Origin of the sequence: Ruminococcus sp. AM42-11 (genome assembly GCF_003480145.1) — a bacterium.
In the GTDB taxonomy this organism is placed as follows: Bacteria; Bacillota; Clostridia; order Lachnospirales; family Lachnospiraceae; genus Blautia_A; species Blautia_A faecis.
Genome location: NZ_QUIO01000010.1, coordinates 57,672 through 115,342, shown reverse-complemented (window position 1 = coordinate 115,342; position 57,671 = coordinate 57,672). Strand labels below are relative to the sequence as shown.

The following is a 57,671-nucleotide window of genomic DNA, read 5'->3' as shown; positions in this document are numbered from 1 at the left end:
AGTAGCTGGATTCTGCCTGCTTTTGCTTTTTAGCCTGAAAAGGCCTTTCGGAAGTTTTTTGCTGGATAATTTTGATATTAAAGTAGTTCAGACATGGACCGGATGTGTGATCGCAGCTTCTGTGATCGCGTTTCCACTGATGTATCGAAATGCCAGGGCGGCCTTTGAGCAGGTGGATGTGAATCTGATCTATGCAGGAAGAACTCTGGGAATGAGTGAAAGCCGGATATTCTGGAAGGTAATTATACCTGCAGCAGGACCTGGAATTGCTTCCGGTACTGTACTGGCTTTTGCCCGTGCCATTGGAGAATATGGAGCAACCTCCATGCTTGCCGGCAATATCCTTGGAAAGACAAGGACGGTTTCTGTTGCAATTGCATCAGAGACTGCAGCTGGAAATTATGATATGGCAGGTTTCTGGGTCGTAGTGATCATATTGATCTCATTTCTGGTGGTTGCAGCAATTAATATTGCTTCCGGCAGAGGAATGCAGACCAGAAGGTGGATATAATGGCGATTGAACTTGATATTCAGAAAAATTTTAAAGGCTTTTCCCTGGATGTAAGACTGAAGGGGCAGGATGGACCTATAGGGATCCTGGGCGCTTCCGGAAGCGGAAAGAGTATGACTCTTCGCAGTATTGCCGGAATTGAAACTCCGGATTCCGGAAGAATCATTATTAACGGGAAGACTGTTTTTGATTCTGAGGCAAAAATTAATTTAAAGCCTCAGGAGAGAAGAGTTGGATACCTGTTTCAGAATTATGCCCTTTTCCCAACTATGACTGTGGAAAAGAATATTGCCTGCGGGTATCGAGGGGAAAAAAGCGAGCTTTCACAGAAGGTTGCAGATTACATAAAAAGATATCATTTGGAGGGACTGGAAAAGCATTTGCCGTTGCAGCTTTCTGGCGGTCAGCAGCAGCGGGTGGCTCTCGCGCGTATGATGATCGGAGAGCCGGAGGTGATTCTTCTGGATGAACCTTTTTCTGCGCTGGATGGGTATCTGAAGGATATTTTGCAGCGTGATATGCAGAATTTTTTGAAAGATTACAAAGGCGATATGATCATGGTAACTCACAGTAGGGATGAGGCATATAAATTCTGCAGTCAGCTGACCCTGTTGAATAATGGAAAAGATATTCTTACTGGTGAGACCAGGGATATTTTCGAGAATCCTCAGTATCTGGAGGCTGCAAGGCTGACTGGATGTAAGAATTTTTCTGCAGTGCAGAAGATGGGCAGCCATGAGGTTTATGCATTGGATTGGGAGCTTATGCTTCGTTCAGAACAGGAAGTGACAGAGGATATTACCCATGTTGGAATCCGGGGACATTGGATGAGGCCGGCAACTAAGGCTGGTGAGAATACCATGGAAGTGCAGGTTGAGGAGTATATTGAAAATACTTTTGAGCATCAGTATCTGTTTCGTAATAAAGGGGCTGCAGAAAGCGGCACTTTGTGGTGGATGTGCCAGAAAAAGAATTTCCAGGAAACTGCAAAGGACAATATCCCAAAGTATCTGTATTTTCCACCAGAGCATGTGATGTTGTTGAAGAAATAAAACAAGGTGGTTCTGAATGAATAATAAAGGAATATGAGACAGCATGGAATGGTTTGCTGTTTCATATTCCTTATTTTGTATTGCGAAGTCTGCAGAAGACGGATAGTAGAAGAATGTCTTTATTTCAGATATGTTTTAGAACTTTTTTTAAACAAGCTCTGATGCTGCGATAAAAAAACGCCGGAAACCTTGAATTACAAGATTTCTGACGCTTAAGAGCAGGGGATGAGAGAATCGAACTCCCACCAAAGGTTTTGGAGACCCCTATCATACCATTTGACCAATCCCCTATGTTTTGTTTCTGTTGCAATTATACATACAAAAGGAACAGTTGTCAAGGCAAAATTAATAAAATTTGCACGAAAACAATTATGAAACGGAGATGGAGGGATTTGAACCCTCGCACCGGTTACCCGGCCTACCGCATTTCGAGTGCGGACCCTTCAGCCACTTGGGTACATCTCCATGACATTCTCCATTATATCGGGGGATTGGATAAAGGTCAATCTTTTTTTTATTGACGTAAAAAGAATAGTGTAATAATATGAAAGGAAAGCAAAATACGAGGAGACCAGTTATGAGTGACAAAAAGACATCCATAGAGAATGCAGTAGAGCGTCTGACTGCCAATTACCGTAAGGAAGAGCTGTTCCTGACAAAGAGCGGAAGACATCTGCCAGTCCGTGCAGCAATTATTGATATTGTGAAAGAAATGAGATCAGTTATTTTTCCGGGATATTTCGATATTGATTCGGGAGCAGCTGTTTTTCCGGAACATTATACCGGATATCTGCTCAATGACCTGTTTGACCGTATGCAGGCGCAGATTGAGACGGCTTTTCTGTATGTTGGCGATGATATGACCAGTGCATGCGGCAAGGCAGCACAGATAACCTCCAGATTTTTTGAGCAGCTTCCGGAAGTGCAGGAGATGCTGCTGAAAGATGTGCAGGCTGGTTTTGACGGTGACCCGGCTGCGAAGAGTAAAGAGGAGATTATTTTCTCCTATCCGGGATTTCTGGCAATTTATGTGTATCGTCTGGCACACATCCTTTATCTGGAGGAGGTTCCGTTTATTCCAAGGATTATGACAGAGTATGCTCATGACCACACAGGAATCGATATTAACCCAGGTGCTACGATTGGGGAATATTTCTTTATTGACCATGGCACTGGCGTAGTAATCGGTGAAACGACCACTATTGGAAATAATGTGAAGCTGTATCAGGGAGTTACCCTTGGCGCTCTTTCTACAAGAAAAGGACAGCAGCTTTCTGGTGTGAAGCGTCATCCTACTATTGAAGATAATGTGACCATTTATTCCAATTCTTCTGTACTTGGTGGAGAAACTGTGATTGGGGAGAATACGATCATCGGCGGAAACACATTTATCACAGAATCGATACCTGCAAACTCCAAGGTAAGTGCGAAGAGTCCGGAGCTGGTGATCAAGAAGCCGCGTACACATGTGGAAGCCTCCAATGTCTGGGACTGGGAAAATTAACGGAATAAAAAGAAAATGGCAGTCAACAGAACAGGCACGGTGGTATTTTAGAAAATATCATTTCTGGAAAAACAGAAAGTCGTAGTGTGAATCTGGTAACATGCATCGCTTTGAATATGGTGAACCGTGTAACTGTTGACTGCTCCAGAGCATGTTTGAAAAATCATTCTCCAATCTGCACGCCCCACTTTGCGGTATATTTCGCGCGAATTCGATTGCCGTAGCTTGCTACGGCGCCCTCATCCGGACAAAATCTCCCACAAATTGTGACGCACATCTTGCAGAAAGCCTTTTTCAAACATGCTTTAACAGACAAGCAATATTGCATCAATCTTAGAAACAAAAGAAAAAATTAAAAAATTTCAAAAAAGTTGTTGACAAATATTCCAACATCAGATATACTAATCTTCGTTGTGACGGACAAGCACAAATGTGCGGGTGTAGTTCAATGGTAGAACACCAGCCTTCCAAGCTGGATACGTGGGTTCGATTCCCATCACCCGCTTATGCGATAGTGGCGTAGTTGGTAACGCGCGACCTTGCCAAGGTCGAGACCGCGGGTTCGAGCCCCGTCTATCGCTCTTCTGACAAATGTCAGGTAAACACATCTGAATATGATGTGCGGGTGTAGTTCAATGGTAGAACACCAGCCTTCCAAGCTGGATACGTGGGTTCGATTCCCATCACCCGCTTGTGCGATAGTGGCGTAGTTGGTAACGCGCGACCTTGCCAAGGTCGAGACCGCGGGTTCGAGCCCCGTCTATCGCTCTTTAAAAGCCAGGAATTAAGTTTCCTGGCTTTTTTAACTTATGACGCATTATTTTCATTGGAGCAGATTGTTCCATAGAAACTGAGCAGATACAGACCCGAAAGTCCGACCAGCGCGTAGATGATTCTGGAAATCCAGCTCATACTGCCAAAGATGAGAGCTACCAGATTAAAGTTGAAGAACCCGATCAGTCCCCAGTTGACAGCGCCGATTATTGTAAGAGTCAGACAGAAACAATTTAAAAATTTATTTTCCATAAGTCACCATCCTTTCGTAACTATAGTGTCTCTTTTTATCATGGGAATTATACGAAAAAGCCTGTATAAAATGTGGTAAAAGATGGAATTTTAGCAGCAAAAAACAGGGGGACTGTCTGAAACTGCAAAGAGAGACATAAAAATACGCGAAAGCCTTAAACGGAACTTTCGCGTATAAAAGATTTCATTGTGCTTCCCATATGGTGATGTGCTGGTTGCTTCTTTTACTGGAGATTTAATGTCTGTGCTGCTGTAATTCCAGTATCCAGACCAAATGCGTCTGAAGCATGCAAGGTAACCGGGCTCATATCATTAAGGGAAAAAGCCTGACATACATTTACCGTTTCTCCAGGCTGGATTTCTTTCATAAATGCATCAACAGCCTCATCACTGTTTGACGGAATAGCTGCTTCAAGAGCCGCATCATTCTGATAAGCGGTAAGATTTACATCTACCATAGCACTGGAAGAACTTTCTCCGTTATTTGTGTAGTCGTAGTAGACGAGAAGACAGGGCTCACCGCCAAAGTCTGTGGAAACTACATTTCTGGTATAGTGGATAGAGAAACGCTGGTTGGAAAGATCAATGGTTCCAGCGGATGTGGCCGGCGTCTGGTCTGCAGAATCAGCTGGACCATCGGTTCCCTCCGCTGTGGAATCGGAAGCCGCCAGTGTCTGGCTGATCTCATCCTCTACACTTTTGAAATTGGCGGACATGATCTTTACTGTTTCATCATCAAGAGCTGTAACCTTCCATTGGCCGTTTACTTTGATCATAGGATAAACAATGTCTGTTTCACTGAATTTGTCTTCCAGGCTGGAGGCTTTTTCTATTAAAATAGCAGCAAGCTTGTCCTGGGTTTCCTGTTCTGTAAGACTTTCTCCGGAAAAGGCGCTGGAAACGATCTGACGAAGGAATTCGGTTACAGTTTCACGGTAGATGTCAGATCCGTCTACATAGCGGATCCGCGCAGTGACTTCTGCAGTGCCGTCTTGAAAACTGAAACGTGTCTTTGTGATCTTCCAGGTCATTTTGGCGTTGATGGATTTGAAGAAGCTTTCGTAGGTGGCGTTTCGCACATCTGCATTGTCAAGAGCGGAAAGATCGGCGCTCTGGAGCATACTTTCCATTGTGTCGAAATCAAGGCTCTGGATGCCGGTAAGATATTTATCCAATTCTTTGGCTGGCTGGCTGCGTTCGTAGAATAGTAGCCAATGGCTGCGCCGGCGATAAGGATAAGAATAAGCAGAAGCAGAATGCGTCCGGCCTTTCCTTTTCTTTTTTTCTTCGGAACAGGGTGTTCATCTGGCATATTTAGTTGTTTTTCTTCCATGTTTCCTCCTTGTTAAGTTTAGAGCCTGTTTGAAAAATCATTCCCGCAATCTACACGCCCCACTTGCGGTATATTTCGCCCGAATTCGGCCTACGTAGCCCACTACAGCGTCCTCATCCGGACAAAATCTTCCACAAATCGTGACGTACATCTTGCAGAAAGCCTTTTTCAAACATGCTCTGGTGATGTCTATGCTATTATAATTTCATAAATTGACCGTCTGTAAAAATTTCACATATAAATCTGTGTGACATCTTTTTTATTATAGTATACTCTTGGGAGAGTGTCAAAGTATTTACAGAGTGTTACTGCTCACTCCGTTCACAGTAACGCGCTTCGCAATGCACAGAAAAACGAACCTTCTTGTGACAAGCACAAGAAGTAGCGTTTGCTGCGCAAACTTAATTCTCGGGTTTTCTGTGAACTTTGTTCACAAAAAACACCTCGCGGAACGTTACTAGTCAGGTCGCGAACAGTAACCAGTAACTTTACGGATACCGGGTATTTATGTTAAGATAATAAAAAAAGAAGAAAGGCGGAAAAACTATGGGTGCAAAGTATGAAGCTTATATAGAATCAGAGGCGGATGGACTTGATATTTCCGTTCTGGCAGTGGTTCCGGATGAGACACCGTACAAAGGAATCCTGCAGCTTGTTCATGGGATGAGCGAATACAAGGAGCGCTATCTTCCCTTTATGGAATACATGGCTAAAAAAGGCTATGTATGCGTGATCCACGATCACCGTGGCCATGGGAAAAGTGTGCGGGCGCTGGATGACCTGGGATATATGTATGGCGGCGGCGCGGATGCGATCCTCAAGGATATTGAGGTGGTGAACCGGGAAATGCACCAGCAGCTTCCGGATCTGCCATTGATCTTATTCGGGCATAGTATGGGTTCGCTGGCCGTGCGCGCTTTTGCAAGAGATCATGATGACTGCATGGACATGCTGATCGTATGTGGTTCTCCAAGCAAGAATGGGGCAAGATCTCTTGGAGAAGCAATTGCCCATATGGAAAGTGCTGTGTTTGGACCAGCTCACAAGAGTAAAGTTATCGAAACCCTTTCCTTTGCCGGAAATGTGATGCGCTTCCGCAAGGACAAAAACTGTACTTCCTGGATCTGTGCCAATAAGGCAGCAGCTCAGGAATACTCCGATTCTGAACTTTGTGGCTTTACGTTTACAGATGATGGCTATCTGGCACTTTTTGAGCTGATGAAGCGTGCTTACGACGTAAAGCACTGGCACTGCACCAGACCGAAAATGCCCGTGCTTTTTGTCAGTGGTTCTGATGATCCCTGTATGATCAACGTGCGTCATTTTGCAAAAGCAGTGCAGGATATGCGGCGCGCCGGTTATGTAGACGTGAAAGGCAAGCTGTATCCGGGAATGCGCCACGAAATTCTGAATGAGACAGACCGGAAGCGGGTTTATCATGACATTGCCTTCTATATAAAGAAAAAGGGTTTTTGAGAAAACACGTCCATTATGCATAATATGCTCTATTTTGCACATACTCACAGAAATACAGTGTGAAATGGAGAACTATATGAGAAAAAAAGGCTGGATTCTGCTGCTGGTTCTTCTGGGTGTGGCTTTTCTTATGAGCTGCGGCAAAGATACGGAGCCGGATGAAGCAAAAGGGGAACTGGTAAGAATTGAGAGAGAAGGATGCCAAGCTGGTATCCTTCTTTTTTGAATTGGAAAATAGATTGGTCCTGTACAGATTACAGGAATGATTTTTAAAACAGGCTCAAAAGTTTTTTTTAAACATGCTGTAGAGTTATGATAAACAATCTGCGCTTGTGAAACAAACAAATGTCTTTGTATAAAATACACAAAAAATATACCATAATAGCACTGAAAAATAGTACAAGATTAAAAAATTGCACCGTCACCGTTCTAAAGTTTAAAATGTTACTTGAATAAAGCGAATTGAAATGCTATAATTTTTTCATATATTATAAAAATGAACTCTGGTCAGAAATCAGTCTGATATGGGTGTGGCGTTTTTGACGGCATCGCTCATAAAGGAAACCGAAATAAATGTTTTCGACCGGAAAAAATAAGGAGGAAAAATGGGAAAGTATTTTGCAAAAAGACTTGGAATGGCGATTCTGACTATCTTTCTGGTAGCCTGTCTTACCTTCCTGCTGATGAATGCTGTACCTGGAAGCCCATGGCTCAGTGAAAAAACACCTTCTGAGACCACACTGGCTGCGCTGAATGCCAAATATGGACTGGATAAGCCGGTCTATGTACAGTTGTTTATGTATCTGAAAAATATTCTTCACGGTGACTTCGGTGTATCACTTAAGATGCAGAAGAACCGTGCAGTTCTTGACATTATCGTGGATATGTTCCCGGTATCTGCCAAGGTAGGTGCACTTGCACTTGCATGGGCGATTCTGGTGGGTGTACCTCTTGGCTGTCTTGCCGCATTTAAGAGAGGCAAGCTGACAGACAGCATTCTTCGTGTGATCTGTACACTTGGAATCTCCATGCCAAGCTTCGTTGTGGCATCTGTTCTTCTGGTAACCCTGACTGGAAACAATGCACTGAATCTGTTTCCGTCTATTTTTGATCCGTCGCAGGGATGGCGCGCCTATGTACTGCCATGCTTTGCCCTGGGCTTTTACCCAATGTGCTATACAGCACGTCAGACACGTTCTGCCATGCTGGATTCCTTAAGCCAGGAGTACATTAAGACAGCCCGCGCCAAAGGTCTGAAGAACAAAAAGATTATTTTCAAGCATGCTCTTAGAAATGCACTGATTCCGGTTATTACATACTTAGGACCGCAGGTGGCCTTTACTCTTTGTGGTGGTTTTGTTGTAGAGAGCGTATTCTCAATTCCAGGACTTGGACGTTACTTCGTACAGTCCATCCAGAACCGTGATTATCCGGTTATTATGGGAACTACCATTTTCCTGGCAGCATTTATTATTCTGATGAACCTGGTTGTAGACCTCCTTTATAAGGTTGCTGACCCGAGAATCAGCCTTGCGAAAGGAGGAGAATGATCGTGGCAGAAGATAAGAAGATTAAGAAATGTCCGGTGAGTCTTCAGCCGGATATTGAGAACCTCCTTCAGGATTTAAGTCCGGATGATTTTGCATCTGCGTCCAGACAGGAGAAGGATGATTTTATTCAGGACCGCCAGAGTGTTTCCTACTGGAAAGATGCCTGGAGAAGATTAAAGAAAAATGTGGTGGCTATGGTTGCACTTGGTGTGATCGTATTCCTGTTTTTATTTGCCTTTGTGGGCCCGCTTCTGATCCCATATGGTTATGACGAGTTTAACAAAGGTGCTGAGAACCTTTATCCCTATCACTACACACTGGAGGACACCCAGCGTGTGAACGACGAGATCGCTTCCAGAACCCAGTCCGATGTAGTAGATGTAGATGAAATGATCGCCCAGGCGAAAGCAGAAGCTGAGAAAAAGGGCGAGAAATTTACAAAGAAAGATGAAGCAGTTATCCGTGCAAAAGCAAAAGTCGCTGCAAAACCTTCAGAAGATTCTTCTGAGGAGCAGAGCGTAGATGAGGATTCCATCCGCAAGGAGCTTGGAATCAAGAAGCATATTTTCGGTTATTCCCAGGCAGAGCTTGAGCGCAAGGCAAATGGGGAAAAAGTATTCCCTCATGTATTTGGTACTGACATGTATGGCCGTGATATTCTGGTCCGTGTTATGTATGGTGCCCGTGTTTCCATGTCTGTCGGCGTATTCGCAGCTATCCTGGTACTGGTGATCGGCGCCCTTTATGGTGCTATTTCCGGTTACTGTGGCGGCAAGGTGGACGCAGTGATGCAGCGTATTGTTGAACTTATTTATGCAGTTCCGGAGATGCTGGTTGTCCTTTTGATCGCAACTGCACTGAAACCAATCCTTACTGACTATGTGAATTCATCAGGAACCAGTCCTATGAAATCCTTTGTCAATGTACTTGGACCGAACCTGATCTCCATGTTTATTGCATTTGGTCTGTTATACTGGGTTACCATGAGTCGTATTATCCGTGGCCAGGTACTTCAGCTGAAACAGCAGGAATATGTAACCGCAGCAAGAGCACTTGGTGCATCTGGCGGCAGAATCATCCGCCGTCATCTGCTTCCAAACTGTATCGGACAGATCGTTGTTACTACCTGCCTGCAGATACCGTCTGCAATTTTCCTGGAATCCTTCTTATCCTACCTTGGAGTTGGTGTTTCTGCACCTCTTCCAAGCCTTGGATCCATGGCAACAGACGCACTTAGCGGTATGTACACTTATACTTACAGACTGATCGTACCTTCCGTGATCCTGAGCATTATGATCCTTGCATTCAACCTGTTTGGCGATGGACTTCGCGATGCTCTTGATCCGAAGCTGAAGAAATAAGAGAGGAGGAGAACAATGTCTGAACAGAAAAATAAATTGCTGGAAGTAAAAGACCTGAAAGTCTCCTTCTTTACCCCGGCCGGCGAGGTAAAAGCCGTTGGCGGTATCTCCTATGACCTTGATTATGGCGAAGTTATGGGAGTTGTTGGAGAATCTGGTTCTGGAAAGAGCCAGGAGGCATATTCTATTATGGGGCTTCTTCAGTCCCCGGGTAAAGTTATCGGAGGCTCCATTACCTTCGAGGGAAAAGATGTCCTTTCTTTTTCCAAGGAAGAGATGACTGCGTTCCGCGGAAACAAAGTAGCTATGATTTTCCAGAATCCCATGACCTGTCTGAATCCGGTTTACACCATCGGAAATCAGCTTGTGGAAGCTCTTCGTGCCCATGATAAGAAAATCAGCAAAGAAGAAGCCCAGAAACGTGCCATGGAAATGATGGAACTGGTTGGAATCAATAATGTGGAGAAGCGTATGAAGCAGTATCCACACGAGTTTTCCGGCGGTATGCGACAGCGTGTCATGATCGCTATGGGACTGATCTGCCATCCGCAGCTTCTGATCGCAGATGAGCCGACCACAGCCCTTGATGTTACCATTCAGGCACAGATCCTTGACTTGATGAAGGATCTTCAGAAAAAGACCGGAATGGGAATCATTTTCATCACACACAACCTTGGTGTTGTGGCAGATATCTGTGACAAGGTATCCGTTATGTATGCAGGTAAAATTGTGGAGCAGGGACCTGTAGATGACATTTTCTACGAGCCTGCACATCCATATACAAAGGGTCTTCTTCGTTCCATGCCCCGTGTTGATGCCGAGAGCTATGAAAGACTGATCCCAATCGAGGGAACCCCGGTTGATATGCTGAATCCGCCGGAAGGATGTCCGTTTGCTCCACGTTGTGAGCATTGCATGAAGATCTGTCTGAAGAAAATGCCTCCTTACGTGGAAGTGGGCGAGAAACATCGTTCCGCCTGCTGGCTTCGGGTTCAGGAGCTTATGAACAAGGAGGAGAAATAAATGGCAGAAGAAAAGAAGCTTCTTGAAATTGAGAATTTACGAAAATATTTTCCGGTAAATGGCATAAAAGGTCCGGGGGTACAGGCTGTACAGGATGTTTCCCTTTATATCAAAAAAGGTGAAACACTCGGTCTTGTAGGAGAGTCCGGATGTGGAAAGACCACACTGGGAAGAACGATTCTTCGCCTTTATGAGCCAACCGGAGGAAAGATTATTTATGATGGCGAAACCATTTACGACAATCCTCTGGATAAAGACGGCAAACCTCTTGGAAAAGCCAAAGCTGCCAAAATGCTTCCCTACAGAAGAAAAATGCAGATCATTTTCCAGGATCCGTCCGCTTCCCTGGATCCTCGAATGACAGTTGGTGAGATCATTGGAGAGGCCATTGATATCCACAAGCTTGCAGCGAGTAAGAAAGACCGCGCTGACATGATCAAAGAGCTGCTGGCGCAGGTTGGATTAAATACAGAGCATGCAAACCGTTATCCACATGAGTTTTCCGGCGGTCAGCAGCAGCGTGTTGGTATTGCCCGCGCCCTTGCAGTAAAACCGGAGTTCATCGTCTGTGACGAGCCGATTTCCGCATTGGATGTTTCTATCCAGTCACAGGTGGTAAACATGCTGGAGGACATGCAGGAGCAGATGGGTCTGACTTATCTGTTCATTGCCCATGATCTTTCCGTTGTCCGTCATATTTCCAACAGAATCGGTGTTATGTATCTTGGCTCTCTTGTTGAGTTGGGCGAGAGCTATGAGCTGAACAGACATCCGATCCATCCATATACACAGACCCTGCTTTCCGCAGTTCCGGTTCCGGATCCAAAGCTGAGCCGGACAAGAAAGCGTATTATTCTGGAAGGAGACGTGCCAAGTCCTATGAATCCGCCAAGCGGATGCCGTTTCCACACCAGATGTCCATATGCCACTGAAAAGTGCAGCCAGGTAACTCCTGTGTTCAGAGAGCATGAGCCGGGCCACTGGGCAGCCTGCCATTTGCTGGATAAATAAAGGAAGTTTAGGTATTTCGTTCTTCTTCACGGAAGAGCTGATGAATACAAGCGTCGATTCTCATCTCTCATGCGGCGCAAAAAAGCATAAAGGAGGAAATGTAATGAGAAGAAAATTTATGTCTATGGCACTGACTGCAGCTATGGTATTAAGCATGGCAGCAACTCCTGTATTCGCCGAGGATACAGCATCTGACGAAGGATTCAATCTGAACCTTTGTATCGCATCTGAACCACAGACAATTGACCCTGCACTGAACTCTGCAGTTGATGGAGCTATCATGTGCAACCATATGTTCGAAGGTCTGGCTAAATGGGTAAATGATGGTGAAGGAAATGCTGTCACAGCTCCTGGACAGGCTGAGTCCTGGGAAAAGGCCGAGAACGAAGATGGTACAGTTACTTACACTGTTAAACTTCGTGACGGAATCAAATGGTCTGATGGACAGGCTGTAACAGCTGGTGACTTCGTTTATGCATGGCAGCGTCTAGCAAATCCTGAGACAGCAGCAGATTACTGCTACATGATCGACATGGTAAAAGGATATGACGCAGTTGCTGACGGAAGTGCGGATCCAAGCACTCTTGGAATTACAGCAGTTGATGATCAGACTCTTCAGATCGATCTTACCTATGACTGCCCGTATTTCGAAGAAATCATGGCATTCCCGGCAACCTTCCCGGTTCGTCAGGATATGGTAGAGAGCAGTGACAACTGGACATTTGATCCAAGCACATACATTGGCAATGGACCATACAAAATGACAGAGTGGTCTCACAATGCTTACATCTCCATGGAGAAAAACGAGAACTACTATGACTATGAGAATCTTGGACCGGATACTATCAAGTTTACACTTCTTGATGACAACAACGCAATGCTCAAAGGTTACAACAACGGAGAGCTTGATTTCATCGAGAACCTTCCTGTAGACGAGATCCCGACCTACCTTGCTTCTGGCGAGCTTGAGATCGGTGACTATCTTGGAACTTACTATGTATGCTTCAACACAGAGGACGAAGTTTTCTCTGACCCTAACATCCGTAAAGCGTTCTCACTTGTAATCGACCGTAACTACATCGTAGAGAACGTTTCCCAGGCTGGTGAGGTTCCGGCTGACGGATATGTACCGAACGGTGTAAATGATGCAGCTGGTGCTGGTAGTGATGACTTCCGTACAGTAGGCGGTTCTTACTACAGCATTTCCGATGAGGATTATGAGGCTAACTGCGAAGAGGCCCGTCAGCTTCTTGCAGACGCTGGTTATCCGAACGGCGAAGGCTTCCCGACTGTAGAGTATCTGTACAACACAGCTGATAACCACAAGAAGATCGGTGAGGCTCTTCAGAACATGTGGCAGACAGAGCTTGGTGTAACTGTTAACTTGAACAACCAGGATTGGAACGTATTCCTTCAGAACAGAAAAGATGGTAACTTCCAGATCGCCCGTAACGGTTGGATCGCAGACTACAACGATCCTTGCTCATTCCTGGATATGTGGTACACAGACGGCGGTAACAACGACGCTCAGTACTCTAACCCAGACTATGATGCGGCTATCGATGCAGCAAAAGCTACTTCTGATCCGGAAGAGCGTATGAAAGCATTCCACGAAGCTGAGGATATCCTCATTGGACAGGACAGCGTACTTGCTCCAATCTACTTCTATACACAGCCATATATGCTCAATCCAGACATTGACGGCATGTATTACACACCACTTGGATACTTCTTCTTCGGTTATACAAGCAAGAAATAATTCAGGCAAAAGAATATAAGTCTTTTGGCATTACTTAAATGTGATGCTGAAGGAAATGACAGGCATTCGGAATTTTTCCGGGTGCCTGTTTTTATGAGCAGCAACCGAAAGCAGGATAAAATTTGCGAAGCTATTTTATCCTGTTGACCGATTATGCATGATAGCGGTATAATAAACAGATAATGGTTATTGAACCAGACAGGAGGAACATATGATGAGAGCCAGCGGTATTTTATTGCCTATATCCAGTATCCCTTCCAACTATGGAATCGGATGTTTTTCTAAAGAGCTTACGCTTTTGTAGATCAGCTTGCAGAAGCGGGTCAGAAATACTGGCAGATTCTGCCACTTGGACCTACCGGATACGGGGATTCCCCTTACCAGTCTTTTTCCACATTTGCAGGAAATCCTTATTTCATTGATCTGGAGGAATTGATCCAGAGAGACCTTCTCACAGCAGCAGAATGTGCAGAATGTGACTGGGGCGGCAGCAAAAGCTATGTGGACTATGAGAAGGTTTATCTTTCCAGATTTTCCCTTCTTCGGAAGGCTTACAGACGTTTTTACCAGATGGATGGGAAAGAAAAGGAGCTTCAGCTGATCCGTGAGGAGATGGAAGCCTTTGAGAAAGAGCAGGGCTTCTGGCTTGCAGATTATTGTCTTTATATGGCAATAAAGGACAGCCTGGAGGGAATTTCCTGGAATCAGTGGCCGGAGGACTTAAAGACACGTAAGCCGGAGGCGCTTGCTAAGGCAAGAGAGGAGCTGAAGGAGGATATCAGCTTCTATGCCTTTCAGCAGTTCTGGTTCTACCGCCAGTGGAGCCGGCTGAAGAAATATGCAAATGACAGAGGTATTAAGATCATCGGCGATCTTCCTATCTATGTGGCTTTTGACGGCGCAGATGCATGGGCGAACCCGGATCTGTTCCAGTTTGATGAGGAGGCTACACCGGCAGCAGTGGCAGGATGTCCTCCAGACGCTTTTTCCGCAACTGGTCAGCTGTGGGGAAATCCACTTTATAATTGGGAATATCATAAGAAAACAGGTTATAACTGGTGGATCCTTCGTATGACTCACTGTATGAAGCTGTACGACAAGGTCCGGATCGATCATTTCCGCGGTTTTGACGAGTACTGGTCAGTTCCCTATGGAGATGAGACCGCTGAGAATGGAAAGTGGGAAAAAGGTCCTGGAATAGAACTGTTCAAGGTCCTGGAGGAGAAAATTAAGGATCTGGATGTGATCGCAGAGGATCTGGGATTCCTTACAGACAGTGTCAGGGAGCTTCTGGTAGAATCCGGATATCCGGGTATGAAGGTGCTTCAGTTTGCCTTTGATAAAAGCGGCGAGAGCGTATATCTTCCTTTCCGATATGACAAAAACTGCATTGTATACACTGGAACCCACGACAATGAGACTACGAAGGGCTGGCTTGGGAACCTTACCCAGTCAAACAGAGCCTACGTGAACCAGTACACAGCCTGTGAGGAGAAAGACACAGATGAATGTGTATGGGGGCTTATCCGGGCGGCACAGTCCTCAGTAGCAGAAGTGTGCGTAGTACCTTTGCAGGATTATCTCTGTCTTGGAAATGAAGCGAGAATGAATACGCCTTCTACTTTGGGAGACAACTGGAAATGGCGTCTTACAAGAGGTCAGCTTACGGATGAGATCATTCACAGAATTAACGCCATGACCAGATTATATGGACGAATCCAGGAGAATAAGAAGTAAGATGAAGAGATTGCTTATATTTTTGAAGGGCTATGAGAAAGAAAGTTTTCTGGCTCCTTTGTTCAAAATGCTGGAGGCCACCTTTGAGCTGATCGTGCCTCTGGTTGTTGCCAGAATCATGGATATCGGCATTAAGAATCAGGACAATGTCTATATCTGGCACCAGTGTGTGATCATGGTACTGCTTGGAGTGATCGGTCTTGTATGTTCCCTGACAGCACAGTATTTCTCTGCAAAGGCAGCCATGGGATTCAGCACTGCCCTTCGCAAGGAGCTTTTTTCCCATATCAGCAGGCTTTCTTACAGAGAACTGGATATGCTTGGAACTCCTACCCTTGTGACAAGGATCACCAATGACGTGAATCAGGCACAGACTGGTGTGAACATGGTACTTCGTCTGTTCCTTCGTTCTCCTTTTATTGTTGTGGGTGCAGTGATCATGTCCTTTACCATTGATGTGAAGATTGGCCTGATCTTCCTGATTGCGGTTCCGGTGATCTCCATTGTAATTTACGGAATTATGCGCACAACAGTGCCAATTTACAAAAAGGCTCAGTCATTCCTGGACAGGATTTCCCTGATCACCAGAGAGAATCATGTGGGTGCCAGAGTAGTAAGGGCTTTTGGAAGACAGCAGGAAGAATATAAAGAATTCTCAGAAGTAAACGACGATTACACCAAGGTGCAGGTAAGAGCGGGAAAAATTTCCGCACTTCTGAATCCTGCCACTACGGTTATCATGAACTTTGCCATTATCGGAATCCTCTGGTATGGAAGCAAGGAAGTGTCTGTGGGTATTCTTACACAGGGGGAAGTGGTTGCCCTTGTAAACTATATGAACCAGATCCTGATCGCACTGATCGCTCTTGCAAACCTGATCGTGGCAGTGACAAAGGCTATGGCTTCCGGTGTGCGTCTGAATGAGGTGCTGGATACACAGCCGTCTCTCACGGATCAGGGCAATAGTGTTCAGAAAGAAAATGCAGGCGCTGCAAGAGTTGTCTTTGAAGATGTGAGCTTTACCTATGCAGGCAGCAAGGAGCCGGCGCTTTCCCATATTTCCTTTACGGCAAAACCAGGTGAGACCATCGGTATCATTGGTGGTACCGGATGTGGTAAATCCACTCTGGTCAATCTGATCCCACGCTTCTATGACGTAACTTCAGGTAATGTGGTAATTGATGGAAATAATGTAAAAGAATATCCATTTTCACAGCTTCGTAAAAAGGTGGGGATGGTACCACAACAGGCAGTTCTGTTTAAGGGAACCATCCGTGACAATATGAAATGGGGCAAAGAGGACGCTTCCGAAGAAGAAATCCAACGGGCTCTTTCCATTGCGCAGGCAAGTGGTTTTGTAAAAAGTAAGCCGGAGGGCTTAAATACCATGGTAAGTCAGGGTGGCGCCAATCTTTCCGGCGGACAGCGCCAGCGTCTTACCATAGCAAGAGCACTGGTGGGAGATCCGGAGATCCTGATCATGGATGACAGTGCTTCTGCCCTTGACTTTGCCACAGATGCGGCTCTTCGTCATGCCATTCATGAGCAGACAAAGGGAATGACTGTGTTTATCGTTTCCCAGAGAGCAACCTCCATCAAGCAGGCAGATAAGATCCTGGTTCTGGATGATGGTGAGCTGGCTGGTGTGGGAACACACAAAGAGCTTATGGAATCCTGTGAGGTCTACAGAGAAATCTGCCTGTCACAGCTTTCCGAACAGGAGGTGAACCGCTGATGGGAAGGAATAAAGAGACTATGAAGAGGGTACTGAAATTTATCAGCCCTTACAAAGCAAAAATTATCATTATGCTTCTGACAGCGCTTGTCACCGTTGGATTTACCCTGTATACACCCATTCTGATTGGTAATGGTGTAGATAATATCGTAGGTCCGGGAAATGTAAATACAGCCGGACTTTTGAAGGTGCTTGGAGCTCTGGCTGTGATCGTTGTGGGAAATGCAGTTTCCCAGTGGGTGATGAACCTTCTTACCAATCAGGTTACCTACAGCGTGGTGCAGGATGTGCGAAGCCAGGCGTTTGCCCATCTTCAGGAGGTGCCGGTATCTTATATAGATGCCAATCAGCCAGGAGATATTTTAAGCCGTATTGTTTCTGATGTCAGTCAGTTTTCAGATGGTCTCCTTATGGGCTTTACCCAGCTGTTTACCGGTGTGCTGACCATCTTTGGAACCATTGGATTTATGCTTTCCATCAGTGTGAAGATCACAGTGATCGTTATTTTGCTCACTCCGATTTCCCTGTTCGTGGCAAGCTTTATCGCAGGCAGAACCTTCCGCATGTTTCAGGAGCAGTCCGAGAAGAGAGCGGAGATGACTTCTATTGTGGAAGAGCTTGTTGGAAATCAGAAGATCGTGCAGGCTTTTTCCTATGAGGAGAGAGCTAATGAAAGGTTTGGAAAAGTAAATGAAGAGCTTCGCGTCTGCGGAATCAAAGCGATTTTCTTTTCCTCTATTACAAACCCGTCCACACGCTTTGTAAATGGTCTTGTTTACACAGCAGTTGGAATTTTTGGTGCATTTACAGTAATTAAGGGCGGTATGACTGTGGGACAGCTGACCAGCTTCCTGAACTATGCAAATCAGTATACCAAGCCGTTTAATGAGATTTCCGGCGTTATCACAGAGCTGGAGAATGCGCTGGCATGTGCAAAACGTCTCTTTGACTTTATTGATACACCGGCACAGGAGCCAGATGCGCCAGATGCTTGGGAGCTGGAGAAAGCAGACGGCCGTGTAAGCGTGGAGAGTGTTTCCTTTTCTTACAGAAAAGAAGTTCCGCTTCTTACTGATATTTCCATTGACGTAAAACCTGGACAGAGGATCGCCATCGTCGGACCTACCGGATGCGGTAAGACCACTATGATCAACCTTCTTATGAGATTCTATGATGTAGATAAGGGACAGATTAAGGTAAGCGGTTATCCGGTAAGAGAGCTGACAAGAGACAGCCTGAGACAAAACTTTGGTATGGTGCTTCAGGAGACCTGGCTGAAGGCAGGAACCATCCGCGAGAACATTGCCTATGGAAAGCCGGATGCGACTTTGGAAGAGGTTATGGAGGCAGCTAAGCATGCACATGCCCACAGTTTTATCAAGCGTATGCCAAACGGCTATGATACCGTGATTTCAGAGGGAGGCGGAAATATTTCCCAGGGACAGAAGCAGCTTCTTTGCATTGCAAGGGTTATGCTGATGCACCCGGCTATGTTGATCCTGGATGAGGCCACTTCTTCCATTGATACCCGTACTGAGGTGAAGGTGCAGAAGGCTTTTGCAGAGTTGATGGAAGGAAGAACCAGCTTTATTGTAGCACATCGTCTTTCCACTATCCAGGAGGCAGATCTGATCCTGGTCATGAAGGACGGAAATATTATCGAGCAGGGCAGACATGAGGAATTGCTGGCGAAGAAGGGCTTCTATGCGAATCTGTATGAGAGTCAGTTTGCTATTTCATAAGGGGGATGAATATGGAAAATAAGAATCTGGAAGAGACTGATGTAAATGAGAAGCAGAAAGCCAGAAATGGGAAGTCTGCTATGCCTATGAGAACCTGCCTGGTTATGATTCTGGCAGGGGTTTATGTGGCTTATCTGGGTGTTTCACTTTGCCAGAATGTAATAAATGGTGTTGAGGGCAGCAGTCCTGGCTTTATGGTTGCGGGAGTGATTTTTATTGTGCTTGGCGTGGCTTTCGTGATCAATGGAATCCGCGGCAGCATAAAGGCTGGCAAGATTCAGAAGGAGTCGAATGCAGAAAGTGAAGCACAGGCTTCTGAGACAGAAACTTCAAGGACAGTTGAATCTAAAATGGAAAGTACTTCATCCTTGAATAAGAAAATGTCTATTGCTGACCGCGCTAATCTGGTTAGCCAGTTAGGGGATGCGACAGAGGATGAAGAATAGAGAGTATTGTTTTTTGAAAAGAAATTGATATATTAGATAGTGTTAATATATGTATGAAAAATGAGTGGTGTAGTTATTTCGAGAACGATGTACTAGTTTGCAGACCGGGCGGTTACTTTTGCGTTTTATGATTATAACAGCACGAAATTACGAATACAATACTAAATATAAAAAAATAAACAGGCTTCCGAATGAGTGATAATCAATCAGAAGTCTGTTTTTTGTTGAAATACACGCTCTAGCGCCGTTTCCTGCGCCTGCGTTTCCCGCTTGGGTTATGTAGAGTGGACCAGCAGAATGCCTGCACCAACAGGATTCCCGCTGTGACTCCGATGCTGTCGATTCCCACATCACGTACAGAAGGTCCGCGGTCTGCCACAAAGGACTGGTGGTATTCATCAAAGCCTGCGAAGCCTACGCAGATGGCGCCTGCCAGCAGGATCAGCCAGATACCTCTTACTCCGTAAACATAAAGTGGGAAAGAAATGGCAATGGCAAGCAGACAGTACTCTGTCATGTGAGCTGCTTTTCGCACATAAAATTCGATGGAGCTGGCAGAATAGGCGAGCTCGTCATAAGTTTTGTTTTCGTTGAGAACTTCATTCTTGGTTTCCACAATCTGGTAGCTGACTTCATAGCTTAGGGCTCCGGACACCTCCCCTGTCTGGGCTGAAAATGAATAAATCAGATACATCATCAGAATTGCAGGAAGAAAAGAAAGAGGTTTCAGTAAATGGATTAAAATTTTCTTCATGGGGTTTACTATAACACGGGAAAATAAGATTGTAAAGAAAAAGGTGATTTGACAAGGTTTTGAAAAAACAATAAAACCAGAGCAAGCAGGAGTGAGACAGGAGGGCAAAGAACTTGTTATTTACAGGAATCTATGCTAAAATTGTTGAAGTATGAAAAGCAGCGAGATACTTGGTGTGGAGAGACTCTGGCGGCCAGGTATCGTGTTGCTATAAAGAACGCACAATGGAGACCAGGAGGAAAAAGACAGGTATGAGTTTAGCTGATCATATTTTTATAGATATGTGTAAAGACGTAATTGAGAACGGAACCAGTACAGAAGGGGAGAAGGTCCGGCCAGTGTGGGAGGATGGCACTTCTGCTTATACGATCAAACGTTTTGGTGTTGTGAACCGTTATGATCTGAGAAAGGAATTTCCAGCGCTGACCCTTCGCAAGACCGCATTAAAGAGCGCTATGGATGAGATCCTCTGGATCTGGCAGAAGAAATCAAACAACATTCATGACCTTCACAGCCATATCTGGGATAGCTGGGCTGACGAGAATGGCTCCATTGGAAAAGCGTATGGTTATCAGCTGGGTGTGAAGCATCAGTACAAAGAAGGCATGATGGATCAGGTAGACCGTGTTCTTTATGATCTGAAGAATAATCCATACAGCCGTCGTATTATGACCAATATTTATGTGCATGAAGATCTTCATGAGATGAATCTTTACCCATGTGCTTACTCTATGACCTTCAATGTAACAAAGGAGCCTGGAAAGGACAAGCTGACTTTAAATGCCATTTTGAACCAGCGCTCCCAGGATATCCTGGCTGCAAATAACTGGAATGTATGCCAGTACTCCCTTCTTCTTATGATGATCGCACAATGCTGTGACATGGAAGCCGGTGAGCTGGTACATGTGATCGCGGATTGTCATATTTATGACAGACATGTTCCGGTTATCAAGGAGCTGATTTCTAGGACACCTTATCCGGCACCGACTGTGAAACTGAATCCGAATGTGAAGAATTTCTATGATTTTACCACGGATGATCTGATCGTGGAGAATTATCAGACCTGGCCTCAGATTAAAAATATTCCGATTGCCATTTAAACATGGAGTAAATGAGAAAGGGTTCCAATGCCGCATGCGTTTCAGATATGGTGAGGCTGCTGTAGCGGGCTACGGCAACCGAATTTGGGCAAAATCTCCCGCAAAGTGGGGCGTGCAGATTGCGGGAATGATTTTTAGACACGCTCTAGGAGTTCGTATAAAGGAGATTATAAGAAATGAAAATAATAGTAGCTGCTGACAAAAACTGGGGAATTGGAAAAGACAATAAGCTTCTTGTGAGCATTCCGGCGGATATGAAAATGTTTCGTCAGGAGACCACCGGAAAGGTTTGTGTTATGGGAAGAAAGACCCTGGAGAGTTTCCCAGGAGGGCTTCCTCTTAAAAACCGCACAAACATCGTTCTTACCAGAAATGAGAATTACAAAGTGAAAGATGCCATAATCGTTCATTCTATTGAAGAGCTTATGGAAGAACTGAAAAAGTATCCGGCAGAAGATGTATACTGCATCGGCGGCGATACTATCTATAAGCAGCTTCTTCCTTATTGCGATGCTGCTCAGGTGACCAAGATCGATTTTGCCTATATTGCAGACAGTTATTTTCCGAATCTGGATGAAGATCCACAGTGGCATGTGGCAGCAGAGAGTGAAGAGCAGACATATTTTGATCTGGAATATAAGTTTGTGAGATATGAAAGAAATAAATAAGCGGGAAAATATAATGTGTTTTTCAAAAAAATCAGTTCTGCCATCATGACAGAACTGATTTTTGTTATGTGCTGTGTAGAGCGTGTTTGAAAAAATACGAAAAATGGGAAGCTTAAGGAATTATTCAATAACCTTCAGCCATCCCTCTGGAGCCTGGATGCGTCCCATCTGGATTCCGGTAAGGGTCTCATACAGCTTCTTGGTGATCGGTCCCATCTCGTTCATGCCGCTTGGGAAGCAGATCTCTTTGCCGTGGTCCACGATCTTTCCAACAGGAGAGATAACAGCAGCAGTACCGCAAAGACCGCACTCTGCAAAATCTTTCACTTCGTCGAAGTATACTTCTCTTTCCTCAGCCTCAAGTCCAAGGTACTCTTTCGCAACGTAGATCAGAGAACGACGTGTGATGGATGGAAGGATACTGTCAGACTTCGGAGTAACAACCTTGCCGTCTTTTGTTACGAATAAGAAGTTTGCTCCGCCTGTCTCTTCAACCTTGGTACGAGTCTTGGAATCAAGATACATGTTCTCATCGAATCCGTTCTTATGAGCGTCAACAATCGCATGAAGGCTCATTGCGTAGTTAAGACCAGCTTTGATATGACCGGTACCATTTGGTGCAGCACGGTCAAAGTCGCTGACACGGATTGTAATCGCTTAGCGCCGCCTTTGAAGTATGGTCCGACAGGTGTGGTGAATACACGGAACTGATACTCGCTGGCAGGTTTTACACCGATAACAGCATCGCTTCCAAACATGTACGGACGTACATATAAAGTAGCACCAGAACCATATGGCGGAACATATGCTGCATTTGCTTTAATTGTCTGAACAACTGCGTCAACAAAACGGTCTTTCGGGAATACAGGCATTTCCAGTCTTGCGGCGGAATGCTCCATACGCTCACCGTTCAGGTCAGGACGGAAAGTAACGATATGTCCGTCTTCTGTAGTATATGCTTTCATACCCTCAAAAACAGTCTGTGCATACTGAAGGACACCTGCACACTCACTGATGGTAACCATATCATCTGTGGTAAGGCCTCCCTCATCCCACTTGCCGTCTTTATAATTGGATACATAACGGTAGTCTGTTTTTACATAACCAAAGCCCAGGTTGCCCCAGTCAATGTTCTTTTTTTCCATAACAATTTCCTCCTAGCGTGGTTTTTGGGGGGAGATTCTTATTGTGAATCCCCAATGTTTTTACTATTGTAAAACTTTTACGTGTGAAATTCAATGGGAAAAGCAGATTTTTTAAGTGATTTTCCTGTGAAAAAGGTTACAAAAAGTATAATGTGTTTATATTTTATGGTGTCTTGTTTTTTGAGGGGGATTTTTGTATAATGATAAAACAAGCGTTGTGAAATAAAATATCCGGAGGAAAAGATGGGATATAACGAATTTGATGAACTTGGAGATAAGATCCAGAGCATCATTGACAGTGCAGTAAATGAAAAAAATTACCAGAAACTGAGCCAGAGTATTAATCAGGCGCTGAATAAGGCTATTGATAATGGGAGTGATGCCCTTCGGGATGCGCTTAATAATACTGTGGGCAGTGGGAAATATACCAATTACCGCAGCGGCAGTTCTTATGATTACAGAGAGAATCGGTCCTGGGATTTTCAGAAGGATGGAAAGAAAAACCGGAGTACCGGGGAGGATCATGGAACTGGTTATCAAGGATATGCCGGTGCGAAAGGGAATGATTTGCGTAATGGAAATTTCCAGAGAAATGGTACAGGCAGGAAGGATACCAATCACCAGAATTCGGATCTGGCATTGTATTTACCGACGAATGGAATCAAGGTCGGGGGAATTCTGAAGACAGTGTTTGGTGGGATTACTACTGGAGTATTTGGAATTTTAACATTAATTGTAGGAGGCGTTGCAATACTTAAGGGCGGTGGCTTTTGGGTTGGAGCGGGAGTTTTGGCTGCAATTACTGCCAGTGGTGGAACCCTTCTCGGCCAGGGCTGCAGCAGTCTTACCAGTTTAAGCCGCCGAAACAAGTATATCAAGGCTCTTGGCACTCACACCTACTGCAATTTCCAGCAGCTGGCACAGGCAGTCGGCAAGCCGGTGAAATTTGTAAAAAAGATATCAAACGTATGATAAGCAAAGGCTGGTTCCTTCAGGGACATGTTGATAAACAGGAAACTTGTCTGATCACAAGTAATGAGACTTACGACCAATATGTAAGCACTCAGAAGCGGCTGGAAGAAAGAGATCATCAGCAGGATGAAGAGCGTGCACGCCAGGAGGCAGCGCTTCGTCAGCAGGCAGAGGAAAAAGAAAAGCAGAAATTTAACCAGCGTAAACAGGCAGATGCCCGGACGTGTGTGGAAGCAGAACGGGAGGATGTGGAAAGAGCCGGACTTTCCCCGGAAGTCCGGCAGGTTCTGGATAAGGGAAATGACTTTCTTGATAAAATCCACCGCAGCAATGATGCCATTCCAGGAGAAGAGATTTCCAGAAAAATCTCCCGTATGGAGCTGATCATAGCGAAGATTTTTGAACGCGCCAAGGCTCATCCGGAGATTATTCCGGATCTGAACCGCCTTATGGATTATTATCTTCCTATGACTGTGAAGCTTTTGAATGCATATGAAGAAATGGACAGCCAGCCGGTTCAGGGAGAGAATATTACTTCTTCCAAGAAAGAAATCGAAGAGACTATTGATACGCTGAATGTGGCTTTTGAGAAGCTTCTGGATTCCATATTTGAAGACACGGCTATGGATGTATCCAGTGATATTTCTGTTCTGAATACAGTTTTGGCACAGGAAGGGCTGACTGAGGACGAGCTTATCCGTATGAGAAAAGAGGCTGAAAAAAACAGGCTCTAGCAGTGTGCGGAATGTTAAGTATATGAAAAGATAAGATTTGCAGCGGGGTTAGAGCGTGTTATAAAAATAACGAAAATGCCAAACTGAAGGCTGCTGATAAATATGGGCAGACCTATACACAAGGAGGATGCTATGGGAAACGAATTTACAGGTTTTGAAGATAACGCACCTACACTTACATTAGAACCGGATTTGGGAGAGCCAAAGGCAGAGATTGCAGCAGAGCCGGAAGCCGAAGCTGTGAAAAAGGAAATGGAACAGACCGTTCTCTCCCCGGAAGAACAGCAGATGGTAGACAGCTTTGCTAAGAAAATTGACATTGAGAATACTAACCAGATCCTCCAGTACGGTGCCGGAACCCAGAAGAAAATGGCTGATTTTTCCGATGCAGCTCTTGAAAATGTACGGACACAGGATCTGGGTGAGGTTGGAGAGCTGATCACCCAGGTGGTAGGCGAGCTTCGCGATTTTGATGCTGCTGAGGAGGAGAAAGGCTTTCTTGGCTTTTTCAAGAAACAGGGCAGCAAGATTGAAAATATGAAGAACCGCTACGCCAAGGCTGAGGTAAATGTGCAGAAGATCACTACCTCCCTTCAGGATCACCAGATGCGTCTCATGAAGGATTCCGCAGTTCTGGAAAAAATGTATGCTCAGAACCTGAACTATTATAAAGAACTGACCATGTACATCCTTGCAGGAAAACAGAAGCTGCAGGAAGTACGGGAGGGAAAATTAAAAGATCTGGAGGCAAAAGCAGCAGTCAGCGGACTTCCGGAGGATGCGCAGGAAGCCAAGGATCTGGACAGCAAGTGCAATCGTTTCGAGAAGAAGCTGCATGATCTGGAACTGACCAGAACCATTTCCCTGCAGACAGCACCGCAGATTCGTCTGGTGCAGAACAATGACACCCTTATGGTAGAAAAAATCCAGACAACCATTGTAAATACCATTCCACTTTGGAAGAGCCAGATGGTGCTGGCACTTGGAATCGCCCATTCCACAGAAGCAGCCCAGGCCCAGCGCCAGGTAACAGACCTGACAAATGAACTTTTGAAGAAAAATGCGGAGGCACTTTACCTTGCATCCACAGAGACTGCCAGGGAATCTGAGCGCGGAATCGTGGATATTGAGACTCTGAAGCAGACCAATCAGGAGCTGATCGCTACTTTGGATGATGTCATGAATATTCAGAAAGAGGGCCGCGCCAAGAGAGCCCAGGCAGAACTGGAAATGCGCAAGATGGAAGAAGACTTGAAGAATAAATTGTTGGAAATCCAGCATTAAATTGCAAAGAAAACAGGCTCTGGAGCCTGTTTGAAAATACTTGCAGAATGCTGTGAAAATAACTGTACAGCAGGGGTGTCAGAGACATCCCTTTTGTGCCTTTTTGCATAGAAAAGTTTGATAAGCGCCTGCGGTGTAAAAGTGAACTGCAAAGAATGCTATCAGTGAACAGTAATCAAAGAATATCATGTTCATAATATATGGAGGAATTTCGTATGTACAGAGACCATACCAAAGTAATTCAGATAGGAAATAAGAAGATTGGAGGCGGAAATCCCATCCTGATCCAGTCTATGACCAATACAAAAACAGAGGATGTGCAGGCAACCGTAGAGCAGATCCTTGCCCTGGAGGCTGCTGGCTGCGACATTATCCGCTGTGCAGTGCCGACCATGGAAGCGGCAAAGGCTCTGAAAGAGATCAAAAAACAAATTCACATTCCGCTGGTAGCAGATATTCATTTTGATTATCGTCTTGCGATTGCGGCCATGGAGAACGGTGCCGACAAGATCCGTATCAATCCCGGAAATATTGGAAGCACAGAGCGTATCAAGGCAGTTGTAGATGTGGCGAAGGAGCGGAATATTCCCATCCGTGTTGGGGTAAACAGCGGTTCTCTTGAGAAAGAACTGGTGGAGAAATATCACGGTGTTACCGCAGAAGGTCTGGTAGAAAGCGCCCTTGACAAGGTGCACATTATTGAAGAGCTTGGCTACGACAATCTGGTGATCAGCATCAAATCTTCTGATGTTATGATGTGCGCCAGGGCTCACGAACTGATTGCGGAACAGACCAGTTATCCTCTCCATGTGGGAATTACAGAGGCAGGAACCCTTTATTCTGGAAATATCAAATCTGCCATAGGGCTTGGTATTATTTTATACCAGGGAATCGGTGACACGATCCGCGTCTCCCTGACTGGTGCCCCTCTGGAAGAGATAAAATCTGCCAGACGTATCCTAAAAACCCTTGGACTTCGCAAAGGCGGCGTGGAAGTAGTATCCTGTCCAACCTGCGGGCGCACCCAGATCGATCTGATCGGTCTTGCAAATAAAGTAGAAACTATGGTGCAGGATATCCCTCTTGACATTAAAGTAGCTGTTATGGGCTGTGTGGTAAACGGCCCGGGAGAGGCGAAAGAAGCCGATATCGGAATTGCAGGCGGCGTAGGTGTAGGTCTTCTGATCAAAGGCGGTGAGATTGTGAAGAAAGTGCCGGAAGACCAGCTGCTGGATACCTTGAGAGAAGAATTGATGAACTGGGATAGCAATAAGACACAGAAATGACAGAAGGTGTATATTCTATAAATGGAAAAAGAATTTTTTGACGTATTTCCAAACTTAAAATTAAAACAGGAATTAAGTGAACTTCTGGAAGAGGTGATCGTCACCAAGGTTGCCTGCAACTCTGCTAAAACCTGTGTCCGGATTTACCTGAAAAGCGACCGCTGGATCCACAAAAGCATATTTTCAGCCTGGAAGAGCAGATTCAGAGACAGTGCTTTCCAGGTCTTGAAGTGAGTGTGAAAGTAATTGAGAAGTTCCATCTGTCCAGACAATACACGCCAAAGAATTTCCTGGATACCTACCGCTCCAGCATGGAACTGGAGCTTCGCAATTACAACATGCTGGAATACAATCTGTTCAAGCAGGCACAGATCACATTTCCAGAAGATGACTGCCTGAATATGGTACTTCCGGATTCTGTGATTTCCAGACAGAAAAGTGAGATACTTATTGAATATCTTCACAAAGTATTCTGCGAGCGTTGTGGAATGGACCTGAAAGTTTCTCTGGATTATGTGCAGACGGAGGAGAGCAGGTACCGCAAAAATGCAGCTATCCAGATCCGTCAGGAGGTAGCTAATGTGCTGAAGCATGCCAGACTTTCCGCAGAAGAAGAGAGCGCAGCACCAGCTCCTGCAGCTGAGGAAAAAACAGGAAAAGAGGCCGCAGCCGGCAAGACAGCCGCTGCCAGGCCGGAGAAAAAAGCAGAGGCAGCCAGTGAAAAGAAGCCTTTCGAGAAAAAGCCATTCGAAAAGAAAGGCAAATGGGGCGATTTCCGTGGTGGCTTCCGCAAGGATCCAAATCCGGATGTTATTTATGGAAGGGATTTTGAGGACGAGCCTATTCCATTGGAAAATATTGTGCAGGAAATGGGAGAGGTTATCATCCGCTGCCAGGTTATGGATGTGGAAGCGAGAGAAATCCGAAATGAGAAGACCATACTGATTTTCCCAGTTACGGACTTCACAGATTCCATCACAGTAAAAATGTTCCTGCGCAATGAGCAGGTGCCGGAGATCAAAGAGCATGTGAAAAAAGGTGCCTTCCTGAAAATCAAAGGCGTTACTTCTATTGACCGTTTCGATGGTGAGCTTACCATAGGCTCCATCTCCGGAATTAAGAAAATCTCCGATTTCCGCAGCTCCAGAGTGGACACCAGCCCTCAGAAGCGTGTGGAACTTCACTGTCATACGAAAATGAGCGATATGGATGGTGTAACCGAGGCAAAAGCGCTGGTAAAACGTGCCTACGAGTGGGGGCATCCTGCCATTGCCATCACAGATCATGGTGTGGTGCAGGCTTTCCCGGAGGCAAACCATTGCTTTGATGCGTGGGGAGGCTGCGTGCCAAAGGATTCTGATTTTAAGGTGCTTTACGGTATGGAGGCCTATCTGGTAGACGACTTAAAGGGTATGGTCACCAACCCGAAAAAACAGTCCCTGGACGGAAGATTCGTGGTTTTCGACATTGAGACCACAGGATTTTCCCCCCTTACCTGTAAGATCATTGAAATTGGTGCTGTATTGGTGGAAAATGGAAAGATCACAGATCGTTTTTCCACATTTGTTAATCCTCAGGTTCCAATTCCATTTCGAATTGAGCAGCTGACCAGTATTAATGACAGCATGGTTATGAATGCCCGTCCAATTGAAGAAATTTTACCGGAATTCCTGAAATTTTGTGAAGGAGCTACAATGGTAGCCCACAACGCAGATTTCGATATGAGTTTTATTATAGAGAATTGTAACCGCATGGGCATCCCAAATGATTTCACCTATGTGGATACGGTAGGTATGGCACGATTCCTGCTGCCTGCGCTGAACCGTTTTAAGCTGGATACCGTTGCCAAGGCAGTTGGCGTTTCCCTAGATCATCACCATCGTGCAGTTGATGACGCAGAGTGTACGGCACGTATTTTCGAGAAATTCGTGGGAATGTGCAGGGAAAGAGATATTACGGATGTAGACAAGCTGAATGAGCAGGGAAAGGTTTCCCCGGACACCATTAAGAAACTGCCTACTTACCATGCCGTTATTTTCATGCGGAATGAGACCGGCCGTATCAATCTGTACAAGCTGGTAAGCCAGTCCCATATCAAGTACTTTAACCACAGACCCCGTGTGCCAAAGAGCGTGTTTGAGGCACATCGGGAGGGACTTCTTATTGGAAGTGCCTGCGAGGCTGGTGAGCTTTACCAGGCTCTTTTGCGCAATGCACCGGAGCAGGAAATCGCAAGGCTGGTAAGCTTTTATGATTATCTGGAAATCCAGCCCCTTGGGAACAATATGTTCATGGTGGAGGATGAAAAGAATGATACGATTCATTCGAAAGAGGATCTGATTGAGATCAACAAAAAAATTGTAAAGCTTGGTGAACAGTTTAACAAGCCGGTTGTTGCTACCTGTGACGTTCACTTTATGGATCCCCAGGATGAAATCTACCGTCGTATTATCATGGCTGGAAGCGGCTTCAAGGATGCCGACAATCAGGCACCTCTTTATCTTCGCACTACTGAGGAAATGCTGGAGGAGTTTTCCTATCTGGGAAGCGAGAAGGCAGAGGAAGTGGTAATTACAAATACAGTGAAGATTGCGGATATGATAGAGAAAATGTCACCGATCCATCCGGATAAATATCCGCCGGTTATTGAGAATTCTGACCAGGACTTAAAGGATATGTGCTTCCAGAAAGCCCATGAAATGTACGGTGAAGTGCTTCCCAAGATCGTAGAAGACCGTCTGGACAAAGAGCTGAATTCCATTATTTCTAATGGATATGCGGTGATGTATATTATTGCCCAGAAGCTGGTGTGGAAGTCCAATGCAGATGGTTATCTGGTGGGCTCCCGAGGGTCTGTAGGTTCTTCCCTGGCGGCTACCATGTCTGGTATTACAGAGGTAAATCCTCTGCCTCCCCATTATCTGTGCCCCAATCCGGAGTGTAAGTACAGTGACTTTGATTCTCCGGAGATCAAGGCCTTTTCCGGTATGGCGGGATGCGATATGCCAGACAGGATCTGTCCAAAGTGCGGCACCAGGATGACCAAACAGGGCTTTGACATTCCCTTTGAGACCTTCCTTGGATTCAAAGGAGATAAGGAGCCTGATATTGACCTGAACTTCTCAGGAGAGTATCAGTCCAATGCCCATCATTATACAGAGGTTATATTCGGAAAAGGTCAGACCTTCAAGGCGGGAACCATCGGTACCCTTGCGGATAAAACCGCATTCGGATATGTAAAGAACTATTTTGAAGAGCGGGGACAGCACAAGCGTTCTTGCGAGATCAACCGTATTGTACAGGGGTGTACCGGTATCCGGCGAAGCACCGGACAGCATCCTGGCGGAATTATTGTACTCCCAATGGGAGAGGAAATAGAGAAATTTACCCCGGTCCAGTACCCGGCGAACGATTCCAGCAGTGGATTTATCACCACCCATTTTGACTACCATTCCATTGATGGAAACCTGCTGAAGCTGGATATTCTGGGACACGATGATCCCACCATGATCCGTACCCTTGAGGATATGACAGACTTGAATGCAAGAGAGGTTCCTCTTGATGACAAGGCGGTTATGTCACTTTTTGCCAGTACAGAAGCTCTTGGAATTGATCCGAAGGATATCGGCGGCTGCAAGCTTGGCTGTCTGGGAATTCCAGAATTTGGTACTGATTTCGCCATGCAGATGCTTGTGGATACCAAGCCGAAATATTTTTCTGATCTGGTCCGTATTGCCGGACTTTCCCACGGTACGGATGTATGGCTGGGAAATGCGCAGACACTGATCGAAGAGGGAAAAGCTACTATTTCCACGGCAATCTGTACCCGAGATGATATTATGATCTACCTGATCGGTCAGGGTGTGGAAAGTGGTCTTGCCTTTACTATTATGGAGAGCGTCCGTAAAGGAAAAGGTCTCCGAGATGAGTGGATCACCACTATGAAAGAACACGGCGTTCCGGACTGGTACATCTGGTCCTGCAAAAAAATCAAATACATGTTCCCGAAAGCCCATGCGGCAGCTTACGTTATGATGGCATACAGAATCGCCTGGTTCAAGGTATTCCAGCCGCTGGCTTATTACGGTGCATATTTCAGTATCCGTGCCACAGCTTTTTCCTATGAACTGATGTGTATGGGAAAAGAAAAGCTGGAGTTTTATATGGCAGAGATACGCAAGAAAGGGGACGCTGCATCCAAAAAAGAGCAGGATACCCTGAAAGATATGCGTATTGTCCAGGAAATGTATGCAAGAGGTTATGATTTTATGCCCATTGATATTTACCGGGCGAAGGCACATCGTTTCCAGATCATAGAAGGAAAACTGATGCCGTCCATTGATTCTATAGAAGGTCTTGGAGATAAGGCGGCAGATGCTGTAGTGGATGCTGCTGTACAGGGAAGATTTCTTTCCAAGGATGATTTCCGTGACAGGACCAAGGTCAGCAAGACCGTAATTGATCTGATGGATAAACTTGGATTATTTGGAGATATTCCACAGTCCAATCAGATTTCATTGTTTGATTTCTAACGCTGGTTAAATAAGAGTAATATGAATTTAGGAGGTTCCATGAAAACAGAAGAACTGCGCTACCTACAACGTCTGGCGGAGCTCTACCCCACTATCGGGAAGGCTTCTACAGAGATCATCAACCTTCAGTCCATTCTCAATCTTCCAAAAGGCACCGAGCATTTTCTTTCCGATATCCACGGAGAGTACGAAGCTTTTTCCCATGTGCTTCGAAACGGTTCGGGAGCTGTGCGAAAGAAGATAGATGATGTATTTGGACATACCTTAAGCAACAGTGACAAGCGTTCCCTGGCAACTCTCGTGTATTACCCGAAGGAAAAAATTGCCTATGTGAAGAAAAAAGAGTCTGATATGCAGAACTGGTACAAGATCACCCTGTACCGTCTTATTGAAGTGTGCAAGACAACTGCCTCCAAATATACCAGATCCAAGGTTCGTAAGGCATTGCCTCGGATTATGCATATGTGATCGAAGAGCTGATCACGGAGAAAGCAGAAGTTCTGGATAAAGAGGCTTATTACGATTCCATTGTGGATACCATTATAGATATCGGCAGGGCAGAGAACTTCATTATCGCTCTTGCTGAACTGATCCAGAGACTGGTTGTAGACCACCTTCATGTGCTTGGAGATATATATGACAGAGGTCCCGGTCCTCATTTTATTATGGACAGACTGATGGATTATCATTCTCTGGATATTCAGTGGGGAAACCATGATGTGGTATGGATGGGCGCCGCTGTAGGACAGGCTGCCTGTATGGCCACAGTGATCCGTAACAGTATCCGTTACGGCAATCTGGATATTCTGGAGGATGGTTATGGAATCAATATGATGCCTCTTGCTGCTTTTGCCATGGAGGTTTACGGGGATGATCCCTGCCAGGTATTTGAAGTACATGGCAATCCTTCCAATTACAATGCTCTTGAGAAAGAGCTGAGCAGGAAAATGCACAAAGCCATTTCCATTATCCAGTTTAAGCTGGAAGGGGTACTGGCGAAAGAACATCCGGATTTTCATATGGAGAATCGATGCGTTCTGGAGGGGATTGATCCGGAGAAGGGCACTGTGCAGCTGCCGGATGGAAGTATGCATAATCTTCTGGACACCCATTTTCCAACCATTGACTGGGAACATCCTTATGAGCTGACAGATGGGGAAAAAGAAGTAGTGGAGCGCCTGAGCTCAGCATTTCGGAACTGCGAGAAGCTTCAGAACCACATGCAGCTGCTTCTGGATAAAGGCGGCCTTTATAAGACCTATAACGGGAACCTTCTTTTCCATGGAAGTATTCCGCTGAACGAGGATGGAACTCTGAAAGAAGTTGAGATTTACGGTGAGACTTGTAAAGGCAAGGCACTTTATGATAAACTGGAAGCCTACGTAAGAAAAGCTTTTTTTACCGTAGATGAGAAGGAGAAGAAAGCAAGCCAGGATATTCTGTGGTATATCTGGGCAGGGCCTAATTCTCCCCTTTATGGAAAAGATAAAATGACTACCTTCGAGCGTTATTTTATCGCAGATAAAGAGACACACAAAGAGAAAAAGAATGCCTACTATCACCTCTGGGAAAAAGAAGAGGTAGTAAATCGTATGCTGGAAGAATTCGGGCTGGATCCGGATGAGGGGCATATTATCAATGGTCACGTGCCTGTTCATCAGCTGGAGGGAGAGAATCCGGTGAAATGTGATGGCAAGGTGATCGTAATTGACGGTGGTTTTTGTGAGGCATACCGGAATGTGACCGGTATTGCCGGATATACTCTTGTTTACAGTTCCTATGGTCTGAGCCTGACTGCCCATGAGCCTTTTACTTCGGCGGAAGATGCAGTGGAAACAGAGAGGGACATTGTGTCCAACCGTGTGGCTGTCCGCTATAATCCAAGGCGTGCCCTTGTGGGAGATACGGATAACGGTAAGGCACTGAAAGAACGAATTCAGGAGCTGAAACAGCTTTTGGATGCCTACAGAAAAGGCGTTATAAAGGAGAAAAAATAAGGAGACTAAGGAAAAATGGGTGGAATTTTTGGTGTTGCGTCAAAGTCTGATTGTGTAATGGATCTTTTTTTTGGAATTGATTATCACTCCCATCTGGGTACAAGAAGGGGCGGAATGACCGTTTATAGCAGGAGCAGTGGATTTAACCGCGTGATCCATAATATTGAGAACTCACCGTTCCGTACCAAATTTGACAAAGATGTGGCAGAGATGGAAGGCAATCTTGGAATAGGCTGTATTTCTGACAATGAACCGCAGCCTCTTCTGGTGCGTTCCCATCTGGGAAATTTTGCAATTACAACAGTAGGCAAGATCAATAATGTAGAAGCTTTGGTAGAGAAATGCTTCAAAGACGGGCATACCCATTTTCTGGAGATGAGCGGTGGCAGTGTGAATCCTACAGAGGTGACTGCAGCGCTGATCAATCAGAAGGACAGTATTGTTGAGGGAATCCGTTATGCCCAGGAGATGATCGAGGGCTCTATGACCCTTCTTCTTATGACAGGGGAGGGCATTTACGCAGCACGCGACCGTTATGGAAGAACTCCTCTTGTAATCGGCAAGAAGGAAGATGCATGCTGTGCTTCTTTTGAAAGTCATGCCTACATTAATCTTGGCTATGAAGACCTGAAAGAGCTGGGACCTGGAGAGATTGATTTTATTACCCCGGAGGGAGTCCAGGTTCTGCAGAAGCCAGGAGACAAGATGCGGATCTGTTCTTTCCTCTGGGTATATTATGGATATCCAACCTCTACTTATGAGGGGGTAAATGTAGAGGAAATGCGTTACAAATGCGGTGATATTCTGGCAGGAAGAGATGCCGGAGAAGTGAATCCGGATCTGGTTGCAGGAGTACCGGATTCCGGTATTGCACATGCCATCGGCTATGCTAACCGCTCTGGTGTGCCGTTTGCCCGTCCGTTTATTAAATATACGCCCACATGGCCAAGATCTTTTATGCCGACCCAGCAGAGCCAGCGAAATCTTATCGCCAGAATGAAGCTGATCCCAGTACATAAACTGATCAAAGATAAAAGCCTCCTTATGATTGACGACTCTATTGTAAGAGGTACCCAGCTTCGTGAGACAACAGAATTCCTCTATAACAATGGTGCTAAGGAGGTTCATATCAGACCTGCCTGCCCGCCGCTTTTATATGGATGTAAGTACCTGAATTTCTCACGCTCTAAGTCAGAGATGGATCTGATCACAAGAAGGATCATTGCGAAACGTGAAGGGGACAATGTATCAGACAGGATTTTGCAGGATTATGCAAATCCGGATTCTACAAACTACAAAGAAATGCTGGAAGAAATCCGCAAGGAACTGAATTTTACATCCCTGAAATATCATCGTCTGGATGATCTGAAGAAGTCAATTGATATTGAACCGTGCAAGCTTTGCACCTATTGCTGGAACGGACAGGAATAAACAGGAGGTGACTGCCTGTGAAAAAGCACAACAAAGATGTACTAAAAGCAACGCTGTTTGCCCTGATCGCCATATTTATCATGATTGGAGCAGCGGGGCTTCTGTTTGCCGAACATAAGAAAAAGATTCAGAAGGAGCAGCAGAAGAAGGCTGCCATTGAGGCTCTGGAAAGGGTGCCCACAGTGACACCGACTCCAGCGGCTACAGCCACGCCCACACCGGAGCCTACAGCCACAGTGACACCGACTCCAGTGATTACCAGGGCACCGGCGTTCATGGCTAGTGATTATATGGGTACCTGGTACAGCAAGGATGGACTGGTGACACTGTCTATAGACGACCTTACCCTGAAGTCTGTTACTTTTACTTTTTCTCAGGCTGGTGACAATGCCGGCACTAAGGTTTCGGAAGCTTCGGATACTGCAAAAGTGGCTGGAAATGCAGCAAAGCTTTCCTTTACAGATTCCTGGGGAAACCAGGTGCGTGGAAATATGACCTTTGATCAGGGCAAACTTTATCTGCGCCTTAATACAGCTTCCCCTGCAGAGGGTGCCGGGGTGACACCAAAGGTAGATGGGGTCCTTACAAGGGAGAAAGCCGCTTCTGTGACACAGGTACCTTCAGTGACTCCGGCTGATAATACAGATAAAACGGATCTCTCTTCCAGGGATTATATATTCCCGGACAGCAACAGCCGATACCTTACAGATGAGGATTTGTCAGGCTATTCATCTGACCAGCTGGAACTGGCGAAAAATGAGATTTATGCCCGACATGGCAGGAAATTTGTGACACAGAGAATTGCGGATTATTTTAACAGTAAATCCTGGTATAAGGGAACTGTGGAGCCGGAGACCTTTGATGCAGATACTTCTGTATTTAATGAATATGAAGTCGCAAATATTCAGAAAATTGCAGATACGGAAGGAAAGCTTCGAAGTGAAGGAAAGTAACGGATATATGAAAAATACTTTACGGAATGTTACGAGTGAATGGTAATAACTTTATTTATGGTATACAAAATGAGGGGGAAATCGCATCCCCTCATTTTGTACCTGTTCAGTACCTTTGCAATTACGGCATTTTTTTATTATCAGTACGCCCAACCAGATAGTCAATGCTGGTTTCATAATAATTTGCAAGGCGGATCAGCATTTCGATTGGAATGTTCCTGGAGCCAGTTTCGTAGTGGGAGTAGGAACGCTGGCTGATGTGAAGGATATCACTGATCTGCTTCTGGGACAGATCAGCGTCTGTCCGAAGGTCTTGAATTCTCTGAAATTTCATAGGTTCACCTCTTTTTCTTCTGTAGAGTCTGCAGGGACCAAATGTAACGAACAACGAAAAACGTCTGGCCCCGAATCCTTTCAGAAAGTATAAATCAGAACGAAATGCACTATTGCAATTCAGAGCAAAATGGGCTATAATGAATTTTGTATATCTTTTAATCATATCTTTTTTACTTTTATTCTTTTTTATTCCAGAGACACATTGAAATGGCAGAGCAGGTTCGCATATGGGGAAGAACTGTATCTGCAGAAAGGGATAAGATTGTTTGCAAGTGTTTTATCAGCGGCGATTTCAGGAATGGAAGTCTGCCCGGTTCAGGTGGAAGCTGATGTAAGCAGCGGTCTGCCTTGTTTTACTATGGTTGGATTTCCCAGCACCCAGGTGAAAGAAGCACAGGACAGAGTGCGCACAGCGTTAAAAAATAATGGGATCAGTCTGCCGCCTAAGAAGGTGACTGTGAATCTGGCACCTGCTGATTTGCGAAAAGAGGGGGCCGGTTTTGACCTGCCTGTGGCAGCAGCGGTGCTGGCAGCATCGGGATTTATAGAACCACAGCTTCTTCGGAATGTAATGGTGGTTGGCGAACTCAGTCTGAATGGGGAGGTAAGAAGTGTATCCGGAGTGCTGCCAAGAGTGATCCGGGCAAGGGAACTGGGATGCCGGTACTGTATCATTCCGTATGAAAACCTGGCAGAAGGAGCTCTGGTGAAGGATATGAAAGTGGTCGGAGTTCAAAATATAAAAGAAGTTTTGAAGCTTGTCTCAGATCCGGATGCATTTGGAAAAGAAAATCAGTTTTCAGAGGTAAATTCAGAAGAGAACCAGATAGAAGAGAGTCTGGTGGATTTCGGGGAAATCTGTGGTCAGGAGAGTGCCAGAAGAGCTGCTGAGATTGCAGTCAGCGGATTTCACAACATCCTGTTTATCGGCCCTCCGGGCACTGGGAAGACCATGCTTGCCAAAAGAATACCTACGATCATGCCCTCTCTTACTTTTGAAGAAAGCCTGGAGCTTACAAAAATCTACAGCATTGCCGGACTTTTAAGTCCAAAGAGACCATTAATTAAGGCAAGACCCTTTCGAAGTCCGCATCATACCAGTTCGTCTGCAGCTCTGGCTGGAGGCGGAAGAATCCCGGGTCCTGGTGAAGTGACCCTGGCTCACAGGGGCGTTCTGTTTCTGGATGAAATGCCGGAATTTGCAAGAGGCAGCCTGGAAGTGCTGCGGCAGCCCCTGGAGGACAAGCAGATCCAGCTGTCAAGGGCAAGTGGAACGTATGTGTTTCCGGCGGGATTTATTCTGGTAGCAGCCATGAACCCCTGTCCCTGCGGCTATTATCCGGATATGAATAAATGCAGGTGCACACCTGGCGAGGTGAGTCATTATCTTCATAAGCTGAGCCAGCCCCTTCTGGAGCGGATCGATCTATGTGCAGATGTGCCGCCTGTTAATTTTTCCCAGATCTCAGAAGAAAAACCAGGAGAAAGTTCTGCCCTTATCCGGAAAAGAGTGGAAAAAGCCAGAAAAATACAGCAGAAACGCTACCAGAATGAGAAAATCTGTTTTAACGGTGAACTGTCCGGGAAGCAGATCCGGAAATACTGTGTGCTGACAGAAAATGCCCTTCAGGTGGCAAAAAATGCTTTTGAGCTTATGGAACTTAGTGCAAGATCCTATCACCGGATTTTGAAGGTTTCACGCACGATTGCGGATATGGAAGGGGAGGAACTGATACACACAAGACATGTTGCAGAAGCCCTTACTTACAAAGCATTTGATAAGAAGTACAGAAGCTGAATGAATTTATTCATAAAACCGCACACAGGGAGGTATTTTAGTATGGAAGCAATGCAGAAAATCAAATGTTTAACTATAGAGGATTCCAATTTTCCAGATCGTTTGAGAAAACTTTCCGGAATGCCCAAAAAACTGTACTACATCGGAAACCTGCCAGATCCGAAGAAGCCTGCTGCTGCAGTGGTAGGTGCTCGCATGTGCAGTCCTTATGGCAGATGTCAGGCATTTAAATATGCAAGAACCATGGCAAGCTACGGTGTGCAGATCATCAGTGGAATGGCGAGAGGGATTGATGCAGAGGGGCATAAAGGTGCACTGGATACGGACACTCCTACCTTTGCAGTACTGGGAAGCGGAGTGGACGTGTGTTATCCCAATTCCAACAGATGGCTTTATCAGCGGATTCTGGAAAAAGGCGGTGGGATCATCAGCGAGCTTCCCCCGGGCTCTCCGCCTGTGAACTGGGCGTTTCCGGCAAGAAACCGGATCATCAGCGGACTTTCCGATGCTGTTCTTGTGGTAGAAGCCAAGGAACAGAGTGGTTCTTTGATCACTGCAAACTTTGCCCTGGAACATGGACACAGTGTTTATGCCCTTCCGGGAGCTGTGACAGAGGAACTGAGCAGAGGCTGCAACAAGCTGATTTTCGATGGTGCAGGAATCGCTTACAGCCCGGAAATCATGCTTATGGAATGGGGAATCGAGGCAAAAAACAGACCTCAAAATGTGGAAAAAAAGAAGTTGGGGCTTGCACCGGATTTGGATTTGGTGTATAGTGGTCTCGATTTACGACCTGAAAATCTGGATAATTTAATACGGAAAACCGGTTTTTCAGCATCAAAAGTCTGTGCTCTTCTGACAGAACTTCAGCTAATGGGGCTTGTGGGAGAGACAGGCAGACAATACTACAGAATATCAGGGGGATAATTTGTAGTGTATGTAGACTGAATACAAAGTAGGAGAGGTAGTATGGCTAAATATCTGGTGATAGTTGAGTCACCTGCAAAAGTAAAGACAATAAAGAAATTTCTTGGGGCAAATTATGAGGTAGAGGCATCTAACGGACATGTCGTGATTTCCCAAGAGTCAGTTTGGAATAGATGTGGAGAATGATTTCGAGCCGAAATATATAACCATCCGTGGTAAGGGGGAATTGCTTGCCAAACTTCGCAAGGCAGCCAAAAAAGCTGATAAGATTTATCTTGCCACTGACCCTGACCGTGAAGGAGAAGCAATTTCCTGGCACTTGATGCAGGCTCTGAAAGAAGATCCGGATAAAATGCACCGAATCACTTTCAATGAGATCACAAAGACTGCTGTAAAGGATTCCCTGAAGCATGCACGCGGTCTGAATATGAATCTTGTAGATGCACAGCAGGCGAGAAGAATGCTGGACCGTATGGTGGGTTATACCATCAGTCCGCTTCTCTGGGCGAAAGTAAAGAGAGGCTTAAGTGCCGGCCGTGTGCAGTCTGTTGCACTTCGCATCATCTGTGACAGGGAGGAGGAGATTAATTCTTTTATCCCGGAAGAATACTGGAGCCTGAATGGTGAATTCCTTGTGGATGGCGAGAAAAAGCCTCTGGAGGCTAAATTCTACGGAACAGACAAGAAGATGGATATCCACAATAAAGCTGAGATGGATGAGATTCTTAAGGTTCTTGAGAACGAAGAATTTGAGATCTCTGAGGTGAAAAAAGGCGAGAGAATCAAGAATGCTCCGCTTCCTTTTACTACCAGTACCCTGCAGCAGGAGGCATCCAAAACACTGAATTTTTCTACCCAGAAGACTATGCGTCTGGCACAGCAGCTTTATGAGGGTGTTGATATCAAGGGCAACGGTACTGTAGGTGTGATCACATACCTTCGTACTGATTCTGTACGTATTTCTGACGAGGCGGATGCGGCAGCAAGAAGCTACATCAGCAGCCAGTATGGAGAAGAATATGTGTCAGAAACAGCCAAGACAGTGAAGAAGGGACAGAAGATCCAGGATGCTCATGAGGCTATCCGCCCAACTGATATCAGCCGTACACCTGTACAGATAAAAGAATCCCTTACACGAGATCAGTTCCGTTTGTATCAGCTGATCTGGAAGCGTTTTGCGGCCAGCCGTATGGCTCCTGCGAAGTATGAGACTACCTCTGTAAAAGTGGCTGGTGGAGACTATACGTTCACTGTGTCCGCTTCCAAGGTAGCATTTGAAGGCTTCCTTTCGGTATATATGCAGGAAGAGGATATGAAGAAGGGAAATGTGTTAAGCCAAAGCCTGAGTAAAGGCATGAAGCTGAAACTGAAAGAGTTAAAGCCGGAACAGCATTTTACCCAGCCGCCGGCACATTATACAGAGGCTTCCCTGGTAAAGACCATGGAGGAGCTTGGAATCGGCCGTCCGAGTACTTATGCGCCGACCATCACCACCATTATCAGCCGCCGCTATGTTTCCAAGGAGCAGCGTAACCTTTATGTGACAGAGCTGGGCGAGGTGGTAAACAGTATTATGAAGCAGGCGTTCCCAAGCATTGTGGACGTGAATTTCACGGCTACCATGGAGGGACTTCTGGACTGTGTGGAGAATGGTACTGTACAGTGGAAGACAGTAGTCCGGAACTTCTATCCGGATCTGAAACATGATGTGGATGCTGCCCAGGAAGAGCTGGAGAAAGTAGACATCCATGATGAAGAGACCGATGTGATCTGTGATAACTGCGGTCGTCATATGGTGATTAAATATGGTCCTCACGGACGTTTCCTTGCATGCCCGGGATTTCCGGAATGCCGCAATACCAAGCCTTATTATGAAAAGATTGGTGTAGCCTGCCCGAAGTGTGGTAAGGAAGTGGTGCTTAAGAAGACGAAGAAAGGCCGTAAGTATTACGGTTGTGAAGATAATCCGGAATGTGACTTTATGTCATGGCAGAAGCCATCGGATAAGAAATGTCCGGTGTGCGGAAGCTACATGGTGGAAAAAGGAAATAAACTGGTGTGCAGCCAGGAAACCTGCGGCTATGTAGAAACCAGGCCGAAGGATGAAAAAGAAAATTAAGGTTGCTGTGAAGCTCGTGAACAGTAACAAATTAAGAAGTTTTCGGGAAAGATCCCCTGCAAGGCAGATGTATTATGTTTTGCAGGGGATTTTTTAAATAAAAGCTCTATTACTTCCATTGTTTGATGAATAGTTTCAAAAACGTGATATTTTCAGAAAAGCTAAACAAAATTGAAAAATAGTAAAAAATAGCTTGTAAATAGTTTGAAAAACGTGTAGTATTAGAATAACAGGTAAAGTCAGAGCATGCCTGAAAAATGCTTTCTGCAAAATTTCCTGCAAAGTGGAGCGTACAGATTGCGGGAGTGGGTTTTCAAACAGGCTCTCATGTAACAAAAGCGAAGGGAGGACAAAATGAGCGTTCAGTTACTTGATAAAACAAGAAAAATCAATAAACTTCTCCATAACAGCAGTTCCAGTAAGGTGGTTTTTAATGATATCTGCCAGGTCCTGATGGATACTTTAAGTTCTAATATCCTGGTTCTCAGCAAGAAAGGCAAGGTGCTTGGTGTAAGCTTTTGCCCGGGAGTTGAGGAAATCCAGGAGCTGATAGCTGATGAGGTGGGCGGTCATGTTGACCCTCTGCTGAATGAGCGTTTTTTAGGAGTATTATCTACCAAAGAGAACGTGAATCTTCAGACACTTGGCTTTGAGCATGTTTCCAGCAGCTATCAGGGAATCATCAATCCTATTGATATTGCAGGAGAACGTCTTGGAACGGTGTTTATGTACCGCAAGGATCGTCCATATGATATTGAGGATATTATTGTCAGTGAATACGGCACCACAGTTGTAGGTCTTGAGATGATGCGAGCTGTACATGAAGAGAATGCTGAGGAAGACCGAAAGAAACAGGTTGTGAAATCTGCTTTTAACACACTTTCTTTCTCTGAACTGGAAGCTATCATCCATATTTTTGATGAGCTTGACGGAGATGAGGGAATTCTTGTTGCCAGCAAGATTGCAGACAGAGTAGGTATTACCAGATCAGTAATCGTAAATGCACTCCGCAAGTTCGAGAGCGCAGGCGTTATTGAGTCCCGGTCATCCGGTATGAAGGGAACCTATATCAAGGTTCTCAATGAAGTGATCTTTGATGAATTAGAAGAGATTAAGGCCCAGAGAAATAAAAAGGCCTGAGTGAATTCAATAAATAATAAACAAGTGTACAGAAGAACTGTTTTCCTTCGAACGTGTTTGAAAAAGGCTTTCTGCAAATTGTGAAGTTGCAGATTGCAGGAACGCTTTTTCAAACACGCTCTGGAGGGCAGTTCTTTTTTGTGTATAACAGGAAACTTCGTTGGAATTCATGATTTCACAAAAAAACTTTACCAGGCAGTCTTCAGAAGCTTCGAAATAGAAAAAAATTCAGAAAATTTTTAAAGTGAGAAAACAAGAGAAAAAAAGAGCATAAAAGAGAATAAAAAAGAATATACTTAAAAATGCAACTATGAAAAGAGTTGCACAAATAACGATAATTCAATAATATAATGGACAGTGATTAGCACTCGGCAATAATGAGTGCTAGCAAGGAAAAGAAAAGCAATTCTAAAGGAGGACATAGATCATGAAATTAGTTCCATTAGGCGACAGAGTTGTATTAAAACAGTTAGAAGCAGAAGAGACAACAAAATCCGGTATCGTTCTTCCAGGACAGGCACAGGAGAAACCACAGCAGGCAGAAGTAATCGCAGTAGGACCTGGCGGAGTTGTTGACGGCAAAGAAGTGAAAATGGAAGTTACTGTAGGCGACAAAGTTATCTATTCCAAATATTCAGGAACAGAGGTTAAGCTTGACGGTGAAGAGTATATCATTGTAAAACAGAGCGATATTCTTGCAATTGTGAAATAAGACATAACCTTATAAATAACTTGAAATCAGGAGGATGATTCATTATGGCAAAAGAGATTAAATATGGCGCAGAAGCCAGAACAGCATTAGAGGCTGGTGTAAATAAACTTGCTGATACCGTAAGAGTAACACTTGGACCGAAAGGAAGAAACGTAGTACTTGATAAACAGTTCGGTGCTCCGCTTATCACAAACGATGGTGTTACAATCGCAAAAGAGATCGAGCTTGAGGATGCTTTCGAGAACATGGGAGCTCAGCTGATCAAGGAAGTTGCATCCAAGACAAACGATGTAGCTGGTGACGGTACTACAACTGCTACTGTACTTGCCCAGGCAATGGTTCATGAAGGAATGAAGAATCTGGCAGCAGGTGCTAACCCGATCGTTATGAGACGCGGTATGAAGAAAGCTACAGATGCTGCTGTAGAAGCAATTAAGAACATGAGCCAGAAAGTAAGCGGAAAGAAACAGATCGCAAACGTTGCATCTATTTCCGCCGGAGATAAAGAAGTCGGAGAGCTTGTTGCAAATGCAATGGAGAAAGTTTCCAACGACGGTGTTATTACTGTAGAAGAGTCCAAGACCATGCACACAGAGCTTGACCTTGTAGAAGGTATGCAGTTTGACCGTGGATATATTTCCGCATACATGTCCACTGATATGGAGAAGATGGAAGCAAACCTTGAGGATCCATATATTCTGATCACAGACAAGAAAATCTCCAACATTCAGGAAGTTCTTCCGCTGCTGGAGCAGATCGTACAGGCTGGAGCAAAACTTCTTATCATCGCTGAGGATGTTGAGGGTGAGGCTCTTACCACTCTGATCGTAAACAAATTAAGAGGAACCTTCCAGGTAGTAGCTGTAAAAGCTCCTGGCTATGGTGACAGAAGAAAAGAAATGCTTCAGGATATCGCAATCCTGACAGGTGGTACTGTAATTTCTGACGAGGTAGGTCTTGAACTGAAAGATGCTACAATGGCTCAGTTAGGACGTGCAAAATCTGTTAAAGTTGCAAAAGAGAATACTGTTATTGTTGATGGTATGGGAGATAAAGAAGCAATTGCCAATCGTGTTGCCCAGATCCGTGCTCAGATTGAGGAGACAAAATCTGATTTCGACAGAGAGAAGCTTCAGGAAAGACTTGCAAAACTTGCTGGTGGTGTAGCAGTGGTTCGTGTTGGTGCAGCTACTGAGACTGAGATGAAAGAAGCAAAACTTCGTATGGAAGATGCTCTTGCAGCTACCAGAGCAGCTGTTGAAGAAGGAATCATTGCAGGAGGCGGTTCTGCATATATCCACGCTTCCAAAGAGGTTGCAAAACTTGCGGCAGATCTTGAGGGAGATGAGAAGACTGGTGCAAACATCATCCTGAAAGCACTGGAAGCTCCGCTGTTCCGTATTGCTGCTAATGCAGGTCTTGAAGGTGCAGTTATCATCAACAAAGTAAGAGAGTCTGAGCCAGGTGTTGGTTTTGATGCTCTGAACGAGAAATATGTAAACATGGTAGACGAGGGAATCCTTGATCCTGCAAAGGTTACAAGAAGTGCTCTTCAGAACGCAACAAGTGTTGCTTCTACTCTGCTTACAACTGAGTCTGTTGTTGCAAATATCAAAGAAGATACTCCGGCAATGCCAGCTGGCGGTCAGGGTATGGGAATGATGTAATTTCCGGCAGCGGAAAACAGAACGGAAAATCCATGAAAGGATTTTTGAAGGTATAATTCAGAACTCATAAGGGTCGGTGTCAAAGACGCTGGCCCTTTTGCATTCAATAAAAGTCATTTTTTACTGTTACTGTGTACTGGCAATATTCCGCGTTTTATCAGGAACTATGTTCACAGGAAAACTTTTGTGTGTTATACTTAAAACAACATGCCGGCTGGCAAAAAAACAAAGGAGAATTGTAATATGAGCGATTTGTATTCCGAGCTGCTTGTAAAAAAAGAGAGGACCGCAAAGGACAGGCTGGTAAAAGGCAGTATCATTGCACTGATCGTGCTTCTGGTACTCGCAGGTCTGTTTATCATGCCTCTGCTTCTGATCGCGGCAATTGTGCTGGGAGTCTGTGCCTATCTTTTTATCTTTCCAGGCACTGATCTGGAATTTGAGTACCTGTTTGTAAACGGAGAACTTGACATTGACAAGATCATGGCAAAGTCCAAGAGAAAAAGAGTAAAAAGCCTGAACATCACAGAATGTGATATTATGGCACCTCTTAACTCACATAGAATGGACTATTACAACAGCAACCAGAAGCTGAAAGTACAGGATTTTTCCTCCGGAAATCCGGAACATAAGCGTTTTGCAATTGTCTGCCGCGATGGCGCAGATACCTGCAAAGTAATTATCGAGCCAGATGAAATATTGGCAAAAACCATGAGAAATACTGCTCCGAGCAAAGTATTTTTAGATTAATTTACTAGATTGACACACTTTTAGTTTTTTGCTACACTAATCTACAAACCAAAGACACAATAAGACAAGGGAGGAAAAGCAATGGGTACTATCATTGGTGAAGGCATTACTTTCGACGACGTCCTTTTAGTTCCGGCGTACTCCAAAGTAATCCCGAATCAAGTTGACGTTTCAACTTACCTTACAAAGAAGATTAAACTGAACATTCCCATGATGAGTGCAGGAATGGACACCGTTACTGAGTACAATATGGCGATTGCCATGGCACGTCAGGGAGGTATCGGTATCATTCACAAGAACATGTCTATCGAGGCGCAGGCAGAAGAGGTGGACAAGGTTAAGCGTTCTGAGAATGGTGTTATCACAGATCCATTTTTCTTATCTCCGGAACATACATTGAAGGATGCCAATGACTTAATGGCGAAATTCCGTATTTCCGGTGTCCCGATCACAGAAGGCAAGAAGCTGGTAGGTATTATTACCAACCGTGATCTGAAGTTTGAGACAGATTTCAGCAAGAAGATCAAAGAGTCCATGACATCTGAGGGACTGATCACAGCCAAAGAAGGTATTACACTGGAAGAGGCGAAAGAGATCCTTGCGAAATCCCGTAAAGAGAAATTACCCATTGTAGATGATGATTTTAACTTAAAAGGACTTATCACCATCAAGGATATTGAGAAACAGATCAAATATCCTCTGGCTGCCAAAGATGAACAGGGACGTCTTCTCTGTGGGGCTGCTGTTGGTATTACCGCCAACGTGCTTGCCCGTGTAGACGCACTTGTGAAGGCAAATGTTGATGTCATCGTTGTTGATTCTGCTCATGGTCATTCTGAGAATATCCTCCGTGCTGTACGAGAGATCAAGGCTGCATATCCGGAGCTGCAGGTTATCGCAGGAAACGTTGCCACAGGAGCCGCTACCAAGGCTCTGATCGATGCTGGTGTAGATGCAGTTAAGGTCGGAATCGGACCTGGTTCTATCTGTACCACCCGTGTAGTTGCTGGTATTGGTGTACCGCAGATCACAGCAGTCATGGATTGCTATGAGGTTGCCAAGAGATATGGTATTCCGATTATTGCAGACGGTGGTATCAAGTATTCAGGCGATGTTACCAAGGCAATCGCAGCTGGTGCAAACGTTTGTATGATGGGAAGCATGTTCGCCGGATGCGATGAGAGCCCGGGAACTTTCGAGTTATATCAGGGAAGAAAATATAAAGTATACCGTGGAATGGGATCCATTGCAGCTATGGAGAATGGCAGCAAGGACCGTTACTTCCAGGAGAATGCCAAGAAGCTTGTTCCGGAAGGTGTGGAAGGACGTGTTGCATACAAGGGACACCTTGAGGACACTGTATTCCAGCTGATCGGAGGACTTCGCTCCGGTATGGGATACTGTGGAGCTGAGAATATTGAAGCACTGAAACAGAATGGTAAATTCGTGAAGATTTCTGCTGCTTCCCTGAAAGAGTCTCACCCACATGACATTCACATTACAAAAGAAGCACCGAACTACAGTGTGGATGACAAATAATGAAAAGAAAATCTGCAAGGCCGTCTTTTTCAAGGCGGCCTTCTTTTAACAAAAGAGAAAAAACAGATAAGGGCGGCAGAATCCGTCAGAGAAATCAGCGTCTGGCATTACTGGTGCTTCTTTTGCTTCTGGTTGTGACAGGAGTGGTTATTCTGATGGTAAGGAAAGGACAGAAGCAGGAGGAAAGTGCAGAGACATCCCAGAAAACGAATGATCATACGAATTATGGACCGGAAGAATGGATGTCCCAGGGTGCTCCCTACATAGATGTACAATTATTGACTCCAAATGAGTATTCCAGGCCTCAGCTGCCCCTGAATGGAGCTGATTACATAGCGATCCATTATACAGCCAATCCCGGTGCCACAGCCCAGAATAACAGGGATTATTTTGAGAATCTTTCCATTTCTCATGAGGCGAAAGTAAGCAGCCATTTTGTAGTAGGACTGGAGGGTGAAGTGATCCAGTGTATTCCTACCTCGGAGATGTCTTATGCGACTAACTCAAGGAATGTGGACAGTATTTCCATTGAGTGCTGTCATAAAGATGATACCGGCGTTTTTGAACAGGAAACTTATGATTCTGTGGTAAAGCTGGCTGCATGGCTGTGCGCCCGATTTGGGCTGACCTCAGAGCAGGTGATCCGGCATTATGATGTGACAGGCAAGGAATGCCCCAAGTATTATGTGGATCATCCGGATGCCTGGGAGCAGATGAAGGCGGATATCAATGCACAGATCACAATAGATCAGGGCTTGATGGGGATTTCCTGAGAAAAAGTACGGACTATATCCATAAATTTGCTTATGCAGGCATTGCGACCAGTAACCACAAAAAGTTACTGGTCATTGGTAACGTTCCGCGAGGTGTTTTTTGTGAACAAAGTTCACAGAAAACCCGAGAATCTCAGCGCGAAATCATGCGAATGCATGATTTCTGTGCATCGCGAAGCGTGTTACTGGTCATTCCGTGACCAGTAACCACAAAAAAATTGTACATAAAAGAAAAAGATTTCCCATCTTGAAATAACGAAAAAAATATTGTAGTATAAAAAAGAACTGCATGACTGGCGGATCGTGGGAATACCCACAGGGAGTGCAGTAATATCATTGTGTCGACCGCCTGGGCAGCCTGGAAGAGAGGCTTCCCAGGCGTTTTTTTATACACGCAGTCAACATTTACACTATTGATGAAAATCTGGTGGCTGCGGTAATATACTCATGTAAATTTCGAAAGGAGAACATCTGCATGGAAATGATAGCATTGGACAAAGAACTGAAGGAAAATTCTTACCCGGGACGAGGAATCATCATTGGCCGCAGCGCTGATGGAACGAAGGCAGTTACTGCTTACTTTATTATGGGAAGAAGTGAAAACAGCCGCAACCGTGTATTTGTGGAGGATGGCGAGGGAATCCGCACACAGGCATTTGACCCTTCCAAACTGGTAGATCCAAGCCTGATCATTTATGCACCTGTCCGCGTACTTGGAAATAAAACAATTGTGACAAACGGTGACCAGACAGACACTATTTACGAAGGAATGGATCATCAGCTCACTTTCGAGCAGTCTTTACGTTCCAGAGAGTTTGAGCCAGATGCACCAAACTATACACCACGTATTTCTGGAATTATGCATGTGGAGAACGGCTCTTACAGTTATGCAATGTCCATTTTGAAAAGCAATAATGGAGATCCTTCCTCCTGCAACCGTTACACTTTTGCATATCAGAATGCAAAGGCCGGTGAGGGACATTTTATCCATACTTATAAATGTGATGGAAACCCGCTGCCAAGCTTTGAGGGTGAGCCGAAGCTTGTTCAGATTCCGGATCACATGGATGAGTTTGCAGATATGTTGTGGGAGAGCCTGAATGAAGACAATAAGGTTTCACTTTTTGTGAGATACATTGATATCGAGACTGGTAAATATGAATCAAAAATTATCAACAAGAATCACTGAAAATAAAGCTTTCCGTTTTGGGTAAATTATATTCACAAAACGGAATGCCTCACGGAATAGTACCTACTGAATCGTTACCTTAAAAGATAAAATGGAGGAGATAACCATGAAAGAGTTAGAATTAAAATACGGCTGTAACCCAAATCAGAAACCATCTAAAATATACATGGAAGATGGAAGTGAACTGCCAATTAAAGTACTTTCCGGAAAACCTGGATATATTAACTTTCTGGATGCCTTTAACGGCTGGCAGCTGGTGCGTGATCTGAAAAAGGCAACCGGGCTTCCCGCAGCTACTTCATTTAAACATGTTTCCCCGGCAGGTGCTTCCATTGGTCTTCCGCTCACAGAGACGCTTGCAAAAATCTACTGGGTAGAGGATATGGACTGGCAGAATTTTTCGCCACTTGCCTGTGCATATGCCCGTGCAAGAGGCGCAGACAGAATGTCTTCCTTCGGTGATTTTATTTCCCTTTCTGATGTATGTGACAAAGACACAGCACTTCTGATCAAGAGAGAAGTTTCCGACGGTGTGATCGCTCCTGGTTATACAGAGGAGGCACTTGAGGTTCTGAAACAGAAGAAAAAAGGCAACTACAATGTAATTCAGATCGATCCGGAATATGTACCGGCTCCATTAGAGCATAAGCAGGTGTTCGGCGTTACTTTTGAGCAGGGAAGACAGGAGCTTGCAATTGATGATGAGCTGATTTCCAACATCGTAACTGAGAATAAAGAATTATCTGAGGAAGCAAAGCGTGATATGAAAGTTTCCCTGATCATTCTGAAATACACCCAGTCCAATTCCGTATGCTATGTAAAAGACGGACAGGCAATCGGAGTTGGTGCAGGACAGCAGTCAAGAGTTCACTGTACACGTCTTGCAGGACAGAAAGCAGATAACTGGTTCCTTCGTCAAAGCCAGAAAGTATTGAATCTTCCATTTAAGGAAAGTATTTCAAGAGCTGAGCGCGACAATGCTATCGATGTTTACATTGGTGATGAGTATATGGATGTTCTGGCGGATGGAAACTGGGAAAAGACATTCACAGAGAAACCTGCAGTTTTCACAAAGGAAGAGAAGAGAGCATGGCTGGATCAGATGACAGATGTAACATTAGGATCTGATGCGTTCTTTCCATTCAGCGACAATATTGAGCGAGCTTACAAAAGTGGCGTGAAATATATTGCACAGCCAGGCGGTTCTGTGAGAGATGCAGACGTAATCGATACCTGCAATAAATACAATATAGCAATGGCATTTACCGGAATTAGATTATTCCATCACTAAATCGTGGCTGAAAAATCATTCCTGCAATTGAGACGCACATCTTGCGGAAAGTTTTTTTTACATGTTTTAAGAAAAAATATTGGATTCTGGACAGAATAATAAAATGAAGTAATAAAAGGTCTTGTACAAAGTGCAAAGAACTGAAAACTCTTATTGAAAGATGAGTCAATAGAGAATCTTCAGATAGAAAAGCAAATTGTACAAGGCTTTTTTGTTTAAAATAAGATGTCCTTTATAAATTATTTCCGAAAGAATAAGCGGGATTTTCTTATGAAGTATACAAAAGACAGTGATCGCTTTGTAAGGCGGATTCAGACACAAAAAAGCTCCGACTAAATCGGAGCTTCAGAGCGATAGACGGGGCTCGAACCCGCGGTCTCGACCTTGGCAAGGTCGCGCGTTACCAACTACGCCACTATCGCATTTATTGCTGTCAACTGTTTTCCTCAGCGACAAAACATATAATACAGTATAAAATCTATTTTGTCAAATGTTTTTTTAAAAAAATGAAATAATGTTTTTTTTAATGAAAAAACAAAAAAGCTACAATAATAAATGTGAAAAATTTCTAAAAAGCCTGATGGGATTTGAAATAAGAAAATAGCTGTGCTATGATAAACAAAGAGTAGAGGGGAAAATTGAACAGATCAGGAGATATAAATTTATGAAAAAAAGATTTCTGATTATGGCAGTATGTGTTTCCGCATGTATGCCTGTTTCTGCGCTTGGAGCGGAAATAGCCGGTCCGGCCATTTCAGGTACAGCACAGGAAAATACTGATAATAAAGAAGAAACAGTTTCAGAAGAAGCTATCGAAAAAAAGGATTCCGGGAAAATCGAGGACGAGATCACGGAAGTCCAGGATACTGTCACAGTAGCGGCAGATACAGATGTATTAGATTATCCTGGCAGAAAAGAGGGGTCTGTGATCGGCGAAGTGCTGGAAGAAGATGAAATCAGCCGGACAGGTACTATTGATGATATCTGGAGCAGGATTCTGTTTGAGGATGATAATGGAGAAGAACAGGTGGGATATATCCCAACCTCTGTTTTGGAGGGGTATGAAGATAAGAATCAGGTAGCTTCAGATGCAACCTCAGATGGAACTGTAGAAGCAGGAATTATACATAAAAGTACAGGAGAGGGCGTATTTGCAGAAGCAGTAGAAGGTGTTACCCAGACAGGGGGAAATGCAGGTGTTCTTGAAGGACAGCCGATTATGGTTTCCGCAGACAGCAGCCTTCGTCCACTTGGTGTTTTCCATATTACCCATTACTGCCAGTGCAGCATTTGCTGCGGTCCGTGGGCAAACGGAATCACATCCACAGGTGTGACAGCTACCACGAACCGTACTATTGCAGTAGATCCAACTGTAATTCCTTACGGTTCTAAAGTAGTTATCAATGGACAGGTCTATGTGGCAGAAGACTGCGGCGGCGCCATTAAGAACAACCGCATTGATATTTATATGGGAAGCCATGCGGAAGCATTGAACAGCGGCGTATTTGATGTAGAAGTTTATCTTTTGGAAGAGGGATCATCCGTTCAGGGTATAGAAGGGATTCAGGAAGGGAATCAAGAATAATATGAAAATTTTGTGAAAAATTGTGCATATTTAGTTCGAAAATGTACTAGCCAATGCGGTACTTCTAGTGTATAATATTTAGGCAGACACTGCCATGACGTGAATTATGGGAAATCAGAAGGAAAATATGGCAGATTTACAGGATAACAAATAGATAAGGTGAAAACAAAATTATGGTAAAAGTAAAAATTAGCGACTGGAAAGCTGATTCATCCATGGATGAGGCTTATAAGGCACTTCGTACAAACATTCAATTTTGCGGTGCCGACAAAAAGGTGATTGCATTTACAAGCTGTACCCCGAATGAAGGAAAGAGTAATGTAACTTTCCATCTTGCAGCTTCCCTTGCAGAGAGTGGTAAATCTGTACTTTTGATTGATGCAGACCTTCGTAAATCCGTACTTATGGGACGTGTACAGGTTGAGGAAGAAGTGAAGGGACTGACCCACTACCTGTCCAAGCAGGCGAAGCTGCAGGACGTTATCTGCGCAACCAATCTTCCCAAGTTTCACATTATTTTTTCCGGTGTTGTACCGCCGAACCCGGCAGAGCTTTTAGGAAGCAGACAGTTTAAAGACATGATCCGTGTTGTAAGAGATGTATATGATTACATTATCATAGATACACCGCCTCTTGGACGAGTAATCGACTGTGCAGTTGTGGCGGATTCCTGCGATGGAACTGTCATTGTAATCGAATCCGGCAGTATCAGCTACCATTTTGTACAGGAGATCAAGGGGCAGCTGGAGAAGACCAACTGTCCGATCATCGGTGCAATTTTGAACAAGGTAGATACTAAGGAATATGGTAAATACGGTAAGTATGGTAAATATGGCAAATATGGCAAGTACGGAGAATACGGAAAATATTGATCCGTCATTATTCGAGATTGTTATATGAAAAGATTGGAAATGGGCGAAGCGAATGAAAGGTATTTATGATATTCACTGTCATATTGTTCCGGGAGTTGATGATGGAGCGAAGGATCTCAAGACATCTGTACGCATGCTCCAGAAGGAATATGATGATGGTGTCCGCAACATTATTGCCACTCCGCATTTTCGATATGATATGTTTGAGCCGTCTCTGGAACAGGTTAAGAAGCAGTTCCTTCGTGTGAGGAAGGCTGCCGCTGAGATTGGAGAAGACGGTATTCAGATGTATCTGGGCTGCGAGCTTCATTCCAGTATGGATATGACAGACTGTCTGAAAAAAGGGGAAAGACTTACCATGTCAGGTTCCCGTTATGTGTTAATGGAGTTTCGGACTTCAGACGAAAAGTCCTATATCAGGGAACGGGTGCAGGCATTGATCCGGAAAGGGTATTATCCTATTATCGCACATGTAGAACGCTATCATTCGGTAGTAAAAAACGGTCTGGATTTTATTGATGAACTCAGGGATATGGGTGCCTATATTCAGATGAATGCGGACAGTATTATTGGTGAGGATGGCTTTATGATCAAGCGTTTCTGCAAGAAAGTAATTAAAGAAGAAATGTTGGATTTTGTGGGGTCTGACGGTCATGATCTGGCCAGACGAACGCCTCACATTGGCAAATGTTACGACAAAATTGAAAAAATGATGGGTACGGATTACGCGGATATGATTTTTATCAGCAATCCGGAGTGTATTATAAATAACGAGAGATTTTGACTTTTATATATGGGATGTCGTTGGAAACGATGTATCTGTTTAGAAAAAGTAAAGAAAATTACAGGGTAACGGAGAAGAAGAATGGAAAATCAGGTTACAAATAATAACGATGAAATTGAAATCGATTTAGGTGAGATTTTTCACCTGATTCTTAGCAGGCTGGGAGTGATTATTCTTTCCGGTATCATTCTGGGTGTGATTTCCATTATCGGAACAATGCTTTTTATCACTCCACAGTATGAATCTACCACGAAGATCATGGTGCTGAATAAACAGGACAGCAATACACTGACCAGTGCTGATATGCAGACCAGTACACAGCTGACTAAGGACTATGCGGAACTTATTAAGAGCCGTACAGTTCTTGAAGGTGTAATTGCACAGCTGAATCTTAATATTACCTATCAGCAGCTGCTTGGCAAACTGACGGTAGATACTTCTACAGACAGCCGTATTGTAACGATCATAGTATCTGATGAAGATCCATATACAGCAAGCGAGATGGCCAATGCTATCCGTGATATGGCAGCAGAGCACATTCAGTCAGTTATGGATATTGAGGCGGTTAACGTAGTTGATAGCGCAAACATCCCAAGTGAAAAAGCCAGCCCAAGCCTTGCGAAGAATGGTGTGATCGGTGGACTTTTAGGTGTTATCATTGCAATGGCGATTGTGATCATCATTTATCTTACAAATGATACGATCAAGGTTGAGGAAGATGTAGAGCGTTATCTTGGACTTTCTGTTCTGGGAAGCATTCCATATTCAGAGAAAGAAAGCAGATCCAAGAAACAGAAATCAAGAAAACGTCGCTGATGAAATTGAGTATAAGGAGCTGCAGATATGCGTAAATGGTTGATTGTTTTAATGGCGGCAGTGGCAATAGGAGCGACCGGAATCCTGGGATGGCTGTATATGAGACAGGATCGCAAGGGACCGGAAATTACCATTGCAGAGAGCAAGAAAAACAGCTACACTGCGGATATGACAACGGAAGATCTTCTGGAAGGGGTAAAAGCTGTTGACAAGAGAGATGGAGATGTTTCAGCCAGCCTGACAGTTGAGAATGTTTATCCAAATGAAAAAGGGGATGAAGTCACAGTTGTTTATGTTGCAAAGGATAACAGTAACAATGTAACAAAGGTAACTTATCATATGACTTCCGAGGGAAATCTTATGGGATTTACTTCAGAAACCAAAACTTCTTCTGACAATACAGATACAGATGCAGAAACGGATGAAGCCCTGCAGGATGAAAATGAGACTGATTCAGAAGATGAAGAAGAACCAGAAATGACAGAAGAAGAAAAAGCGCAGGAAAGGGAAGAAGAAAAGATTGACCAGCTGAACCCTCAGGATCCGCGTTTTTATCTGAATACTTACTACGTTGAAATTGCCAAGGGAACACAGATTGACAGACTGAGTTATGTCAAAGACATTCAAGACGATAAAGATTCAACAAGTGATCTTTATCGTAAGATTCAGATCACTGGAACCGTTGATGTGAATACTCCGGGTACTTATGAACTGACTTATTATGTTGTTGACTCCAATGGTAATGCTTCAAACGGAGCTGTTCTGACAATTGTAGTAAAATAATGATTACTGTGAACGGAGTGAACAGTAATCAATAGCGACTGCTGGTTATGAAAGAACCGGCAGAAAGATTCCTTTTTGACCATGCACATGTACATAGGAGCAAATATATGAGATCTACCATATGGAAGAAGACCCTTATCTGCCTTGGCGCGGTGCTGTTTCTGGAAAGCCCGGCTGTGAGTACGGCGTTTGCATATACAGTAAAGGCAGAGAATACGGATGCTGAAGCGGCCACCAGCAATATCAAGAGTATTTTGCTGATCGGACAGGACAAAAGAGAGGGAGAGTCCCGTCAGCGTTCCGATTCCATGATTCTTGCTACATTGGACAAGGATCAGGGTACTGTAAGCCTGACCTCTTTTATGAGAGATCTTTATGTTGCCATTCCTGGATATTCGACTACTCGTATTAATGCGGCTTACGCATATGGAGGAATGGATCTTTTGGACCAGACTCTGGAAGAAAATTTCGGAGTAAAGATAGATGGAAATGTGGAAGTGGATTTTGAAGTTTTCCAGGTTCTGGTTGACAAGGTTGGAGGAATAGATCTGGAGCTGACTCAGGCGGAAGCAGATTATATCTGCGGACGAGATCAGAGTGTTCTTTACCCTCAGCCTCTTCGAAGCGACTGGAATCTTCAGGAAGGAATGAACCATCTGGATGGAGAACAGGCACTTATCCATGCACGCAACCGTTCTATTGGAAATTCCGATTATCGGAGAACAGAGCGGCAGCAGGAAGTACTTATGGCTGCTTTTGCCAAGATAAAAGATCTGGGAGTTTTTGATATTGCAGGTCTGGTTAAGGATGTTCTTCCAATGGTTACTACGGATCTTTCTTTGTGGGATATAACCGGATATGCCATGGATGTGATGAACATCGGTACAGATGAAATTGCATCATACCGGATTCCGGAGGATGGAGCCTACACACCTCAGACGATTGACGGCATGCAGGTTCTGGTTCCTGATCTTGAGCAGAATCGGCAATATCTTCAGCAGATCCTGTATCACGCAGGTGAATAAGAATTAAAAAGAATTAAGACGGTTCGCACCACACGAACCGTCTTTTACGCTATAATAACGAAATAAAAGCAGCTGTTGAGTTCCTTTGCAGTTACACACTGTCTGCTGAACCATTATAAAAATAAATTATAGAAATATATAGACAGCAATCAGAATTGAAAGCGGGTGGAGGATAAGTGGAATTGCTTGAATGGATACATAATATTGATGCACAGATTCTGCTTTTTATACAGCAGTATTTAAGAAGTGATCTGTTTACCTGGCTGTGGAAGGGAATTACCTTTCTAGGAGACGGAGGCTGGTTCTGGATTGTTTTGGGGCTGCTCTTTCTTTTTCCAAAGAAGACAAGAAAGGCAGGTGTAACCGCACTTCTGGCACTGGCTATAGGGGCAGTGGTTACGAATTTATGCCTTAAGGATCTGGTAGCGCGTATAAGACCTTATGATTCTGTGGAGGGACTTGTGCCTCTGGTTGCCAGGCTGAAGGACTATTCTTTTCCATCAGGTCATACCTGCGCATCTTTTGCCTGTGCAGGCGTATATTATAAAGCCTTTCCTGGAAAATGGGGAAAAGCAGCCATGGTCCTGGCAGTACTGATCGCTTTGTCCCGATTGTACGTGGGAGTACACTATCCTACAGATGTGCTGGCTGGAGCCCTTGTAGGCACTTTTAGTGCGTTGGCGGCGCTGAAGCTAGAGCACGCTCTAGTCAGATATTATGAAGAACGAAAAGCAAAATAAAGATAAGGGAGAATTTATGGAAGAGAAAAAAACACAGACAGTCTGTCCATACGCAAAAAAGTGCGGTGGGTGCCAGTATCAGGGTGTGCCTTATTCCGCACAGCTTAAAAAGAAACAAAATCAGGTACAGGGGCTTTTGAAGAAGTTTGGGAATGTGAAGCCGGTAATTGGAATGAAAGATCCTTATTTTTACCGGAATAAAGTTCATGCTGTATTTGACCGTGACCGGAAGGGAAATATTATTTCTGGAATTTATGAGGCTGGTACCCACAGAGTGGTTTCTATTGAACAGTGTCTGATTGAGGATAAGAAGAGTCAGGAAATCATCCGTACCATTCGGGGAATGCTGAAGTCTTTTAAGATCAAAACATATGATGAGGATACCGGATATGGACTTCTGCGCCATGTACTGGTGCGTCGTGGCTTTTCTACAGGTGAGGTAATGGTAGTACTGGTGGTCGCCTCTCCTATTTTTCCATCCAAGAATAACTTTGTGAAGGCATTAAGAAAAGTTCATCCAGAGATCAGTACTGTGGTATTAAATATTAATGACAAAAATACAAGCATGGTTCTTGGCGAGCGGGAAATCGTGCTTTATGGCAAGGGATTTATCCGTGATACCCTTTGTGGAAAATCCTTCCGTATTTCACCGAAATCCTTCTATCAGGTAAATTCAGTGCAGACCGAAATTCTTTATGGAAAA

General features: G+C 44.6%; 49 protein-coding genes, 7 tRNA genes, 4 pseudogenes and 1 riboswitch (2 of these 61 cut by a window edge). Of the genes and pseudogenes, 49 read left to right on the top strand and 11 right to left on the bottom strand.

Going from position 1 to position 57,671, the window contains the following annotated elements:
• Nucleotides 1–511 carry the 3' portion of a molybdate ABC transporter permease subunit gene (gene modB / locus DW904_RS08135; protein ID WP_118579234.1) on the top strand. It extends 185 nt beyond the left edge of the window, so only the last 511 of its 696 coding nucleotides appear in the window; its start codon lies off the left edge, out of view; it ends in the stop codon at nt 509–511.
• Nucleotides 511–1,563 (top strand): ATP-binding cassette domain-containing protein, encoded by a 1,053-nt coding sequence (locus DW904_RS08130; RefSeq protein ID WP_118579231.1) that lies wholly within the window; start codon nt 511–513, stop codon nt 1,561–1,563. Before modB ends, DW904_RS08130 begins: the two co-directional genes overlap by 1 nt.
• A 219-nt stretch (nt 1,564–1,782) precedes the next feature.
• Here the strand turns inward: DW904_RS08130 and DW904_RS08125 are convergent.
• Nucleotides 1,783–1,853: transfer RNA gene (locus DW904_RS08125), tRNA-Trp, on the bottom strand.
• Nucleotides 1,854–1,940: 87 nt separating this feature from the next.
• A tRNA-Ser gene (locus DW904_RS08120) sits at nt 1,941–2,028 on the bottom strand.
• 112 nt (nt 2,029–2,140) lie between these two features.
• On the opposite strand from DW904_RS08120, the gene epsC reads away from it, so the two are divergent.
• Nucleotides 2,141–3,067 carry a serine O-acetyltransferase EpsC gene (epsC, locus tag DW904_RS08115; RefSeq protein ID WP_118579228.1) on the top strand — a complete coding sequence of 309 codons (927 nt, stop codon included), beginning with the start codon at nt 2,141–2,143 and terminating at the stop codon, nt 3,065–3,067.
• A gap of 163 nt (nt 3,068–3,230) precedes the next feature.
• On the opposite strand, the pseudogene DW904_RS25240 reads toward epsC, so the two are convergent.
• Nucleotides 3,231–3,305 (bottom strand): annotated as a pseudogene (locus DW904_RS25240) (DUF6783 domain-containing protein); the annotation flags it as partial.
• Here DW904_RS25240 and DW904_RS25235 point away from each other — a divergent pair.
• The 5 genes from DW904_RS25235 (at nt 3,282) to DW904_RS08095 (ending at nt 3,835) form a co-directional block, all read left to right on the top strand.
• Entirely contained in the window at nt 3,282–3,404 is a 123-nt protein-coding gene (locus tag DW904_RS25235) for a DUF6783 domain-containing protein (RefSeq protein ID WP_347562066.1), read from the top strand. The pseudogene DW904_RS25240 and the gene DW904_RS25235 overlap by 24 nt on opposite strands.
• A gap of 97 nt (nt 3,405–3,501) precedes the next feature.
• Nucleotides 3,502–3,572, top strand: a tRNA-Gly gene (locus DW904_RS08110).
• 3 nt (nt 3,573–3,575) lie between these two features.
• Nucleotides 3,576–3,648: transfer RNA gene (locus DW904_RS08105), tRNA-Gly, on the top strand.
• A 40-nt stretch (nt 3,649–3,688) separates the two neighbouring features.
• Nucleotides 3,689–3,759, top strand: a tRNA-Gly gene (locus DW904_RS08100).
• Between the two features lie 3 nt (nt 3,760–3,762).
• Nucleotides 3,763–3,835: transfer RNA gene (locus DW904_RS08095), tRNA-Gly, on the top strand.
• Nucleotides 3,836–3,874: 39 nt separating this feature from the next.
• On the opposite strand, the gene DW904_RS08090 is transcribed toward DW904_RS08095, so the two are convergent.
• The 3 genes from DW904_RS08090 to DW904_RS25230 all read right to left on the bottom strand — a co-directional run bounded on the left by DW904_RS08090 (nt 3,875) and on the right by DW904_RS25230 (nt 5,577).
• Complete coding sequence (locus DW904_RS08090) at nt 3,875–4,093, bottom strand: DUF378 domain-containing protein (RefSeq protein ID WP_118579225.1); 219 nt, start codon at nt 4,091–4,093, stop codon at nt 3,875–3,877.
• 224 nt (nt 4,094–4,317) lie between these two features.
• Complete coding sequence (locus tag DW904_RS08085) at nt 4,318–5,268, bottom strand: DUF5067 domain-containing protein (protein WP_243110343.1); 951 nt, start codon at nt 5,266–5,268, stop codon at nt 4,318–4,320.
• A 195-nt stretch (nt 5,269–5,463) separates the two neighbouring features.
• Nucleotides 5,464–5,577, bottom strand: a complete 114-nt coding sequence (locus DW904_RS25230) for a DUF6783 domain-containing protein (RefSeq protein ID WP_319017302.1) — start codon at nt 5,575–5,577, stop codon at nt 5,464–5,466.
• 395 nt (nt 5,578–5,972) lie between these two features.
• Between DW904_RS25230 and DW904_RS08075 the strand changes: the two genes are divergently transcribed.
• From DW904_RS08075 to DW904_RS08030, 11 genes are all read left to right on the top strand, one after another.
• Nucleotides 5,973–6,902, top strand: a complete 930-nt coding sequence (locus DW904_RS08075; RefSeq protein ID WP_118579222.1) for an alpha/beta hydrolase — start codon at nt 5,973–5,975, stop codon at nt 6,900–6,902.
• 76 nt (nt 6,903–6,978) lie between these two features.
• Nucleotides 6,979–7,128, top strand: coding sequence for a hypothetical protein (locus DW904_RS22820; protein ID WP_173716424.1), 150 nt, complete (start codon nt 6,979–6,981; stop codon nt 7,126–7,128).
• A 379-nt stretch (nt 7,129–7,507) separates the two neighbouring features.
• Nucleotides 7,508–8,452: an ABC transporter permease gene (locus DW904_RS08070; RefSeq protein ID WP_118579219.1), complete on the top strand. Its 945-nt coding sequence runs from the start codon at nt 7,508–7,510 to the stop codon at nt 8,450–8,452.
• 2 nt (nt 8,453–8,454) lie between these two features.
• Nucleotides 8,455–9,813 (top strand): ABC transporter permease, encoded by a 1,359-nt coding sequence (locus DW904_RS08065; protein WP_118579270.1) that lies wholly within the window; start codon nt 8,455–8,457, stop codon nt 9,811–9,813.
• Between the two features lie 15 nt (nt 9,814–9,828).
• Complete coding sequence (locus DW904_RS08060; protein WP_118579216.1) at nt 9,829–10,836, top strand: ABC transporter ATP-binding protein; 1,008 nt, start codon at nt 9,829–9,831, stop codon at nt 10,834–10,836.
• Nucleotides 10,837–11,847: an oligopeptide/dipeptide ABC transporter ATP-binding protein gene (locus tag DW904_RS08055; RefSeq protein ID WP_118579213.1), complete on the top strand. Its 1,011-nt coding sequence runs from the start codon at nt 10,837–10,839 to the stop codon at nt 11,845–11,847.
• Between the two features lie 103 nt (nt 11,848–11,950).
• A complete protein-coding gene (locus DW904_RS08050) occupies nt 11,951–13,606 on the top strand; it encodes a peptide ABC transporter substrate-binding protein (RefSeq protein WP_118579210.1) in 1,656 nt (551 codons plus the stop codon).
• 339 nt (nt 13,607–13,945) lie between these two features.
• The gene (gene malQ, locus DW904_RS08045) at nt 13,946–15,343 is read left to right on the top strand and encodes a 4-alpha-glucanotransferase (protein ID WP_347562065.1); all 1,398 of its coding nucleotides are present in this window, start codon (nt 13,946–13,948) and stop codon (nt 15,341–15,343) included.
• A gap of 1 nt (nt 15,344) precedes the next feature.
• Nucleotides 15,345–17,078, top strand: a complete 1,734-nt coding sequence (locus DW904_RS08040; protein ID WP_118579207.1) for an ABC transporter ATP-binding protein — start codon at nt 15,345–15,347, stop codon at nt 17,076–17,078.
• On the top strand, nt 17,078–18,820 hold the full coding sequence (locus DW904_RS08035) for an ABC transporter ATP-binding protein (protein ID WP_118579204.1): 1,743 nt from the start codon (nt 17,078–17,080) through the stop codon (nt 18,818–18,820). Before DW904_RS08040 ends, DW904_RS08035 begins: the two co-directional genes overlap by 1 nt.
• Before the next feature lie 11 nt (nt 18,821–18,831).
• The gene (locus DW904_RS08030; protein WP_118579201.1) at nt 18,832–19,266 is read left to right on the top strand and encodes a hypothetical protein; all 435 of its coding nucleotides are present in this window, start codon (nt 18,832–18,834) and stop codon (nt 19,264–19,266) included.
• A gap of 238 nt (nt 19,267–19,504) precedes the next feature.
• Here DW904_RS08030 and DW904_RS08025 read toward each other — a convergent pair whose 3' ends face one another.
• Nucleotides 19,505–20,020, bottom strand: coding sequence for a VanZ family protein (locus tag DW904_RS08025; RefSeq protein ID WP_118579198.1), 516 nt, complete (start codon nt 20,018–20,020; stop codon nt 19,505–19,507).
• 251 nt (nt 20,021–20,271) lie between these two features.
• Here DW904_RS08025 and thyA point away from each other — a divergent pair, with 251 nt between their 5' ends.
• Complete coding sequence (gene thyA, locus DW904_RS08020) at nt 20,272–21,120, top strand: thymidylate synthase (RefSeq protein WP_118579195.1); 849 nt, start codon at nt 20,272–20,274, stop codon at nt 21,118–21,120.
• On the opposite strand, the gene DW904_RS25225 is transcribed toward thyA, so the two are convergent.
• Nucleotides 21,095–21,262 carry a DUF6783 domain-containing protein gene (locus DW904_RS25225; RefSeq protein WP_308768414.1) on the bottom strand — a complete coding sequence of 56 codons (168 nt, stop codon included), beginning with the start codon at nt 21,260–21,262 and terminating at the stop codon, nt 21,095–21,097. The two genes, thyA and DW904_RS25225, sit on opposite strands and share 26 nt — an antisense overlap.
• 34 nt (nt 21,263–21,296) lie before the next feature.
• Between DW904_RS25225 and DW904_RS08015 the strand changes: the two genes are divergently transcribed.
• Complete coding sequence (locus tag DW904_RS08015) at nt 21,297–21,788, top strand: dihydrofolate reductase (RefSeq protein ID WP_118579192.1); 492 nt, start codon at nt 21,297–21,299, stop codon at nt 21,786–21,788.
• Nucleotides 21,789–21,908: 120 nt separating this feature from the next.
• Here DW904_RS08015 and DW904_RS08010 read toward each other — a convergent pair.
• Nucleotides 21,909–22,933, bottom strand: a pseudogene (locus DW904_RS08010) (branched-chain amino acid aminotransferase).
• Nucleotides 22,934–23,176: 243 nt separating this feature from the next.
• Between DW904_RS08010 and DW904_RS23755 the strand changes: the two are divergent.
• The 9 genes and pseudogenes from DW904_RS23755 (at nt 23,177) to DW904_RS07975 (ending at nt 36,122) form a co-directional block, all read left to right on the top strand.
• Nucleotides 23,177–23,905, top strand: a complete 729-nt coding sequence (locus tag DW904_RS23755) for a hypothetical protein (protein ID WP_243110342.1) — start codon at nt 23,177–23,179, stop codon at nt 23,903–23,905.
• Complete coding sequence (locus DW904_RS23750; RefSeq protein WP_243110341.1) at nt 23,902–24,639, top strand: 5-bromo-4-chloroindolyl phosphate hydrolysis family protein; 738 nt, start codon at nt 23,902–23,904, stop codon at nt 24,637–24,639. Before DW904_RS23755 ends, DW904_RS23750 begins: the two co-directional genes overlap by 4 nt.
• Nucleotides 24,640–24,771: 132 nt before the next feature.
• Nucleotides 24,772–25,923: a toxic anion resistance protein gene (locus DW904_RS08000; protein ID WP_118579189.1), complete on the top strand. Its 1,152-nt coding sequence runs from the start codon at nt 24,772–24,774 to the stop codon at nt 25,921–25,923.
• Nucleotides 25,924–26,138: 215 nt separating this feature from the next.
• Entirely contained in the window at nt 26,139–27,209 is a 1,071-nt protein-coding gene (gene ispG, locus DW904_RS07995; RefSeq protein WP_118579186.1) for a flavodoxin-dependent (E)-4-hydroxy-3-methylbut-2-enyl-diphosphate synthase, read from the top strand.
• 21 nt (nt 27,210–27,230) lie between these two features.
• A complete protein-coding gene (locus DW904_RS25220; RefSeq protein WP_347562061.1) occupies nt 27,231–27,443 on the top strand; it encodes a PolC-type DNA polymerase III N-terminal domain-containing protein in 213 nt (70 codons plus the stop codon).
• Nucleotides 27,440–31,741, top strand: coding sequence for a PolC-type DNA polymerase III (locus DW904_RS07990; RefSeq protein ID WP_347562059.1), 4,302 nt, complete (start codon nt 27,440–27,442; stop codon nt 31,739–31,741). Before DW904_RS25220 ends, DW904_RS07990 begins: the two co-directional genes overlap by 4 nt.
• Before the next feature lie 21 nt (nt 31,742–31,762).
• Nucleotides 31,763–33,738, top strand: a pseudogene (locus DW904_RS07985) (fructose-1,6-bisphosphatase).
• A gap of 15 nt (nt 33,739–33,753) precedes the next feature.
• Nucleotides 33,754–35,169: an amidophosphoribosyltransferase gene (locus DW904_RS07980; protein WP_118579183.1), complete on the top strand. Its 1,416-nt coding sequence runs from the start codon at nt 33,754–33,756 to the stop codon at nt 35,167–35,169.
• Nucleotides 35,170–35,186: 17 nt separating this feature from the next.
• A complete protein-coding gene (locus DW904_RS07975) occupies nt 35,187–36,122 on the top strand; it encodes a YARHG domain-containing protein (protein WP_226840998.1) in 936 nt (311 codons plus the stop codon).
• A 121-nt stretch (nt 36,123–36,243) separates the two neighbouring features.
• Here the strand turns inward: DW904_RS07975 and DW904_RS07970 are convergent, their stop codons facing one another.
• Nucleotides 36,244–36,456, bottom strand: coding sequence for a helix-turn-helix transcriptional regulator (locus DW904_RS07970; RefSeq protein ID WP_118579180.1), 213 nt, complete (start codon nt 36,454–36,456; stop codon nt 36,244–36,246).
• 204 nt (nt 36,457–36,660) lie between these two features.
• Here DW904_RS07970 and DW904_RS07965 point away from each other — a divergent pair, with 204 nt between their 5' ends.
• The 11 genes and pseudogenes from DW904_RS07965 to DW904_RS07915 all read left to right on the top strand — a co-directional run bounded on the left by DW904_RS07965 (nt 36,661) and on the right by DW904_RS07915 (nt 50,363).
• Entirely contained in the window at nt 36,661–38,256 is a 1,596-nt protein-coding gene (locus DW904_RS07965) for a YifB family Mg chelatase-like AAA ATPase (RefSeq protein WP_347562058.1), read from the top strand.
• A gap of 42 nt (nt 38,257–38,298) precedes the next feature.
• Nucleotides 38,299–39,183 carry a DNA-processing protein DprA gene (dprA, locus tag DW904_RS07960; RefSeq protein WP_118579174.1) on the top strand — a complete coding sequence of 295 codons (885 nt, stop codon included), beginning with the start codon at nt 38,299–38,301 and terminating at the stop codon, nt 39,181–39,183.
• 42 nt (nt 39,184–39,225) lie between these two features.
• Nucleotides 39,226–41,302, top strand: a pseudogene (gene topA, locus DW904_RS07955) (type I DNA topoisomerase).
• A 354-nt stretch (nt 41,303–41,656) separates the two neighbouring features.
• On the top strand, nt 41,657–42,442 hold the full coding sequence (gene codY, locus DW904_RS07950; protein ID WP_118579172.1) for a GTP-sensing pleiotropic transcriptional regulator CodY: 786 nt from the start codon (nt 41,657–41,659) through the stop codon (nt 42,440–42,442).
• Nucleotides 42,443–42,869: 427 nt separating this feature from the next.
• Nucleotides 42,870–43,154, top strand: coding sequence for a co-chaperone GroES (gene groES / locus DW904_RS07945; RefSeq protein ID WP_118579169.1), 285 nt, complete (start codon nt 42,870–42,872; stop codon nt 43,152–43,154).
• Nucleotides 43,155–43,198: 44 nt separating this feature from the next.
• Nucleotides 43,199–44,821 (top strand): chaperonin GroEL, encoded by a 1,623-nt coding sequence (gene groL, locus DW904_RS07940; protein WP_118579166.1) that lies wholly within the window; start codon nt 43,199–43,201, stop codon nt 44,819–44,821.
• 243 nt (nt 44,822–45,064) lie between these two features.
• Nucleotides 45,065–45,571 carry a DUF6106 family protein gene (locus tag DW904_RS07935; protein WP_118579163.1) on the top strand — a complete coding sequence of 169 codons (507 nt, stop codon included), beginning with the start codon at nt 45,065–45,067 and terminating at the stop codon, nt 45,569–45,571.
• A gap of 81 nt (nt 45,572–45,652) precedes the next feature.
• Entirely contained in the window at nt 45,653–47,110 is a 1,458-nt protein-coding gene (guaB, locus tag DW904_RS07930) for an IMP dehydrogenase (RefSeq protein WP_118579160.1), read from the top strand.
• On the top strand, nt 47,110–47,883 hold the full coding sequence (locus DW904_RS07925; protein ID WP_118579157.1) for a peptidoglycan recognition family protein: 774 nt from the start codon (nt 47,110–47,112) through the stop codon (nt 47,881–47,883). Before guaB ends, DW904_RS07925 begins: the two co-directional genes overlap by 1 nt.
• Before the next feature lie 279 nt (nt 47,884–48,162).
• Nucleotides 48,163–48,245, top strand: a riboswitch (ZMP/ZTP riboswitch).
• Between the two features lie 113 nt (nt 48,246–48,358).
• Nucleotides 48,359–49,072, top strand: a complete 714-nt coding sequence (locus DW904_RS07920) for an IMP cyclohydrolase (RefSeq protein ID WP_118579154.1) — start codon at nt 48,359–48,361, stop codon at nt 49,070–49,072.
• A gap of 106 nt (nt 49,073–49,178) precedes the next feature.
• Complete coding sequence (locus DW904_RS07915; protein ID WP_118579151.1) at nt 49,179–50,363, top strand: phosphoribosylaminoimidazolecarboxamide formyltransferase; 1,185 nt, start codon at nt 49,179–49,181, stop codon at nt 50,361–50,363.
• 349 nt (nt 50,364–50,712) lie between these two features.
• Here DW904_RS07915 and DW904_RS07910 read toward each other — a convergent pair.
• Nucleotides 50,713–50,785, bottom strand: a tRNA-Gly gene (locus DW904_RS07910).
• Between the two features lie 242 nt (nt 50,786–51,027).
• Between DW904_RS07910 and DW904_RS07905 the strand changes: the two genes are divergently transcribed.
• The 8 genes from DW904_RS07905 to rlmD all read left to right on the top strand — a co-directional run.
• Nucleotides 51,028–51,948, top strand: coding sequence for a 3D domain-containing protein (locus tag DW904_RS07905; RefSeq protein WP_118579148.1), 921 nt, complete (start codon nt 51,028–51,030; stop codon nt 51,946–51,948).
• 173 nt (nt 51,949–52,121) lie between these two features.
• A complete protein-coding gene (locus DW904_RS07900; RefSeq protein ID WP_118579145.1) occupies nt 52,122–52,820 on the top strand; it encodes a CpsD/CapB family tyrosine-protein kinase in 699 nt (232 codons plus the stop codon).
• Nucleotides 52,821–52,872: 52 nt separating this feature from the next.
• Nucleotides 52,873–53,604, top strand: coding sequence for a CpsB/CapC family capsule biosynthesis tyrosine phosphatase (locus DW904_RS07895; RefSeq protein WP_118579142.1), 732 nt, complete (start codon nt 52,873–52,875; stop codon nt 53,602–53,604).
• Between the two features lie 81 nt (nt 53,605–53,685).
• Nucleotides 53,686–54,420, top strand: coding sequence for a Wzz/FepE/Etk N-terminal domain-containing protein (locus tag DW904_RS07890; RefSeq protein ID WP_118579139.1), 735 nt, complete (start codon nt 53,686–53,688; stop codon nt 54,418–54,420).
• Nucleotides 54,421–54,447: 27 nt separating this feature from the next.
• The gene (locus tag DW904_RS07885) at nt 54,448–55,203 is read left to right on the top strand and encodes an immunoglobulin-like domain-containing protein (RefSeq protein ID WP_118579136.1); all 756 of its coding nucleotides are present in this window, start codon (nt 54,448–54,450) and stop codon (nt 55,201–55,203) included.
• A gap of 107 nt (nt 55,204–55,310) precedes the next feature.
• Nucleotides 55,311–56,228, top strand: a complete 918-nt coding sequence (locus tag DW904_RS07880; protein WP_178090676.1) for an LCP family protein — start codon at nt 55,311–55,313, stop codon at nt 56,226–56,228.
• Between the two features lie 176 nt (nt 56,229–56,404).
• Nucleotides 56,405–56,968 carry a phosphatase PAP2 family protein gene (locus tag DW904_RS07875; protein WP_118579130.1) on the top strand — a complete coding sequence of 188 codons (564 nt, stop codon included), beginning with the start codon at nt 56,405–56,407 and terminating at the stop codon, nt 56,966–56,968.
• A gap of 16 nt (nt 56,969–56,984) precedes the next feature.
• Nucleotides 56,985–57,671, top strand: the 5' portion of a protein-coding gene (gene rlmD, locus DW904_RS07870; RefSeq protein ID WP_118579264.1) for a 23S rRNA (uracil(1939)-C(5))-methyltransferase RlmD. Its footprint extends 471 nt past the window's final position; only the first 687 of its 1,158 coding nucleotides appear in the window; it begins with the start codon at nt 56,985–56,987; the stop codon falls past the right edge of the window.

What these genes read in the sequence shown, in the direction of transcription:
- DW904_RS07890 (WP_118579139.1), top strand. Translation starts at nt 53,686, where the DNA reads ATGGAAAATCAGGTTACAAATAATAACGATGAAATTGAAATCGATTTA.
- DW904_RS07880 (WP_178090676.1), top strand. Translation starts at nt 55,311, where the DNA reads ATGAGATCTACCATATGGAAGAAGACCCTTATCTGCCTTGGCGCGGTG.
- DW904_RS08075 (WP_118579222.1), top strand. Translation starts at nt 5,973, where the DNA reads ATGGGTGCAAAGTATGAAGCTTATATAGAATCAGAGGCGGATGGACTT.
- DW904_RS07920 (WP_118579154.1), top strand. Translation starts at nt 48,359, where the DNA reads ATGGAAATGATAGCATTGGACAAAGAACTGAAGGAAAATTCTTACCCG.
- thyA (WP_118579195.1), top strand. Translation starts at nt 20,272, where the DNA reads ATGAGTTTAGCTGATCATATTTTTATAGATATGTGTAAAGACGTAATT.
- DW904_RS08000 (WP_118579189.1), top strand. Translation starts at nt 24,772, where the DNA reads ATGGGAAACGAATTTACAGGTTTTGAAGATAACGCACCTACACTTACA.
- DW904_RS07905 (WP_118579148.1), top strand. Translation starts at nt 51,028, where the DNA reads ATGAAAAAAAGATTTCTGATTATGGCAGTATGTGTTTCCGCATGTATG.
- DW904_RS08055 (WP_118579213.1), top strand. Translation starts at nt 10,837, where the DNA reads ATGGCAGAAGAAAAGAAGCTTCTTGAAATTGAGAATTTACGAAAATAT.
- DW904_RS25230 (WP_319017302.1), bottom strand. Translation starts at nt 5,577, where the DNA reads ATGTACGTCACGATTTGTGGAAGATTTTGTCCGGATGAGGACGCTGTA.
- DW904_RS07895 (WP_118579142.1), top strand. Translation starts at nt 52,873, where the DNA reads ATGAAAGGTATTTATGATATTCACTGTCATATTGTTCCGGGAGTTGAT.
- guaB (WP_118579160.1), top strand. Translation starts at nt 45,653, where the DNA reads ATGGGTACTATCATTGGTGAAGGCATTACTTTCGACGACGTCCTTTTA.
- DW904_RS08040 (WP_118579207.1), top strand. Translation starts at nt 15,345, where the DNA reads ATGAAGAGATTGCTTATATTTTTGAAGGGCTATGAGAAAGAAAGTTTT.
- DW904_RS08025 (WP_118579198.1), bottom strand. Translation starts at nt 20,020, where the DNA reads ATGAAGAAAATTTTAATCCATTTACTGAAACCTCTTTCTTTTCTTCCT.
- DW904_RS08015 (WP_118579192.1), top strand. Translation starts at nt 21,297, where the DNA reads ATGAAAATAATAGTAGCTGCTGACAAAAACTGGGGAATTGGAAAAGAC.
- DW904_RS08035 (WP_118579204.1), top strand. Translation starts at nt 17,078, where the DNA reads ATGGGAAGGAATAAAGAGACTATGAAGAGGGTACTGAAATTTATCAGC.
- dprA (WP_118579174.1), top strand. Translation starts at nt 38,299, where the DNA reads ATGGAAGCAATGCAGAAAATCAAATGTTTAACTATAGAGGATTCCAAT.
- groL (WP_118579166.1), top strand. Translation starts at nt 43,199, where the DNA reads ATGGCAAAAGAGATTAAATATGGCGCAGAAGCCAGAACAGCATTAGAG.
- DW904_RS07970 (WP_118579180.1), bottom strand. Translation starts at nt 36,456, where the DNA reads ATGAAATTTCAGAGAATTCAAGACCTTCGGACAGACGCTGATCTGTCC.
- ispG (WP_118579186.1), top strand. Translation starts at nt 26,139, where the DNA reads ATGTACAGAGACCATACCAAAGTAATTCAGATAGGAAATAAGAAGATT.
- groES (WP_118579169.1), top strand. Translation starts at nt 42,870, where the DNA reads ATGAAATTAGTTCCATTAGGCGACAGAGTTGTATTAAAACAGTTAGAA.
- DW904_RS07885 (WP_118579136.1), top strand. Translation starts at nt 54,448, where the DNA reads ATGCGTAAATGGTTGATTGTTTTAATGGCGGCAGTGGCAATAGGAGCG.
- DW904_RS08060 (WP_118579216.1), top strand. Translation starts at nt 9,829, where the DNA reads ATGTCTGAACAGAAAAATAAATTGCTGGAAGTAAAAGACCTGAAAGTC.
- DW904_RS07915 (WP_118579151.1), top strand. Translation starts at nt 49,179, where the DNA reads ATGAAAGAGTTAGAATTAAAATACGGCTGTAACCCAAATCAGAAACCA.
- DW904_RS23755 (WP_243110342.1), top strand. Translation starts at nt 23,177, where the DNA reads ATGGGATATAACGAATTTGATGAACTTGGAGATAAGATCCAGAGCATC.
- DW904_RS22820 (WP_173716424.1), top strand. Translation starts at nt 6,979, where the DNA reads ATGAGAAAAAAAGGCTGGATTCTGCTGCTGGTTCTTCTGGGTGTGGCT.
- DW904_RS07980 (WP_118579183.1), top strand. Translation starts at nt 33,754, where the DNA reads ATGGGTGGAATTTTTGGTGTTGCGTCAAAGTCTGATTGTGTAATGGAT.
- DW904_RS08090 (WP_118579225.1), bottom strand. Translation starts at nt 4,093, where the DNA reads ATGGAAAATAAATTTTTAAATTGTTTCTGTCTGACTCTTACAATAATC.
- DW904_RS25220 (WP_347562061.1), top strand. Translation starts at nt 27,231, where the DNA reads ATGGAAAAAGAATTTTTTGACGTATTTCCAAACTTAAAATTAAAACAG.
- DW904_RS07935 (WP_118579163.1), top strand. Translation starts at nt 45,065, where the DNA reads ATGAGCGATTTGTATTCCGAGCTGCTTGTAAAAAAAGAGAGGACCGCA.
- epsC (WP_118579228.1), top strand. Translation starts at nt 2,141, where the DNA reads ATGAGTGACAAAAAGACATCCATAGAGAATGCAGTAGAGCGTCTGACT.
- DW904_RS08070 (WP_118579219.1), top strand. Translation starts at nt 7,508, where the DNA reads ATGGGAAAGTATTTTGCAAAAAGACTTGGAATGGCGATTCTGACTATC.
- DW904_RS23750 (WP_243110341.1), top strand. Translation starts at nt 23,902, where the DNA reads ATGATAAGCAAAGGCTGGTTCCTTCAGGGACATGTTGATAAACAGGAA.
- DW904_RS08130 (WP_118579231.1), top strand. Translation starts at nt 511, where the DNA reads ATGGCGATTGAACTTGATATTCAGAAAAATTTTAAAGGCTTTTCCCTG.
- DW904_RS07900 (WP_118579145.1), top strand. Translation starts at nt 52,122, where the DNA reads ATGGTAAAAGTAAAAATTAGCGACTGGAAAGCTGATTCATCCATGGAT.
- DW904_RS07925 (WP_118579157.1), top strand. Translation starts at nt 47,110, where the DNA reads ATGAAAAGAAAATCTGCAAGGCCGTCTTTTTCAAGGCGGCCTTCTTTT.
- codY (WP_118579172.1), top strand. Translation starts at nt 41,657, where the DNA reads ATGAGCGTTCAGTTACTTGATAAAACAAGAAAAATCAATAAACTTCTC.
- DW904_RS08030 (WP_118579201.1), top strand. Translation starts at nt 18,832, where the DNA reads ATGGAAAATAAGAATCTGGAAGAGACTGATGTAAATGAGAAGCAGAAA.
- DW904_RS08050 (WP_118579210.1), top strand. Translation starts at nt 11,951, where the DNA reads ATGAGAAGAAAATTTATGTCTATGGCACTGACTGCAGCTATGGTATTA.